Source organism: Methylobacterium longum, from assembly GCF_022179385.1.
Lineage (GTDB): Bacteria > Pseudomonadota > Alphaproteobacteria > Rhizobiales > Beijerinckiaceae > Methylobacterium > Methylobacterium longum.
This window is the reverse complement of the sequence record NZ_BPQS01000025.1, coordinates 1-56,877: the sequence shown is the minus strand read 5'-3', so window position 1 is coordinate 56,877 and position 56,877 is coordinate 1. Positions and strand designations below refer to the sequence as shown.

52 protein-coding genes and 2 tRNA genes (1 of these 54 only partly in view) are annotated in these 56,877 nt (G+C 70.0%); 27 read left to right on the top strand and 27 right to left on the bottom strand.

From position 1 onward, the window contains the following. The 7 genes from cpaB to MFF58_RS19900 form a co-directional block, all read left to right on the top strand. A protein-coding gene (cpaB, locus tag MFF58_RS19930) for a Flp pilus assembly protein CpaB (RefSeq protein ID WP_238290608.1) crosses the window boundary here: on the top strand, positions 1-555 show its 3' portion. 261 nt of this gene lie to the left of the window's left edge; the window shows 555 of its 816 coding nt (coding positions 262-816); its start codon lies beyond the left edge, outside the window; its stop codon occupies positions 553-555. A gap of 5 nt (positions 556-560) precedes the next feature. Further along, positions 561-2,132, top strand: a complete 1,572-nt coding sequence (locus tag MFF58_RS19925) for a type II and III secretion system protein family protein (RefSeq protein WP_238290625.1) — start codon at positions 561-563, stop codon at positions 2,130-2,132. Positions 2,133-2,150: 18 nt separating this feature from the next. Beyond that, complete coding sequence (locus MFF58_RS19920) at positions 2,151-2,891, top strand: CpaD family pilus assembly protein (RefSeq protein WP_238290606.1); 741 nt, start codon at positions 2,151-2,153, stop codon at positions 2,889-2,891. Between the two features lie 91 nt (positions 2,892-2,982). Continuing rightward, on the top strand, positions 2,983-4,242 hold the full coding sequence (locus tag MFF58_RS19915; protein ID WP_238290605.1) for a CpaE/TadZ family protein: 1,260 nt from the start codon (positions 2,983-2,985) through the stop codon (positions 4,240-4,242). Between the two features lie 27 nt (positions 4,243-4,269). After that, positions 4,270-5,709: a TadA family conjugal transfer-associated ATPase gene (locus tag MFF58_RS19910; protein ID WP_238290604.1), complete on the top strand. Its 1,440-nt coding sequence runs from the start codon at positions 4,270-4,272 to the stop codon at positions 5,707-5,709. Positions 5,710-5,724: 15 nt separating this feature from the next. Beyond that, complete coding sequence (locus tag MFF58_RS19905; protein ID WP_238290603.1) at positions 5,725-6,717, top strand: type II secretion system F family protein; 993 nt, start codon at positions 5,725-5,727, stop codon at positions 6,715-6,717. Between the two features lie 221 nt (positions 6,718-6,938). Beyond that, positions 6,939-7,916, top strand: coding sequence for a type II secretion system F family protein (locus MFF58_RS19900; protein ID WP_238290602.1), 978 nt, complete (start codon positions 6,939-6,941; stop codon positions 7,914-7,916). A 37-nt stretch (positions 7,917-7,953) separates the two neighbouring features. On the opposite strand, the gene MFF58_RS19895 is transcribed toward MFF58_RS19900, so the two are convergent. Then, positions 7,954-8,187, bottom strand: a complete 234-nt coding sequence (locus tag MFF58_RS19895) for a GcrA family cell cycle regulator (protein ID WP_238290601.1) — start codon at positions 8,185-8,187, stop codon at positions 7,954-7,956. 403 nt (positions 8,188-8,590) lie between these two features. Here MFF58_RS19895 and sseA point away from each other — a divergent pair, with 403 nt between their 5' ends. Further along, a complete protein-coding gene (gene sseA, locus MFF58_RS19890; protein WP_238290600.1) occupies positions 8,591-9,439 on the top strand; it encodes a 3-mercaptopyruvate sulfurtransferase in 849 nt (282 codons plus the stop codon). 109 nt (positions 9,440-9,548) lie between these two features. On the opposite strand, the gene MFF58_RS19885 is transcribed toward sseA, so the two are convergent. The 4 genes from MFF58_RS19885 to MFF58_RS19870 are packed head-to-tail and all read right to left on the bottom strand — an operon-like array spanning position 9,549 to position 12,783. Continuing rightward, on the bottom strand, positions 9,549-10,373 hold the full coding sequence (locus MFF58_RS19885; RefSeq protein ID WP_238290599.1) for an FTR1 family iron permease: 825 nt from the start codon (positions 10,371-10,373) through the stop codon (positions 9,549-9,551). 58 nt (positions 10,374-10,431) lie between these two features. After that, the gene (locus MFF58_RS19880; RefSeq protein WP_373323363.1) at positions 10,432-11,865 is read right to left on the bottom strand and encodes a 4Fe-4S binding protein; all 1,434 of its coding nucleotides are present in this window, start codon (positions 11,863-11,865) and stop codon (positions 10,432-10,434) included. Continuing rightward, entirely contained in the window at positions 11,862-12,203 is a 342-nt protein-coding gene (locus MFF58_RS19875) for a cupredoxin domain-containing protein (RefSeq protein WP_238290597.1), read from the bottom strand. The genes MFF58_RS19880 and MFF58_RS19875 overlap by 4 nt, the downstream gene beginning before the upstream one ends. 16 nt (positions 12,204-12,219) lie before the next feature. Then, the gene (locus MFF58_RS19870; protein WP_238290596.1) at positions 12,220-12,783 is read right to left on the bottom strand and encodes an iron transporter; all 564 of its coding nucleotides are present in this window, start codon (positions 12,781-12,783) and stop codon (positions 12,220-12,222) included. A gap of 367 nt (positions 12,784-13,150) precedes the next feature. On the opposite strand from MFF58_RS19870, the gene MFF58_RS19865 reads away from it, so the two are divergent. Then, positions 13,151-15,277, top strand: a complete 2,127-nt coding sequence (locus MFF58_RS19865) for a carbohydrate porin (protein ID WP_238290595.1) — start codon at positions 13,151-13,153, stop codon at positions 15,275-15,277. Between the two features lie 11 nt (positions 15,278-15,288). On the opposite strand, the gene lipB is transcribed toward MFF58_RS19865, so the two are convergent. Beyond that, positions 15,289-16,020: a lipoyl(octanoyl) transferase LipB gene (gene lipB, locus MFF58_RS19860; RefSeq protein ID WP_238290594.1), complete on the bottom strand. Its 732-nt coding sequence runs from the start codon at positions 16,018-16,020 to the stop codon at positions 15,289-15,291. An 89-nt stretch (positions 16,021-16,109) separates the two neighbouring features. Here lipB and MFF58_RS19855 point away from each other — a divergent pair, with 89 nt between their 5' ends. From MFF58_RS19855 to MFF58_RS19805, 11 genes are all read left to right on the top strand, one after another. Beyond that, positions 16,110-16,415, top strand: coding sequence for a FliM/FliN family flagellar motor switch protein (locus tag MFF58_RS19855; RefSeq protein ID WP_238290593.1), 306 nt, complete (start codon positions 16,110-16,112; stop codon positions 16,413-16,415). A gap of 121 nt (positions 16,416-16,536) precedes the next feature. Continuing rightward, a tRNA-Leu gene (locus MFF58_RS19850) sits at positions 16,537-16,621 on the top strand. Between the two features lie 519 nt (positions 16,622-17,140). Continuing rightward, the gene (locus tag MFF58_RS19845) at positions 17,141-17,350 is read left to right on the top strand and encodes a hypothetical protein (protein ID WP_238290592.1); all 210 of its coding nucleotides are present in this window, start codon (positions 17,141-17,143) and stop codon (positions 17,348-17,350) included. A 162-nt stretch (positions 17,351-17,512) separates the two neighbouring features. Then, a complete protein-coding gene (locus MFF58_RS19840) occupies positions 17,513-18,313 on the top strand; it encodes a hypothetical protein (RefSeq protein WP_238290591.1) in 801 nt (266 codons plus the stop codon). Positions 18,314-18,344: 31 nt separating this feature from the next. Next, on the top strand, positions 18,345-18,848 hold the full coding sequence (locus MFF58_RS19835; protein ID WP_238290590.1) for a hypothetical protein: 504 nt from the start codon (positions 18,345-18,347) through the stop codon (positions 18,846-18,848). Between the two features lie 267 nt (positions 18,849-19,115). Next, on the top strand, positions 19,116-19,613 hold the full coding sequence (locus tag MFF58_RS19830) for a cupin domain-containing protein (RefSeq protein ID WP_238290589.1): 498 nt from the start codon (positions 19,116-19,118) through the stop codon (positions 19,611-19,613). A gap of 345 nt (positions 19,614-19,958) precedes the next feature. Continuing rightward, the gene (locus MFF58_RS19825; RefSeq protein ID WP_238290587.1) at positions 19,959-21,503 is read left to right on the top strand and encodes a DEAD/DEAH box helicase; all 1,545 of its coding nucleotides are present in this window, start codon (positions 19,959-19,961) and stop codon (positions 21,501-21,503) included. A gap of 288 nt (positions 21,504-21,791) precedes the next feature. Then, positions 21,792-21,977, top strand: coding sequence for a YegP family protein (locus tag MFF58_RS19820; protein ID WP_238290585.1), 186 nt, complete (start codon positions 21,792-21,794; stop codon positions 21,975-21,977). Positions 21,978-22,140: 163 nt separating this feature from the next. Beyond that, complete coding sequence (locus MFF58_RS19815; RefSeq protein ID WP_238290583.1) at positions 22,141-22,410, top strand: hypothetical protein; 270 nt, start codon at positions 22,141-22,143, stop codon at positions 22,408-22,410. Between the two features lie 146 nt (positions 22,411-22,556). Continuing rightward, positions 22,557-22,694, top strand: coding sequence for a hypothetical protein (locus MFF58_RS19810; protein ID WP_238290581.1), 138 nt, complete (start codon positions 22,557-22,559; stop codon positions 22,692-22,694). A 26-nt stretch (positions 22,695-22,720) separates the two neighbouring features. Further along, positions 22,721-23,173 (top strand): acyl-CoA thioesterase, encoded by a 453-nt coding sequence (locus MFF58_RS19805; RefSeq protein ID WP_238290579.1) that lies wholly within the window; start codon positions 22,721-22,723, stop codon positions 23,171-23,173. On the opposite strand, the gene MFF58_RS19800 is transcribed toward MFF58_RS19805, so the two are convergent. Continuing rightward, the gene (locus MFF58_RS19800) at positions 23,166-23,717 is read right to left on the bottom strand and encodes a superoxide dismutase family protein (protein WP_238290577.1); all 552 of its coding nucleotides are present in this window, start codon (positions 23,715-23,717) and stop codon (positions 23,166-23,168) included. The two genes, MFF58_RS19805 and MFF58_RS19800, sit on opposite strands and share 8 nt — an antisense overlap. A gap of 109 nt (positions 23,718-23,826) precedes the next feature. On the opposite strand from MFF58_RS19800, the gene MFF58_RS19795 reads away from it, so the two are divergent. The 5 genes from MFF58_RS19795 to MFF58_RS19775 all read left to right on the top strand — a co-directional run bounded on the left by MFF58_RS19795 (position 23,827) and on the right by MFF58_RS19775 (position 29,296). Then, the gene (locus tag MFF58_RS19795) at positions 23,827-24,603 is read left to right on the top strand and encodes a TlyA family RNA methyltransferase (RefSeq protein ID WP_238290575.1); all 777 of its coding nucleotides are present in this window, start codon (positions 23,827-23,829) and stop codon (positions 24,601-24,603) included. 92 nt (positions 24,604-24,695) lie between these two features. Beyond that, positions 24,696-25,946, top strand: coding sequence for a class I SAM-dependent RNA methyltransferase (locus tag MFF58_RS19790; RefSeq protein ID WP_238290574.1), 1,251 nt, complete (start codon positions 24,696-24,698; stop codon positions 25,944-25,946). A 52-nt stretch (positions 25,947-25,998) separates the two neighbouring features. Next, on the top strand, positions 25,999-26,271 hold the full coding sequence (locus tag MFF58_RS19785) for a hypothetical protein (protein WP_238290573.1): 273 nt from the start codon (positions 25,999-26,001) through the stop codon (positions 26,269-26,271). Positions 26,272-26,508: 237 nt separating this feature from the next. Next, complete coding sequence (locus MFF58_RS19780; protein WP_238290572.1) at positions 26,509-27,513, top strand: magnesium transporter CorA family protein; 1,005 nt, start codon at positions 26,509-26,511, stop codon at positions 27,511-27,513. 97 nt (positions 27,514-27,610) lie between these two features. Beyond that, complete coding sequence (locus tag MFF58_RS19775; RefSeq protein ID WP_238290571.1) at positions 27,611-29,296, top strand: methyl-accepting chemotaxis protein; 1,686 nt, start codon at positions 27,611-27,613, stop codon at positions 29,294-29,296. 248 nt (positions 29,297-29,544) lie between these two features. On the opposite strand, the gene MFF58_RS19770 is transcribed toward MFF58_RS19775, so the two are convergent. From MFF58_RS19770 to MFF58_RS19755, 4 genes are all read right to left on the bottom strand, one after another. Next, positions 29,545-31,233, bottom strand: a complete 1,689-nt coding sequence (locus tag MFF58_RS19770) for a B12-binding domain-containing radical SAM protein (protein ID WP_238290570.1) — start codon at positions 31,231-31,233, stop codon at positions 29,545-29,547. Between the two features lie 202 nt (positions 31,234-31,435). Further along, a complete protein-coding gene (locus MFF58_RS19765) occupies positions 31,436-32,242 on the bottom strand; it encodes an SDR family NAD(P)-dependent oxidoreductase (protein WP_238290623.1) in 807 nt (268 codons plus the stop codon). A 32-nt stretch (positions 32,243-32,274) separates the two neighbouring features. Next, positions 32,275-33,042, bottom strand: coding sequence for an enoyl-CoA hydratase-related protein (locus tag MFF58_RS19760; RefSeq protein ID WP_238290569.1), 768 nt, complete (start codon positions 33,040-33,042; stop codon positions 32,275-32,277). A gap of 11 nt (positions 33,043-33,053) precedes the next feature. Beyond that, positions 33,054-34,793: an acyl-CoA dehydrogenase family protein gene (locus MFF58_RS19755; protein ID WP_238290567.1), complete on the bottom strand. Its 1,740-nt coding sequence runs from the start codon at positions 34,791-34,793 to the stop codon at positions 33,054-33,056. Positions 34,794-34,930: 137 nt separating this feature from the next. Here MFF58_RS19755 and MFF58_RS19750 point away from each other — a divergent pair, with 137 nt between their 5' ends. After that, on the top strand, positions 34,931-35,929 hold the full coding sequence (locus tag MFF58_RS19750; RefSeq protein WP_238290565.1) for an L-threonylcarbamoyladenylate synthase: 999 nt from the start codon (positions 34,931-34,933) through the stop codon (positions 35,927-35,929). Between the two features lie 155 nt (positions 35,930-36,084). On the opposite strand, the gene wrbA is transcribed toward MFF58_RS19750, so the two are convergent. Continuing rightward, the gene (gene wrbA / locus MFF58_RS19745; protein WP_238290564.1) at positions 36,085-36,681 is read right to left on the bottom strand and encodes an NAD(P)H:quinone oxidoreductase; all 597 of its coding nucleotides are present in this window, start codon (positions 36,679-36,681) and stop codon (positions 36,085-36,087) included. Between the two features lie 137 nt (positions 36,682-36,818). Here wrbA and MFF58_RS19740 point away from each other — a divergent pair, with 137 nt between their 5' ends. Next, positions 36,819-37,691: a LysR family transcriptional regulator gene (locus MFF58_RS19740; RefSeq protein WP_238290563.1), complete on the top strand. Its 873-nt coding sequence runs from the start codon at positions 36,819-36,821 to the stop codon at positions 37,689-37,691. A gap of 6 nt (positions 37,692-37,697) precedes the next feature. Here MFF58_RS19740 and greA read toward each other — a convergent pair whose 3' ends face one another. The 15 genes from greA to MFF58_RS19665 all read right to left on the bottom strand — a co-directional run. Beyond that, positions 37,698-38,171: a transcription elongation factor GreA gene (gene greA / locus MFF58_RS19735; RefSeq protein WP_238290562.1), complete on the bottom strand. Its 474-nt coding sequence runs from the start codon at positions 38,169-38,171 to the stop codon at positions 37,698-37,700. A 48-nt stretch (positions 38,172-38,219) separates the two neighbouring features. Next, positions 38,220-39,206: an acrylyl-CoA reductase (NADPH) gene (acuI, locus tag MFF58_RS19730; RefSeq protein ID WP_238290561.1), complete on the bottom strand. Its 987-nt coding sequence runs from the start codon at positions 39,204-39,206 to the stop codon at positions 38,220-38,222. 67 nt (positions 39,207-39,273) lie between these two features. Then, complete coding sequence (locus tag MFF58_RS19725) at positions 39,274-39,864, bottom strand: hypothetical protein (protein ID WP_238290560.1); 591 nt, start codon at positions 39,862-39,864, stop codon at positions 39,274-39,276. 217 nt (positions 39,865-40,081) lie between these two features. Then, a complete protein-coding gene (locus MFF58_RS19720; RefSeq protein ID WP_238290622.1) occupies positions 40,082-41,179 on the bottom strand; it encodes a cell wall hydrolase in 1,098 nt (365 codons plus the stop codon). Positions 41,180-41,617: 438 nt separating this feature from the next. After that, positions 41,618-45,829: a DNA-directed RNA polymerase subunit beta' gene (gene rpoC / locus MFF58_RS19715; RefSeq protein ID WP_238290559.1), complete on the bottom strand. Its 4,212-nt coding sequence runs from the start codon at positions 45,827-45,829 to the stop codon at positions 41,618-41,620. 173 nt (positions 45,830-46,002) lie between these two features. Next, on the bottom strand, positions 46,003-50,127 hold the full coding sequence (gene rpoB / locus MFF58_RS19710; protein WP_238290558.1) for a DNA-directed RNA polymerase subunit beta: 4,125 nt from the start codon (positions 50,125-50,127) through the stop codon (positions 46,003-46,005). Positions 50,128-50,372: 245 nt separating this feature from the next. Beyond that, complete coding sequence (rplL, locus tag MFF58_RS19705) at positions 50,373-50,750, bottom strand: 50S ribosomal protein L7/L12 (protein WP_238290556.1); 378 nt, start codon at positions 50,748-50,750, stop codon at positions 50,373-50,375. A 49-nt stretch (positions 50,751-50,799) separates the two neighbouring features. Then, entirely contained in the window at positions 50,800-51,318 is a 519-nt protein-coding gene (rplJ, locus tag MFF58_RS19700) for a 50S ribosomal protein L10 (protein ID WP_238290555.1), read from the bottom strand. Between the two features lie 533 nt (positions 51,319-51,851). Continuing rightward, a complete protein-coding gene (locus MFF58_RS19695) occupies positions 51,852-53,495 on the bottom strand; it encodes a B12-binding domain-containing radical SAM protein (RefSeq protein WP_238290553.1) in 1,644 nt (547 codons plus the stop codon). A 405-nt stretch (positions 53,496-53,900) separates the two neighbouring features. Beyond that, positions 53,901-54,599 (bottom strand): 50S ribosomal protein L1, encoded by a 699-nt coding sequence (gene rplA, locus MFF58_RS19690; RefSeq protein ID WP_238290551.1) that lies wholly within the window; start codon positions 54,597-54,599, stop codon positions 53,901-53,903. An 11-nt stretch (positions 54,600-54,610) separates the two neighbouring features. After that, a complete protein-coding gene (rplK, locus tag MFF58_RS19685) occupies positions 54,611-55,060 on the bottom strand; it encodes a 50S ribosomal protein L11 (RefSeq protein WP_043348285.1) in 450 nt (149 codons plus the stop codon). 217 nt (positions 55,061-55,277) lie between these two features. Then, entirely contained in the window at positions 55,278-55,811 is a 534-nt protein-coding gene (nusG, locus tag MFF58_RS19680; protein WP_238290620.1) for a transcription termination/antitermination protein NusG, read from the bottom strand. Positions 55,812-55,884: 73 nt separating this feature from the next. Continuing rightward, positions 55,885-56,181, bottom strand: coding sequence for a preprotein translocase subunit SecE (gene secE / locus MFF58_RS19675; protein WP_238290550.1), 297 nt, complete (start codon positions 56,179-56,181; stop codon positions 55,885-55,887). Positions 56,182-56,363: 182 nt separating this feature from the next. After that, a tRNA-Trp gene (locus MFF58_RS19670) sits at positions 56,364-56,440 on the bottom strand. 324 nt (positions 56,441-56,764) lie between these two features. Then, a partial coding sequence (locus MFF58_RS19665; RefSeq protein WP_488803235.1) for an EF-Tu C-terminal domain-related protein occupies positions 56,765-56,877 on the bottom strand: 113 nt, incomplete at its 5' end.

The window sequence follows — 56,877 nt, the reverse complement described above, 5'->3', positions numbered from 1 at the left end:
TCCCTGGACGAGACGGTCGGCGCCTCCGTGCGCTCGAGCTTCCTGGCCGGGGAGCCGATCCGCGCGCAGAAGCTGGTCCGCCCCGAGAGCGGGTTCATGGCGGCGATCCTGCCGCCCGGCATGCGCGCGGTCGCCATCGTCACCGACAGCCGCGGCACCAACTCGGCGGGCGGCTTCATCCTGCCCAATGACCGCGTCGACGTGATCCGCATCTTCCGCGACGACGCCAAATCGCGGGCCGCCAACACCGACGTCCAGTTCTCCCAGACGATCCTGACCGACATCCGGGTCCTGGCGATCGGCCAGCTGATCCAGGAGAAGAACGGCACCAACGTCGTCACCGGCGAGACCGCGACGCTCGCCGTCACGCCCGCTCAGGCCGAGACCCTGGCGCTCGCCCAGAAGGTCGGCGCCCTGTCGCTCGCCCTGCGCAGCCTCGCCGATGCCGGACAGCCAGCCGAGGCCCTGCCGCAGGCCGAGACGTCCGATGCGCAGACATCCGAACCCGCCTTGACCGTCGTGCGCTTCGGCGTCGCGCGGCAGCAGACGCCGTGATGGCCATGACCGCACAGCTGCCCCTCCCCCGACCGGCTCGGCACGAGGCCGACCGGCGACGGCGCCGCCGCGCCGCCGCCCTCGCGCTTCTGGCCGCGGTGACGACGCCGGCGCTGGCCCAGGAGCGCTCGACCCTCGGTCCGGCACCGGTGCTGACGGTCGGCGCCGCCGAGGCGGCCTCGACCCGCAAGGTCGAGCTGACCGCCGGCCGCTCGGTGATCGTCGACCTCCCGCGGGACGCCAAGGAGGTCTTCGTCGCCAACCCGGCGGTGGCCAACGCGGTGGTCCGCTCGACCCGCAAGGTCTTCGTGATCGGCATGGCCGACGGCGCGACCTCGATCTTCATCATGGACGCCGAGGGTCGCCAGATCGCCGCCCTCGACGTGACGGTGGCGCGCGACCTCAACCTCGGGACCCTGCGCGAGCTGCTCAACCAGAGCATTCCGGGCGGCCGCTTCGACGTGCGCTCCTCGGGGGCCTCGGTGCTGCTGTCGGGTTCGGTGAACGCATCGGCGGATGCCCAGCAGGCGATCGACATCGCCAACGCCTTCGTAGGGCTGGGCGGCGCCGGTGCGGCGGGGGCGGCGGGCGCGGCGAGCGGCGGCGTCGCGTCCGGCGCGCGCGGTGCCGTGATCAACAACCTCACGATCCGCAACAAGGATCAGGTGATGCTCCGCGTCACCGTCGTGGAGGTGTCGCGCAACGTCCTGAAGCAGTTCGGGATCAACATGACCGGCAACTGGTCGGCCCTGAACCCGCTGGGATCCGCGGCCTCGCCCGCGTTCAACAACAACCTGCCGTTCCCGATCAACACGGACTTCCCGCAAGGCAACCAGATCCAGGCCTCCGTGAGGGCGGGCGGCTTCTCGCTCCAGGCCACGCTGAAGGCCTTCGAGCAGGCAGGCGTCTCCCGGATCCTGGCCGAGCCGACGCTGACCGCGATCTCCGGTGAGGCCGCGAAGTTCCTGGCCGGCGGCGAGTTCCCGGTGCCGTCCTCGGCCTCCTGCGCGGTGGGCGGCGTGTGCACCCCCGGCATCACCTACAAGCCCTACGGCGTCGCCCTGTCGTTCACCCCCGTGGTGCTGGCCGACAACCGCATCTCGATCCGCGTCGCCACCGACGTGACCGAGATCGATCCGCAGCAGAGCTTCGACTACGTCGTCGGCAACTCCACGATCGCGGTCCCGGGCACCCGGGTGCGCCGCTCGGAGACCACCGTCGAGCTGCCCTCCGGCGGCGTGATGATGACGGCGGGCCTGATCCAGCAGGTCAACCGCCAGGCGATCTCCGGCCTGCCGGGCCTGATCAACCTGCCGATCCTCGGCGCCCTGTTCCGCTCCCGCGACTACCAGCGGCAGGAGACCGAGCTGATGATCATGTGCACCCCCTTCATCGCCCGGCCCATGGAGCAGAAGCAGGTGAGCCGGCCCGACGACAACTTCGTCGACGCGACCGACGGCCAGGCCGTGCTGCTCGGCCAGATCAACCGCCTCTACGGCCGGGTCGGCCCGGCCGCCGCCGCCGCGGCCCCGCTCGGACGCACCTACCGCGGCCGCGTCGGCTTCATCGTCGAGTAAGGCCCGAGGACCGGATCCATGACCCGACGTCACCACCCCACCCTGCCCCGCCTCGGCGGCCTCGTCGCCGCCTGCGCGCTGGCCACCCTGGCGGCGGCCTGCAAGAGCGATCCCGCCACCACCGGCGAGATCACGGTGTCGGATTACCGCGCCCGGCACCCGATCGTGCTGGCCGACGGCACCCGCAGCCTCGACGTGTTCCCCACCGGCATCGGCCATCTCGACCCCCGCCAGACCGCCGACATCGACGCCTTCATGCTGGAATACCGCCGCTTCGGCCGCGGCGTTCTCCTGATGGAGGTGCCCCGGGGCGTGGCTCCGGCCGTGGCCCCCGCCGTCGAGCGGACGGCGGCGGCCTTGCGCGGGCTCGGCGGCCAGAACGGCGTCGGCACCCGCGAGATCGCGGTGACCGGCTACGCGGTGGCGGCGCCGAGCCTCGCCACGCCGATCCGGCTGAGCTTCCAGCGCATGCAGGCCAAGGTGGCCGACCAGTGCGGGCTGTGGCCGCAGGATCTCGGCACCTCCAGCTTCCAGGTCGATTACAGCAACCGGCCGAACTGGAACCTGGGCTGCGCCATGCAGTCGACCGTGGCCGCCCAGGTGGCGGATCCGGTGGACCTCGTGCGCGGCCGGCCCGAGGGCCGGATCGACACGGTCAAGCGGGTCCGGGACATCGGCCAGTTGCGGGACGGCAAGGATCCGTCAACCACATGGCGGCAAGATGGGCAGACGGCCGTCAAGTCCCAGGTCGGTCAGTAGAACTGGCTCGCCCAGGCCCAAGCCCAGGCCCAGGCCCAGGCCCGCACCCAAGCCCACGCCGAACCCCGAACGCGAACCTGAAAGCGCCGTCATGGCAGACCTGTCCGAGACAACCGAGCGCACGATCGCCCCGGTGCCCCGGATCACCATCCAGGCCTTCTGCGAGACCGGCGAGACCGCCGCGATGATCGAGGGGGCCGCCCTCGACCGGCGCATGCAGAAGGCGCAGGTCAAGGTCCGGATGGGCGGCGGCGCCGCAGCGATCGAGGCCTACCGGCACGCGCCGACGCCCAACGTCATCATCCTCGAGACGCAGGGCCAGCGGTCCAAGCCGGTCGAGTGCCTCGACGCCCTGGCGGAGGTCTGTGACGAGGGCACCCGCGTCCTGGTGATCGGCCACCTCAACGACGTGACGCTCTACCGCCAGCTGATCCAGCGGGGGGTCTCCGACTACCTGATGGCGCCCGTCGACCCGCTGACCCTGATCGCGGCGATCTCCGACCTGTTCACCGCCCCGGGCGTGAAGCCGGTGGGGCGCACGGTGGCGGTCTACGGCGTGAAGGGCGGCATCGGCGCCTCCACGGTGGCGCACAACTTCGCCTGGGCCGTCGCCCGCAACCAGGGCGTCCAGACGGTGATCGCCGATCTCGACATCGCCTTCGGCACGGCCTCGCTCAACTTCAACCAGGATCCGCCGCAGGGCATCGCCGAGGCGGTGTTCGCCCCCGAGCGCCTCGACTCGGCGCTGGTCGAGCGCCTGCTGTCGAAGTGCAGCGACAACCTCAGCCTGCTCTCGGCGCCCGCCAGCCTCGACCGGACCATCGACCTGTCGGAGCCGGCCTTCGACGCCCTGATCGAGTACATGCGGGCGAGCGTCCCCTGCGTGGTCCTGGACGTCCCGCACCAGTGGAGCGCGTGGTCGAAGCGCGTCCTCACGGCGGCCGACGAGATCCTGATCGTCGCCGGCCCGGACCTCGCCTGCCTGCGCAACACCAAGAACCTGCTCGGCGCCCTCCGGCACGGTCGCCCGAACGACCAGCCGCCCCGGATCCTGCTGAACGGCGTCGGCGTGCCCAAGCGGCCCGAGATCGGATCCGCCGAGTTCGCCAAGGCCCTGGAGGCCCCGATCGCGCTCACGATCCCCTTCGAGCCCGCCCTGTTCGGCACCGCCGCCAACAACGGCCAGATGATCGCCGAGATCCAGGCCGGATCGAAGGTGTCCGACCTGTTCAACGACTTGGCGGCCGCGACGCTCGGACGGCCCGAGGCCCGGCGCGGGCGCCAGAGCCTGCTCGAGCCGCTGCTGGCCAAGCTCGCCAGCGCCAAGCTTCCCGGCCGGAAGGCCTCGTGATGCGGCGCTGCGACCAGGATCCGGCCCATGTTCGGTAGGCGACAGACCAGCGGCGCGACCCCGGCCCCGCCGCCGGTCCCGCAGGCGCGGACGGTCGCCGCCGTCCCCGCCCCGCGCGAGACGGCGGTTGCCCCCAGGCGGCCTGAGCCCACGGTCCCGGTCGTCGTGGAGACCGTGCGGTCCGAGGACTATTACCGCACCAAGAGCCTGATCTTCGGCGCCCTGATCGAGGCGATCGACCTCACGCAGCTCTCGCGCCTCGACGCCGAGACCGCCCGCGAGGAGATCCGCGACATCGTCACGGAGATCATCGGGCTCAAGAACATCGTCCTGTCGATCGCCGAGCAGGAGGAGCTGCTCGACGACATCTGCAACGACGTGCTGGGCTACGGTCCGCTCGAGCCGCTGCTGGCCCGCGACGACATCGCCGACATCATGGTCAACGGCGCCAACCGGACCTTCATCGAGGTCAACGGCAAGATCCAGCTGACCAGCGTGCGCTTCCGCGACAACCAGCAGCTGATGAACATCTGCCAGCGGATCGTCAGCCAGGTCGGCCGCCGGGTCGACGACGCCTCGCCGATCTGCGACGCCCGCCTGCCGGACGGCTCCCGCGTCAACGTGATCGCCCCGCCGCTCGCCATCGACGGCCCGGCGCTCACCATCCGTAAGTTCAAGAAGGACAAGCTGACCCTGGAGCAGCTCGTGCGCTTCGGGGCGATCTCGCCGGAGGGCGCGGAGGTCCTGAAGATCATCGGCCAGTCGCGCTGCAACGTGGTCATCTCGGGGGGGACGGGCTCGGGCAAGACCACGCTGCTGAACTGCCTCACCGCCTTCATCGAGCACGACGAGCGGGTCATCACCTGCGAGGACGCGGCCGAGCTGCAGCTCCAGCAGCCGCACGTGGTGCGCCTCGAGACGCGCCCCCCCAACATGGAGGGCCAGGGCCAGGTCACCATGCGCGACCTCGTCAAGAACTGCCTGCGCATGCGGCCCGAGCGGATCATCGTCGGCGAGGTGCGCGGACCGGAGGCCTTCGACCTGCTCCAGGCGATGAACACCGGCCACGACGGCTCGATGGGCACGCTCCACGCCAACAGCCCGCGCGAGTGCCTGTCGCGCATCGAGTCGATGATCTCGATGGGCGGCTTCACGCTACCCTCGAAGACCCTGCGCGAGATGATCTGCGGCTCGATCGACGTGGTGATCCAGGCCATGCGCCTGCGCGACGGCTCGCGGCGCATCACCCACATCACCGAGGTGCTCGGCATGGAGGGCGACGTCATCACCACGCAGGACGTCTTCCTCTACGACATCGTCGGCGAGGACGCGAACGGGAAGCTGATCGGCCGTCACCGGTCTACCGGGATCGGGCGGCCGAAATTCTGGGAGCGCGCCCGCTACTACGGCCTGGAGCGCCGCCTCGGCGAGGCGCTCGACGCCGCCGAAGTCGTCGACCGAGACTGAGCGCGGACCCGCCCCATGCTGGACCTGGCCGTTCCCGCCGCCTCCAACCTGCCGATCGCGGCTGGCCTCCTCGGCATCGCGGCCGCCGCGGTGGCCTACGTGGCGATCCTGCCCCTGCTCAGCGGCGAGCGCCGGGCGAGCAAGCGCCTGAAGTCGATCGGCGTCTCCGCGTCGGGGGCGGCGATCCGGGGAGTGACCATCAACCGGCGCGAGCAGGTCGCCAAGACGCTGAGCGAGATCGAGGCCAAGGCGAAGGGCGCCACGAAGGCCAGCGTCGAGCTGAAGCTCGCCCGCGCCGGCCTCGCTTGGACGAAGAGGACCTTCTACATGGTCTCGGCCGTCTGCGCCGGGGTCCTGGGACTCCTGCTCTTCGTGATCACCGAGAGCCCGTTCGTGGGCGCCGCCGCCGCCTTCGCGGGCGGCTTTGGCCTTCCGGCCTGGCTGCTGCGTCGCCTGAGGCTCAAGCGCATCGCGAAGTTCAACAAGGAACTGCCGAACGCCGTCGACGTGGTGGTGCGTGGCATCCGCACCGGCATTCCGGTGGGGGATTGCTTCCGGATGGTCTCGCGCGAGGCCGAGGAGCCCGTGCGCAGCGAGTTCAGGACCGTCGTGGAGACCCAGGCGCTCGGCCTGTCGCTGGGCGAGGCGGTCTCGCGCCTGTTCGAGCGGGTGCCCACCGCCGAGGTGAACTTCTTCGCCATCGTGATCAACATCCAGCAGCAGTCGGGCGGCAACCTGTCGGAGGCGCTGAACAACCTCTCCGTGGTGCTGCGCGACCGCGCCAAGATGCGCGGCAAGGTCCAGGCGATGAGCATGGAGGCCAAGGCCTCGGCCTCGATCATCGCCTGCCTGCCGTTCGGCGTCGCGGGCATCACCACCCTGACGAGCCCCGACTACATCTCGCTGCTCTGGACCACCGACATCGGCAAGATCGCGCTGGTCGGGGCGGCGATCTGGATGTCCATCGGCATCTTCACCATCAAGAAGATGATCGCCTTCGACTTCTGACAGCCTGTTCGACGCCACCCCCTCCATCGGAGCGCGCTCACGTTCGGCGGATCTTCCGTCCCCACCCCATCACGAGAGGCAAGCGGCGGACGGGGGGCCCATCCAGGCTTCGGCCGCGCTTCGGCAACTCGGGCTGAGCGGGGAGGATCGGGGCCGGCCCCGGATCGCAGGACATCTCGCCAAGCGGGCCACGACGCCCACCCGTCACCGGATCCCGAGTCATGATCGATGCCATCGCGGAGAAGCTGTTCGATCCCCGCTTCATGGGGATGCTGCTGACCTCCGTGGCGGCGGCCGCGACCGCCTTCGCGGTGGCGCAGCCCTTCTTCGAGACCGACAAGCTCGCCAAGCGGATGAAGATCGTCAGCGACGAGCGCGAGCAGATCCGGCGGCGCGAGCGGGCCCTGGGGGACCGGACCATGAGCCGCGCGACGCTGCGCGTCGCGCCGAAGGCCTACATGAAGTCCATCGTCGAGCGGTATCACCTGAGCCGCTGGCTCGGCACCGACACGGCCAAGCGCAAGCTGATGATGGCGGGCTATCGCGGCCAGGGGGCGGAGACGGCGTTCCTGTTCTTCCGCCTCGTGGTCCCGGTCGCCACGGTGATCACCGCCCTGTTCTACCTGTTCGTGCTAGAGGCGATCGACGCCTCCGTCCTCATGCGGGTCGCGCTGGTGATCGCGGCCGCCTACGGGGGCATCAAGGCGCCGGAGCTGTTCCTGGTGAACGCCGCCAAGAAGCGGCAGGTCGAGATCCGGAAAGCGTGGCCGGACGCCCTCGATCTCACGCTGATCTGCGTGGAATCCGGTATGGCGATCGAGCACGCCTTCCGGAAGGTCAGCACCGAGATCGCCACCTCCTCGGTGGTGCTGGCCGAGGAACTCGCCCTGATGACCGCCGAGATGTCGTTCCTGCCGGAACGGCGCCAAGCCTACGAGAACCTCGTGCTGCGCACCGGGCTCGATCCCGTCAAGGCCGTGGCCACCGCGCTGATCCAGGCCGAGCGCTACGGTACGCCGATCGGACAGGCGCTCCGCGTGCTGAGCCAGGAAAGCCGCGACCAGCGGATGAACGAGGCGGAGAAGAAGGCGGCGGCCCTGCCGCCCAAGCTCACCGTCCCGATGATCCTGTTCTTCCTGCCGGTTCTGTTCGTCGTCATCATCACGCCGGCCGTCATCCAGATCATGCGGACCCAGTGACGGCGCGGGACAGCACCGAGCGGCGCGGATCCGTCGTTCAGCGGATCCGGCCGGGGCGGGTCGGCTCGAACACGATCCGGCGGTGATAGGTACACCAGCTCTTGCCGTCGGAGACCGGCGCGCCGCAGCAGATGGCCCGGTCGTTCGGCTCACCGATGATGTATTTGCAGACGAAGGCCCCTGACTGCGCGAAGGGCACGCGCAGGTCGGCCGACGGCTCCTGGACGGTCTCGGCATCGCCGATCTGGGACATGCGGACGAGTTGATTCATGGTGCTGATCGGCTCAATAACCATCCTGCTCGGTGGGTGCGGATGCCCCGGCAGACAGAGAGGGTGAAACGCTTCTCGCTCGGGCGGCGACCCCGTCTCGCGTCCTAGAGGAGCGGCGTCCGGGGAAGCGCGCGCGCTGCCGGCCGCGGTGGCCGACGCGATCGGCGTCATCGTGTTGTCGTAACTGGGGTTACGGCGTTTTAAAACAAGACCAACCTGCATTGGGCGCATCGTACCACGGTGCGGGGTGCGTAGCTCATCACGATCTACGGGGCCTGGATTGCCATTCGGCAGCCCTGACGAAACCGCGCGAACGCTCCGGATCGGCCACGACCCGCAGGTGCAACCCGGCTCGACCTGTGATTTGGTGCACGCCCTCGCGAACAGAGCCGGACCTGTCCCCATGGCCCACGCGCCCCTCGTGTCCCCCGACTGGCTGCACGACCGCCTCGCCGCCCCCGACATCGTGGTGCTCGACGCCTCGTGGTACCTGCCGACCGCCGGCCGCGACCCGGAGGCCGAGTTCCGGGCCGCCCACATCCCCGGCGCCCTGCGCTTCGACCTCGACGCCATGAGCGATACCGAGTCGAGCCTGCCGCACATGCTGCCGCGCCCCGAGGTGTTCGCGGCGCGGATGCGCGCGCTCGGCGTCGGCGACGGCATGCAGATCGTGGTCTACGACGGCCAGGGCCTGTTCTCGGCTCCGCGGGTCTGGTGGATGCTCAAGGCCTTCGGCGTGCGCGACGCGCTGGTTCTGGACGGCGGCCTGCCGGCCTGGGTCGCGGCGGGCTACCCCACCGAGGAGGGCGAGCCGCGCCCGCGTGAGCGCCGGCACTTCACCGCCCGCCTCGATCATGGCGCCGTGGCCGACGCGGACGACGTCGCCCGCGCCCTGGAGACCGGTTCGGCCCAGGTGGTCGACGCCCGCTCGGGCACGCGGTTCCGTGGCGAGGAGGCGGAGCCGCGGCCCGGCGTCCGGCCCGGTCACATGCCCGGCGCCTGCAACCTGCACTACGCGGCGCTTCAGCGCGACGGGCGGATGAAGAGCCCGGACGAGTTGGCCTCCGTCTTCGCCGAGAACGGCGTCGATCCGGCCCGGCCGATCGTGACGACCTGCGGCTCGGGTGTGACTGCGGCGATCATCGCGCTCGCGCTGGAGACCTTGGGCCACCCGGCCCGCGGCCTGTACGACGGCTCCTGGTCGGAATGGGGCGCCGATCCGGCCCGGGCCGTCGCGACCGGCGCGCCGTAGAAGTGGGTTTCCGAGGGCGACGACCCCGCAGCGGGTGATCAGGGCGAAGCCCGCCGGCGGGGCTGCGCCCCGCACCCGCGAAAGGTCCCGGACCGTCCGGAACCGCGACCTACGCCGCCCGCACGGCGTGGCGCTTGTCGGCGGCGCTCCACTGCATCAGGCCGATCATCACCGCGATGGTAGCCACGTAGACGAGCCCCTGCAGGGCTGTCGGCCGGTCGGTGTAGCCCACCAGCGCGTGCAGGATGCGGCCCGGCCAGGAAGTCTCGGCGATCAGGCCGGAGCTGTTCCAGAGGGTGTGGCCGAGGATGTCCACGACGCCCGCGTTGGCCAGGAACTGAGCCGCCTGCGCGGCGAGCCCCGCTGCCAGGAAGATGATCAGCACGCTGGTCACCGAGAACACGTAGCGGCTCGGGATGGAGGCGAGGCCGAAATAGGTCACCGCCGAGAGGAGCGCGCCCGCGCCGATCCCCGCGAAGGCGCCGAACTGGATGTCGGCGCCGGAAGTGCCGGAGGCCACGAGGCCGTAGAGGAACAGCACCAGTTCAGCGCCCTCGCGCAGGATCGCGGCGCCGATCACGATCGCCAGGGCGGCCGCCTCACGCTCGCCCGAGCGCACCGCGGCGCCCGTCGCCCGCAATTCACCCGCGAGTTCCTTGCCGTGCTTGCTCATCCAGGTGTTGTGCCAGATCAGCAGCAGCACCGCGACGATCAGGACCGCGGCGTTCAGGATGTCCTGGCCGCTGCCTTCGAAGGCGTCGGAAATCTTCTCGGCGAACAGGGCGACGACGGCGGCCCCCGCCAGCCCGCCCCCGATGCCGAGCAGGACCCAGCGCATCCGTCCCGGAATGCCGCGGGTCGCCGCCAGCACGATGGAGATGATGAGGCCCGCCTCGATGACTTCGCGGAAGGCGATGACGAAGGCGCCGATCATGGCGGTCTCCAAGATTGCGAGAGGTTGCGAGAGGTTGCGAAGCGTCGCGCGAACCGCGCTACCAGATCCAGAACAGGAGCACCCAGTTGGCCACCGACAGGGTGGCGGCCCCCGCGATGCAGGCCGTGGCCGCCGCCCGACGCAGGCCGCCCGCGCCGAGGCCTGCGACCCGCCACGCGAGCCAGACGCTCCACAGGCTCGCGCCCGCGAGCAGGCCGGCGCGCATCTCCGCCACGTAGGGGACCACGATGCCGTCGCCGCGCAGGAAGGTGACGGTGAGGGCGGACAATCCCAGGAAGACGCCGCAGCCCGCCACCGGGATCAGCGTCTGGGTCAGGTGGTGAAAGCGCCGGAGCGACCAGCCGCCGAGCGCGACCGTCGCGAGCGCCACGATCGCCGACAGGGCGAGCCCGAGGATCACCGTGGCGGCGCCGATGTAGGCCAGAAGCAACCCGCCGTCGAGGAGGGTCATCACGTCGTTGCGGTCGGGGTAGTTCGTCAGCACGAACCAGGGCGCCGAGTGCTCCAGGGGCCACGTCGTCCCGTGCTCGATGAGCCACGTGGCGGCCCATTGCTTGGCCTCGACGTACCAGGGGCTCGACGACCACTGGAAGGCCCCCACCGCCAGCGCCAGCATGCCGAACAGGATCAGCATGGACTGGTCGAGGCTGGGCTCCTCGCCGGCCACGTGCACGATCTCGTGGTTGGGGGAACGCAGGGCGAGGCGCACGGCGCCGCGATGGCCGCTGCAGCGCCCGCACATGTGGCAGGCCCCCGCGCCGCGCATCGTCTTCACCGGAACCAGCGGGGCACAGTTGAACGCCTCCGCACCCCGGACGGGCTTGGGCGAGGCCGCCCAGGCAGCGCGGTCGACCTGGAAGCTGACCGGGGCGAGCTTCGACAGCACCGCGAAGACGCCGTTGACCGGGCAGAGATAGCGGCACCAGACCCGCTTGTTGCGGCCGTAGAGCAGGCCGACCACGATCGCCGCGACCGTCGAGCCGCCGAGCACCGCGAGGACCGGCTTCGGGTAGCCGTACACGCTGGTCATCTGCCCGTAGACGGTGGTGCCCGCGAACGCCACGAACGGCCAGCCCTGCCACGTGATCCAGCGCGGCACGGCGTAGCCGCGGCTCCAGCGGCTGGCGAATTCGCTGAGCGCCCCCTCGGGACAGAGGACGCCGCACCAGGCCCGGCCGACCAGCACCATGCTGACCAGCACGAAGGGCCACCAGATCCCCCAGAAGGCGAACTGGGCGGCGAGCGTCAGGTTGGTCCAGAGATGGGCGGCGTTGTCGGGGAGCGGCAGCAGCGCCGGCACGATCACCAGCACGGCGTAGACGGCGACGATCAGCCACTGCACGGCGCGGATCATCCAGCCGTACCGCCGCAGCCAGTCGCCGAACCGGGCGAGCCGCAGGTCGATCGCGGCCCGGCGGGAGGGGAGGCGGGCGAGCGGGAGGGAGCCGGGCGCTGTCGTCGACGCGCTCATTTGGCCACCAGGGTCGCCTTCGCCTCCGGATGGAAATCGTCGAACACCTGGTAGGTGCCGGGCTCGACGGTGCGGAACACGATCGCCGAGGTCGAGCCGGCGGCGAGCGCCTTCTCGCGCTTCAGCTCCAGGCTCTCGAACTCCACGGGGGTCTGGCCCGTGTTCGAGATCTCCAGCTTGAACCGGGTGTTGGCCGGGACCTCGATCACGGCCGGAAGGATCATCCCGTCCCGCATCTCGACCTTGATCACCGGCATATCGTCCGCGCGCACCGGCGCGGCCGCGCAGGCGGCGAGCAGCGCGAGGGCGAAGCGGGCGGAACGCGGCAGGCGTGTCACGGCGACCTCCGGGATCTCAGTAGGCGCCCTTCTTGCCGACGCCGGCGAAGGTGAAGTCCTGGGTCACGTCGAAGGGCTCGAACCACGGCCCGACCCCCGTCTCCTTATCCACGTGGCGGCCGAAATGGCTGGCCTTGCCGGGCGGCGCGACGGTCACCTTGAGGCGGTAGCGGCCGGGACCGAAGAGCTTGACGTTGTCGCCGTAATGCGGCCCGTCATTGGCGACCATCGGCATCAGCATGCCGGCCACCTTCTGGTCGGTGGCCTTGTCGCCGTCGAGCTTCACCGCCTCGAACCGGACGTCGAGGGCTGGAACCCAGTCGCCCTCCGCGAAGCCGTTGCGGTTGTCCTTGGCGGCCCGGATATCCGTCTCGAGGTGGATGTCCGACTGCGCGGCCTCGCGCATCATGCCGGGCGGATCCATCTCGATCGGCTGGAGATAGACGGCGGCGACCTCGAGGCCGTTCCGCGTGACGTGCGGGCCGATCGGCACCTCCTTGGCCATCGCTGTCCCGGCGAGCGCGAGGAGCGAGGCCGCGGCGAGGCCGCGGAGAATCGGGGGGACGTTCAAAGCACGCATGGAAGCGGACATAACGGCTCACACGCGAAGTTCAAACTCGAATCGCAGCGCTCTCAAATAATAACAATTCTAATCTGCGATTTCGCACTGACGACCGGCGCGTAATTCGAAGCATGGTCGTGCAGACTTCCTACTATCAGCCGCCCTGACGAAGATGTTCGCCATCTCGCGGCGGTCCGAATCTTGACCAATCCATCGGGGCCGTGTCGTCATGTCACTGCCATGCCGCGGCGCCAGGATGGGGAGCGGGATCGAAGTGCCGGGCAGATCGCGGCGTTTGGCGGAACGAGCTGTGCCCCGGCAGAACCCGTGCTTGCTTAACGGCCGGCCCCGTCTTAGCAAGTGCTATACTTTTGCCGTGAGTCGGATGAGAACCCGTTCCGTGACCCTGGCCCACGTCGCGGTCCTCGCGCTGACCGCCTCCCTCCTCGCCCCCGTCGCCGCACGGGCGGCCGATCCTGCCGCCCCGCCGGCCGCGGCGGAGGGTCCGGCCTACGCCGACTGGTCCGGCGGCTATCTCGGCCTGGAGGGTAGCGCCGGAGGATCCTATGGGGCCTACAATTTCGGGCCCACCACGATCGGCGGCCGCCCGGTCCCGGCCTTCAAGAGCGGCGATTCCACCGGCCGCAGCGACCAGGGGCGCGACGCCACCACGGCGGCGGGCGGCCTGTTCGGCGGCTGGAACTGGCAGAGCGGGCCGTGGGTCTACGGCGTCGAGGCCAGCCTCGACGCGGCGAACCTGAAACGGCCGGTTCCCTCGACCATCGCGGGCTTCGGCTACGCGGACGTGGACCCGGCCTTCAACGTCGTGCGCGCCAAGACCGATCTCTACGGCGCCCTGCGCGCCCGCCTCGGCTACAGCTTCGACCGCTACCTGATCTACGGCGCCTTCGGGCTCACGGGGGCGAACGCGCGATTCCTCGCGTCCTACCCGAACCTCGACGTGGGGGGCCAGAACGCGGCCCGGCGGGAACTCGGCTATGTCGGCTTCACCCTGGGCGCGGGCATCCAGTACGCCATCACCGATCACCTCGCCCTCGGGATCGACTACCGCTACATCGATCTCGGCGGCAGCCGGCGCTTCACGCTGGGCGTCGTGCCCGGCGATGCGGGCGGCCCGGTCACCAGCCGGGCGAGCTTCACGTCCAACCAGCTCTTCGCCCGGCTGATGTGGTTCCCGGAGGGATTGAGGGCTCCGCCGGATCCGGACGAGACCGCCCCGCACGATCCCGACAACGGCGACACCGGCCGCTTCTCGCTGCACGGGCAGACGACTCTGATCGCGCAGGGGGTGCCGGGCTTCCGCTCACCCTACGCGGGCGCGCAGAGCCTGGTCCCGCATCAGGCCCGGCAGACGACGACGGCTACGATCTTCCTCGGGCTCAAGCTCACCGACAGCACCGAGATCTACTACAATCCCGAGTTCAGCCAGGGCTTCGGCCTGTCGCGGACGCTCGGCGTCGCGGGCTTCGTCAACGGCGAGGCGCAGAAGGCCGGCGCCCCGTTCCCGAAGCTGCGCTCGAACCGCTACTACGTGAAGCAGACGATCGGGCTGGGCGGCGAGACCGTGGAGGTGCCGGACGGGCCCAATCAGGTCGCCACCCGCTACGATTCCGAGCGGATCACGCTGATCGCCGGCAAGTTCGCGCTCGGCGACTTCTTCGACGGCAACGTCTACGCGCACGATCCGCGGGTCGACTTCTTCAACTGGTCGCTCTGGGGCGCCTCGGCCTGGGACTTCCCGGCGAACCTCCCCGGCTTCACCCAGGGCGTCTACGCCGAGTACAACCGGCCGGAATTCGCGATCCGCGCCGCCTACACGCAGGTCCCCAAGGAGCCGTCGAGCGACGTCCTCGACCCGCGGGTGTTCCGGCGCGCCGGACTGAACGCGGAGTTCGAGCAGCGCTACGTGCTCCCGTGGCTCGACCAGCCGGGCAAGCTCCGCCTCGGGCTGTTCTCGAACGTGGGGGTCTCGGCCAACAACCGGTCGGTGGTCACCCTCACGCAAATCGGCGCCTTCGACGACATCAACGACGCAGTCGCGGCGACGCGGCGCCCCCGCCGCAAGACCGGCGGCTACATCAACCTGGAGCAGGCGCTCACCCCGGAACTCGGACTGTTCGCCCGCGCCAGCCTGAACGACGGGCGGACGGAGAACATCTCCTTCACCGACATCGACCAGAGTTTCTCCGGCGGCCTGTCGCTGAAGGGCAAGGCCTGGGACCGGCCGGACGACACGGTGGGCATCGGCGCGGCGATGAACGGCCTCTCGCCCTCGCACCGGGCCGCCTTCGCGGCGGGCTATTTCGGGCTGCTCGTCGGCGACGGGCGGCTCAACTACGGCACCGAGCGGGCGCTGGAGACCTACTACGCCCTGAACCTCACCAAGTTCGTGACCCTGACCTTCGACTACCAGTTCGTGAACAACCCGGGCTACAACCGCGACCGCGGCCCCGCCCACTTCTTCGCCTCGCGGCTGCACGCGGATTTCTGAGCGCGGTGCGGTCAGTCCGCCGCCTCAGTCACGGTCGCCCCGAAGATGTCCTCGAACGCCGCCCGGAGTTGCATGTCGACCTCCGCCATGCTCACCGGCAGGCCGAGATCGACCAAGCTCGTCACCCCGTGCTCCCGGACGCCGCAGGGTACGATCCCGTCGAAATGCGTGAGATCGGGCTCGACGTTCAGGCTGATGCCGTGGAAGCTGACCCAGCGGCGCACCCGGATGCCGATCGCCGCGATCTTGTCCTCGACCCCCGGGCCCTTCTCGGGACGGCGCACCCAGACGCCGACCCGATCCTCGCGGCGCTCGGCGCGGATGTTGAAGGCGGCCAGCGTCTCGATCAGCCACGCCTCCAGGCTCGCCACGTAGGCGCGCAGGTCGCGGCTGCGCCGGCCGAGGTCGAGCATCACGTAGGCGACCCGCTGACCGGGGCCGTGATAGGTGTACTGCCCGCCCCGCCCCGTGGCGTGGACCGGGAAGCGCCCGGGCGCCACGAGATCGGCGGGCCGTGCCGACGTCCCGGCCGTGTAGAGCGGCGGGTGCTCCAGCAGCCAGACGCATTCCGGGGCCGCGCCGCGGGCGACCGCCTCCGCGCGCGCCTCCATCCAGGCGACGGCCGCCGCGTACGCCACGGGTGCGTCGCTCACGCGCCAGCCCACCGGCCCCGCGGCCGGATCGGAGCCGGTCTCCTTCGGGAAGGCGTGGGGGCTGACCGTGAGGCGCGGCGCGTTTACCAAGGGTTCACCATCCTGCGGCGATGGTCGAAGCCTTCACCATCCGCGACCGGCGGTTGCAAGGTTCCAACTGCAAGACGGGATGACGAACGGTGGCGGTCTTCGAGACCCTGAAGGTCGATCTGACGGTGGTGCTGGGCCGCGCCCGCATGCCGCTGCACATGCTGTTGCGCATGGGCCGCGGCGCCGTGATCGAGCTCGAGGCCAGCGACAGCGACATGGTCGAGATCCTGGCCAACGATCACCCGATCGCCCGCGGGCAGATCGTGGTGACGGGCGACCGCATCTCCGTCGAGGTGACGGAGCTGATCCGCAAGGCGGCCTCGATCGTGGAGCCCGGCGCCAGCATCGGCGACGGCGCGGCCTCGCTCCTGGAGACCGGCTACGATCGAGCGTGAGCGAAACGCTTGTCGGCGGCGGGGCGATCTGTTATCCGCTGCGCCGCGCGACACGACGGCGGCCCCGGGTTCTCCCGCGGGGCGCACAAGTCGAGCGAATGGACGGGTCTTCGCGTCCGATGCGGCCATGGCGGAATTGGTAGACGCGCTAGCTTGAGGTGCTAGTCCCGCGAGGGGTGGAGGTTCGAGTCCTCTTGGCCGCACCAACCTTTTCTCGAACAGCGAGACGAGGTTCGGTGCACGACTTCGGAAGTGGCCGACGCGCTCCGCGCAGCCCTGTCCGACGCATCCGACACACACACCATCCGGCAAGCGATCAGGTGATCGAGCCCTTCGGCCGTCCGGCCATGGGCAGCCCCCGCAGGATGGATCGCGACTCCGGCATGATCGCGGGGTGCGATCAACGCTCATGTGTTCAGCGTCGCGCGGCCTAGTCCCCTCCGCTCCCGGGTATCCGATACGGCCGCCGCAGCCTCGGGTCTGTTCTCGGGTCTGTTCTCCGGCCTCTTCCCGACCGAAGCGGACCCGGCCGCCCGATCGACGCAGGACAGCCGGCGGGGGCGGATCGCCGCAGATCTCCGGCAACCGCGCAGGCGCTCGTCCCAGAACCTCTGATGGGTCTCGGCACGCCACGATCCGTCTTCGTTGCAGCCGTGCGGATCAGCACCGCCACGAAGACAGCAACGATGGATCCTGGCCGTTCACATCTGCCAGGGAGATCACCGATGGCGAACCGCGTCGTCGCTTCTGTGAAGTCATGGCTTGCCGGTGCGCGGACCAGCCGCGATCTGTGCCGCCTCGACTGCCGGTGCCTTGAGGATATCGGTCTGGATCCCCGGGACGTGACCGCCGGCATCAACCGGACGAGGCACCATCCCTCCTGGGACGACGACGCGCGACGCCAGGTCTGGATCGGACCGCGCGGGGAATATTAGGGCCGGAGCGGATCTCGACGCCGGCGCGCGGCGGGTCGGCACGCCTCATCTTCGGTTCGCGCCTCCGCGCTCAGCGCGGGAGAGCGGGATGCCGGAACCACCCAGGACAGCCTGGGGTTTATGTCGGACCCCGGATCCGCAACGCCTACGAACAGAGTGCCTATGAGCGCGCCGGTAAGATCATTTCTCGCCGTCGGGACCGCCTTCGCCGCAGGAATCGCGGTTACCGCGGCCTTCGTCGGCGGCCGGCCCGAGCGGCCGCAGGTCGAGCCGGCCATGACGGCCGGGCCGTCCGCGACCGGGCAGGCCCCGAAGGTCGCCGATCTCGCGTCGACGTCCCGCGCGGCCGAGACCGCACCGCTCGGCAAGGCCCCGGCGGCCACGGAGACCTGGGTCGACCCGACCCGGCAGCGCGCTGCGGCACCGGCCCCCAACCCGCCGCTGCCCCCGCTGGTGTTCCACGTGGAGCGCAGGAGCGAACCGGCGAAGGATCAGGCGGCCCGGGACGGCACGGGAGCGGATGAGGGAGACGTGCGTCGAACCGCTGTCGTCCCGCCGCCGCGCCGACCGACCGCGTCCGAACTCCTGGCGAAATCCGGGCCCCGCCGCGAACCGGCCTCCGAGACTGACACGGCGGACGCCACCCGGGAATCGCGGGCGCCGGCGCCCAAGCCTCAGGCGCCGCGGCAGACGGCCAACGCTCAGCACAAGGCCGCAGGGTCCCGCGTCGCGTCGTCGGACGCGAGCCAGGACGACGTCCGCCTCGTGGCCCCGCGGCAGTCGCGCCAGATCTACGTCGCGCGGCGGGACGACGTCGACCCGCCGTCAGGGTTTTACCCGCCCCGGCACGTCGAGGTCGTCGACCGCTACGAGCGGGATGTCGAGGACCGGCCTTCCGTGGTTCGACGCAGAGTGACCGCTGCCGAGGCCGGTGGTGTCCTGCGCTGGCTCGACCATCCTTGAGCCTTCCCTGTCCGAGAGCAGCGAGGCTCGCATGTTGAATGTCCGGGGATTGGCGATCGGCGCGACCGTCGTCGCGTGGGCGAGCGCGGCCAGCGCCCTCAGCCCCGAGGACATGCGCGAGCGCACGGCCGCCATCGCGAGCCGTTACCTGCAGATCTGGTCCTCCAACAACGTGAGCCCGGTCTCGGACGTACCCTACATGTACGGGCGGACGGTCCAGTTCTACGGAAAACCGTATAGCCAGGCGGACCTGCAGGCCGAGAAGCAACGCGCCATCGCGCAATGGCCGGTGCGACAGTATGCACACCGCCCCGGCACGATGCGGGTCATCTGCAACGTCGAGGCCCGCAAATGTGCGGCGCGGTCCACCATCGACTTCACGGTCGCCAACCCGAACCGAGGGACCAGAAAGAGCGGTTCGGCGAAGTTCGATCTGGGCGTCAGCTTCGCGGGTCCGCGCCCGGTCATCCTCTACGAGGGCGGGAGCTTGAACAGGCGGCGCGGCCCGCAGGGCGCCTCCGGTTTCCAGGAGTGACCCGAGCCGGAACTCGGCGGGAGCCATCGAGTCCGGAGCGCGGCGGCGGGCCCCGCAGGGGGCGGTCGGCCGGGTAGAAATCTGGTCCGGCCCGGCAGCGCGCGTGTCAAGACCACCATCCGCGCCAGTGCTGATTAAGGCAAACGCGCGAAGACCGGAGGACATGCTGGAACTGGTCGGTCTCACCGGCTAATCTTCGGAAAGCGACGGGCCAACATCGCTGTCTTCGTTCGTACGAACCTTGTGCCCCGCGTGTCGGAGCTGACCGTGAAGAAGATCCTCGTCGCCGCGGCCCTCCTCCTGGCCGCCACAGGTGCCTACGCGGAGATCCAGCTGCACGAGGAGGGGCGCCCCGTCGCCAGCACCGCGATTCGACCCGGGATCGCCGCCTTCAGCCCGTCACCGATCCCAGCGGCCTGGATAATCTCGGGCAATCCCGTCACCGAAGCCGCCAAGGTCTCCGAGGTCCATGACGGCAGCGCGCACGTCTATCTGTGGCGCACCACGGCGAGCACGTTCCGGTGGACCCATCAGGCCGATGAGATCATCACGATCCTGGAGGGCGAGGTGTTCATCACCGACGCGGACGGCCAGCGGCATCACCTCAGCCAAGGCGACGTGGCGCATTTCCCGGTCGGGTCGGTCCAGCTCTGGGAAGTGCCCAGGAGCCTCCTGAAATCGGCGATCCTCAAGCATCGCAGCCCCACCCTGGTGGAGGCGTCCCTGCGCTGGATGCGCCGAGCCCAGGCCTTCGTCACCGGCTGAGCCCCTCGGGCGCCGCACCGGATAGACGCCGTTCCGCCCGGTGGTCGAGCCACGCGTCGGCGGATGCCGTGCCATGCGCGGGCTCGCACCGCGGCGAGTTGACTTCGCAGCCGCACAGCCGCATATCGGCGGTGCAGCGTCAGCGGCCGCCATGGCCCGCTTGAGGGGGCTGCGTGACGGATCGGGCGCCTTCCGGCGTGATCCGGCCCCCCTCTTCATAACGTGCATGCACCCGAGCCGCCCCATCACGCGGGCTGCTCCCTGCCAACGGACCGACCCGAACACGGCACCGCTCGCGACGAGAACGCGAGGCGCCCGGTCGGTCCTGCTGCATCGGATACATCCTTGACCCAATTCACCGATTTCGGCCTCGCCCAGCCCGTGCTGCGGTCGCTCAGCGAGGCTGGCTACGTCGCGCCGACCCCGATCCAGGCCCAGGCGATCCCGCCGGCCATGGCGGGCCGCGACCTCTGCGGTATCGCCCAGACCGGCACCGGCAAGACCGCGGCCTTCGCGCTGCCGATCCTGCACCGCCTCTCGCTCTCGGACCGCCGCCCCCCGCGCCGCGGCTGCCGGGTGCTGGTGCTCTCGCCCACCCGCGAGCTCGCCAACCAGATCGCCGAGTCCTTCTCGGATTACGGGCGCCACCTGCCGTACACCAACACGGTGGTGTTCGGCGGTGTCACCATCAGCCGTCAGGAGCGGGCGCTGGCGCCGGGCGTCGACATCCTCGTGGCCACGCCGGGCCGGTTGATCGACCTGATCGAGCGCCGCTCGCTGACCCTCGAAGGCGTCGAGATCCTCGTCCTCGACGAGGCCGACCAGATGCTCGACCTCGGCTTCATCCACGCCCTCAAGCGCATCGTGAAGATGCTGCCGCAGAAGCGCCAGAGCCTGTTCTTCTCGGCCACCATGCCGAAGAACATCGCCGGCCTCGCCAGTCAGTATCTCACCGACCCGGTGCAGGTCGCGGTGACGCCCGTCGCCACCACGGCCGAGCGGGTCGACCAGCAGGTGATCTTCGTCCACACCGGCGCCAAGCAGGCGCTGCTGGGGCACATCCTGCGCGACCCGGCGATCGAGCGCGTCCTCGTGTTCACCCGGACCAAGCACGGCGCGGACCGGGTGGTGCGCGGCCTCGACAAGGTCGGCATCGCGGCGGCGGCGATCCACGGCAACAAGAGCCAGCCCCAGCGCGAGCGGGCGCTGGCCGCCTTCAAGGACGGCTCCAGCCGGGTGCTGGTGGCCACCGACATCGCGGCCCGCGGCATCGACGTCGAGGCCGTGAGCCACGTGGTCAATTTCGACCTGCCGAACGTGCCGGAGAGCTACGTTCACCGGATCGGCCGCACGGCCCGGGCGGGCGCGGACGGCCTCGCCATCTCGTTCTGCAACGACGAGGAGAAGGCCTACCTGCGCGACATCGAGCGCATCACCCGGCAGAAGGTGCCGGTGGCGGGCTTCCCGGAGGGCTTCAACCCGCCGTCCCGCCAGGAGGCCGCCGACATCGCCCGCGAGGAGGAGCGCCGGCCCGAGCGGCAGCAGCGTCCCGGCGGCGGGCGCCCGGGCCAGCGGCCCCGGCAGCAGCAGGGTCGTCCCCCGCAGGGGCGGCCCGAGGGCGGACGCGGGTTCGGCGGCCAGGGCGCACCCCGGCAGGGACGGCCCCAGGAGGGTCGGACCGACGGCCGCAGCCAGGCCCCGCAGGGGCGCGAGGCGCGCCCGGACAGCAGGCCGGCCCGGCCGCAGGGTGAGCAGCGTCCCAGCCAGGGCCGCCCGAACCGCGACGGACGGCCCCAGCGGGCCGACGCCCGTCCGCGCAGCGGCGGTGGCGGTGGCGGTGGCGGTGAGGGCCGCAACATCGGCTGGCTGGAGCGGGCGCCGCGCTCCTGAGCCGACTAACACGATCTGACCTGTGAAGCCGCCCGGGACGCATCCATCCCGGGCGGCTTCGCGTTTGGAGGGGAGGGTCGAGCGCGACCTCGGGCTGGCACCGCCGGTCGCCGACCTCGACGCGTCGTCCCTGCGCGCGGTGTGGAGGTATCCAGGTCGCGCCGCCGCACCGCCGAAGGCGGGCGGGATGCGGGACGGCGGAATTCCTGCCCCGTAAGCCGCAGGGGCAATCTTTTCCTGATGGCCCCCCGATCCCATCTCGTCCGGATTGGACAGGGAGCCTCCACCATGCGGTTCGAACTCTACCGGGACGCCAAGGGCGAGTGGCGCTGGCGTCTGCGGGCGCGCAACGGCGAGGTGGTGGCGGAATCCGGCGAAGGTTACGCGCGCCGCGAGGATTGCGAGCACGGCATCGCGCTCGTCCGACAGAGCGCCGAGGCCCGCATCGAGGACATGACCACGAAGATCGCCTGACGCGGCGGGCCTCAACCCGCGATCAACCCTGTTCGCCACTCCGTAGCGGTTACGCTGCAACGCTTGGGCTCACCCACGCGTTGCAGCGTTTCGGACCGGTCGGAAGGCCTCGCTTCCCGTGCGGTTCGTCGTCACGACGTAATGACACAAGGGAGTCGAGACCTTGCAGAGGAAATTCCTGCTCGCGGCCCTGCTGGTGCTGGGCTTCGCGGCCGTCGCGCCGGAGAGAGCGTCCGCCGCGCCCATCGGTCCGGGGCTCGCCCTGCCGGCCGATGCCGCACCCGCTGCAGCGACCGAGAAGGCCCAGTACTATTACCGTCGCCGTTTCTACGGCCCGCGGCCCTACTGGCGCCGCCCGTATTACGGCCGTCGGTTCTACGGCCCGCGGCCCTACTGGCGCCGTCCGTATTACCGCCGCCGGTTCTACTACTGAGCGCGCGGCCTTGATCGGCCCGGCGGCTTCTTCGAGCCGCCGGGCTTTTTCATGCCTTGATTCGGGGTGCGCGAGGGCGCCCCATGCGTTATTCTGCATGGGACGGGATGGACGACGGGAGATCGACCCACCCGGGAGGACGCCTGATGAACGATATCGCGCAGCGCGCCGAGCCTTCGGCGGCGACGCAAGACCTCTGGCAATTGGTCCCGCTCGAATGCATCCTGAGCGCCGTCGCAGTCCTGGTGGCGGCGGGGCTCAAGCTCGCCGGCTTCCTTCCCTGACGGCGCGAGGCGGGTGGATGGACGGCATGCAGCACGTCGGACCCTCAGCGGGGGCAAGTACCCCCCCGCCCCCGGAGGTCGATCTGCCCCGGGGTGACCTGACGGTGCGCACCATCGCCATGCCGGCCGACACCAACGCCAACGGCGACATCTTCGGCGGCTGGGTGCTCTCGCAGATGGATCAGGCCGGCGGCATCGCGGGCGTCGATCGTGCCCAGGGCCGGGTCGTCACCGTGGCGCTCGATGCCATGACCTTCATCCGGCCGGTCCGGGTGGGCGACGTGCTGTGCGTCTACACCCGGGTTTCGCAGGTCGGCCGGACCTCCATGAAGATCGAGGTCGAGGCCTGGGCGCGGCGCTTCTGCACCCAGGTGCGCGAGCGGGTGACGCAGGCCACCCTGACCTTCGTGGCGATCGACGAGGCCGGCCGGCCGCGGCCGATCCCGCCGGCCGTCCCGTCGCCGCCCGCGGCTACTTGATCACCCCGCAGGCGACCCGGTCGCCGGCGCCGCCGATCGGCTGGCTGGTGTGGTCGTCCGGGTTGGCGTGGATGATCAGGGCCGAACCGTCCCCGTCCTTGAGCCCGCCCTCGCCGTTGAGCGGCGTCTCGCTCGACACCTCGGCCTGGGCCGAGCCGTCCTGCGCGGCGTAGAGGTTCGGCAGGTCGCCCTCGTCGGGGCCCTCCGGGTTGAGCAGGCCGTGCTTGCTCTGGTCGTGGTTCACGTGCGCCTTGGAATTCTGGAACTTCGCGTCGGAGCAGTCGCCGACCGCGTGGAAGTGCATGCCGTGCCAGCCGGGGGGCAGGCCGCCGGGCTGAATGGCCACGCGCAGGACCAGGGCGTTCGCCCCGTCTCGGATCGTCAGCGTCCCGATCGCGTCGCCCTTGGCGTTCTTGATCGGCGCCTCGTAGGTCTCGGGAGCCTTGGCAGGCTCCTTCGAACCCTCCTTGGAGGGCTCCTGCGCCAGGGCGCCGCTCGCGGCGAGGGTCCCGAGCAATGCGAACAGCGGCAGGGTACGGGTCATGCGGTGGCTCTCCTGTACGGCCCGGTCTAGTTAGGGAGCGTGCCGCCCTTCGACAGGGCCGCGCCTCCGAACCTCGACCGCAGCTCTGCCGGAACCGCGCTTAATTCTGATGACCCGAGACCGGCCCATAGCGGACCGCGCCGCGACCGGTGCCCCGCCCCCCCGACGCGCCGATCTGTTCCTGGTGGAGCAGGGCCATTTCGAGAGCCGGGCTCGGGCGCAGGCCGCGATCAAGGCCGGGCTGGTGCGGATCGACGGGCGACCGCTCACGCGCGCCTCGGAGCCGGTCGCCGCGGGGGCCCGCGTCGACGCGGCTCCCGCGCATCCCTACGTCTCCCGGGGCGGGCTCAAGCTGGCCGCCGCCCTGGATGCCTTCCTCCTGGATCCGCGCGGCCGCACCGGCCTGGACGTCGGCGCCTCCACGGGCGGGTTCACGGACGTTCTGCTCGGCCGCGGCGCGCACCATGTCCACGCCGTGGATGTGGGACGGGGACAGCTCCATCCCCGCCTCGCCGCCGATCCGCGCGTGACGAACCTGGAGGGCACGGACATCCGCGGCCTCGACCCGGCGGCCCTGACGCCGCGTCCGGATCTCGCGGGCATCGACGTGAGCTTCATCGGCCTGCGCCTCGTGCTGCCGGTCCTGCCGGCCTTGCTGGCTCCCGGCGCGGAGCTCGTCGCGCTGATCAAGCCACAATTCGAGGCCGGCCGGGCCCGGGTCGGGCGTGGGGGCCTCGTGCGCGATCCGGCGGTCCATGCCGAGGTCTGCGCCGCGGTGCGGAGCGCGCTGGAGGCGCTCGGCGCCGCGATCCTGGGCCTGGTCGATTCGCCCGTGCCCGGCGGCGACGGCAATGCCGAGTTCCTGATCGGGGCGCGGTTGCCGTGAGATGCCCGGGAGCGGCCGGATCGCCTAGAGTCGTCGGCGCGATGCCGATGCGACGCCGGATGCGACGCCGATGAGATGCCGGTGAGATGCCCATGAGCGATGCCCCCAACGAGACGGTCGCGATCCGGGAACTCGGTGCCCGGGGCGACGGCATTGCGGAGGGCGGGATCCTCGTCCCCTACGCGCTGCCGGGGGAGCGCGTCGCGATCCGGCCGGAGGGCCGGCGCGCGGAGCTGCTCGGCATCGAGCAGGCCTCCGCCGACCGGGTCGAGCCGTTCTGTCCCTACTACATGCGCTGCGGCGGCTGCCGGACGCAGCATCTGGCGCGGCCGGCCGAACTCGCCTGGAAGCGCGGCCTCGTCGCGCAGGCCCTGTCTCAGGCCGGGCATGCCGTCGACCCGGCGCCGACCGTCGATGCCCACGGCGCGGGCCGCCGCCGCATCACGCTGCACGTCCGGGAGATCGACGACCGGGCCGAAGCCGGGCTCATGGCGGCGCGCAGCCACGCCCTGGTTCCGATCAATCATTGTCCGATCACCGTGCCGGCACTGCACGCGGCGCCGGAAATCGCGCGCCGCCTCGCGGCGCCCCTGGGCCACGGCCGCAAGCCCCTCGACGTCGCGGTGACCGCCACCGATCAGGGCCTCGACGTCGATCTGCGCGGTCATGGCCCGGTGAGCGGAGGCGTCAGCGCCGCCCTGGTGCGGATCGCCGGCGCCCTCGGCCTCGCCCGGCTGTCCCTGCACGGCGAGCGCCTCATGGAGGCCGAGCCGGTCTCGGTCACCGCCGGCGACATCCGCCTCTACCCGGCCCCCGGCGGCTTCCTGCAGGCGACGGCCGCCGGGCAGGCCGTGCTCACCGAACTGACGCTGGCAGCCCTCGGCCCGCGGGTGCGCCGCGCCGCCGATCTGTTCGCGGGCTGCGGGCCGCTCACCCTGGCGATGGCAAGAATCGCGGCCGTTCACGCCGTAGAGGCGGACGCGGCCGCGCTCGCCGGCCTCGACCGGTCCGCCCGCGCGGCCACGGGCCTGCGCCCGATCACCAGCGAGCGCCGCGACCTGTTCCGGCGGCCGCTGCTGCCGATTGAACTCGACGTCTTCGAGGCTGTGGTGTTCGATCCGCCCCGGGCCGGCGCGGATGCCCAGGTCCGTCAGCTCGCGGCCTCGCGCGTCCCCCTAGTGGTCGGCATCGCCTGCGACGCCGGTACCTTCGCGCGGGACGCGGCGACCCTCGTGGCCGGCGGCTACCGGCTGGAGGCGGTGACGCCGGTCGACCAGTTCCGCCACGCGGGTCACGTCGAGATGGCCGGGATCTTCCGCCGCGCCGCCACGCGGCGGCGATGACCCACGCAACCTGCGGCCACGTTTCGCGTTTTCACGACGACTGGAGGTCCACATGACCCGCGGATGCCTTCGCCCCCTCGCGCTGGCCGCGCTGAGCCTCGCCCTGCCGGGCGCGCTCGCGGCGCAGACCGTCGCGCCCGACCAGACCGGCACCGGCGGCGGCCCGGCCTCGACGATCACGGCGCCGAACACCAACAGCTACGGCGTGACCAAGCCGCCGGGCACGTCGCTGGGGCCAGGCGAGGTGCCCTCCCGCGAGGAGCGGCGCCGGGAACGCGCCCTGACCGACCAGATCGATCGCAGCATCTGCGACGGCTGCAACTGACGCGGTGCGCGGCGGGTTCGTCGGCGCGGCCGACGGCCCGTTCCTGTGCGCGGATCACCCTGGATCGGGCCGTGACGACGGAGGGACCCTGCGTCGTCGCGCGTGCGCTCCGGAATGTCACGGAAGCGTCAGAAAACACCGCCACATCCGCGCCACAGCTTGCGTCGGGACTCGCGGTGCCGGATGCGGGCTGAGCCCTGCGCCGCTTCGCGTCCGTTCCGCATCCGAGACTCGTTCGTGATCTTCATCCACCAGCCCGCCGTCGGCGCCGGATCCACGCAGCTTGAGCGGCGCGTGGTCAATCTTCAGGACACGATCCCGGAGGATACCGTCTGGCTCGACCTGATCCGGCCGAGCCGCGAGGAGGAGCTCAAGGTCGAGGCCTTCGCGGGCATCGAGGTGCCGACCCGCGAGGAGATGAAGGACATCGAGCCTTCGGAACTCCTCTACGTCGAGGAGGGCGCCCGCTACATGACCGGGCGGGTGCTCTCGAAGGTGAGCGACTCGGAGGAGCCGGGGCTCGCCGGCATCACCTTCATCCTGCGCGGCAACCGCCTCGTCACCGTGCGCTACGAGGAGCCGCAGGCCTTCCGGATGTACACGCAGCGCGCCGGCCGCTCGATGGGCAACGGCAGCAGCGCCTCGACCTCCGGGGAATCCATCCTGGCCGGGCTGATCGAGGCGGTGATCGACCGGGCTGCGGACGTGCTCCAGCTCCAGGGCGAGCGGATCGACCGCCTGTCGGGGAAGATCTTCGAGGTGCAGGAGGATCCGTCCGCCCGCAACACCGCCCTTCAGGACACCTTGCGGGCGCTCGGTCGGCACGGCGACCTCATCTCCAAGCAGCGCGAGAGCTTGGTCTCCATGGAGCGAATCCTGCTCTCGCTGTCCGCGACCTACCGGACCAACAAGGCGCCGCGCGACCTTCGGGAAGACGTGCGCTCGACCCTGCGGGATCTTCAATCACTGGAGGAGCACGCCACCTTCCTGAACAACAAGATACAGTTTCTGCTCGATGCAACACTCGGGCTCGTCAACCTCGAGCAGAACAACATCATCAAACTGTTCTCGGTGATGGCGGTTGTCTTCATGCCACCGACCCTGATAGCCTCGATCTACGGCATGAATTTCAAGTCTCTTCCCGAACTGGAGCTGCCGTACGGCTACCCGATGGCGCTGGTCATGATGGTCGTTGCCGCCATATTTCCCTACTTCTTCTTTCGATGGAAGAAGTGGCTCTAGCACTAGTCTTTATCCAAGAGCCGAGAAAGAATTAAGGGATCTCTGGGAAAAAGCGCGAGCTTGAAGGCGCGGCAGGCCCGCGAAGACGGAAGCTCCCATGCGATTCTCTCTCAAGACGGTCCTCTCCGGTGCGATCGGCCTGCTCGCCCTCGCCGCCGCCGGCCAGGGGATCGCCAGCGTCGTGACCCTGTCGGAGATCGAGGGGAATGCGACCGAGATCTCGCGGCAGGCCCTGCCCGCACAGAACCAGGCCGAGGCGATCGGGACGGCCGTCCGGGACGCGCGCCTCAGCCTCTACCGACTGGTCGTGGCCTCCCCCGATGCGGCGGCCCTCGACAGGAACCAGACCGCGCTGACCGACACGCTCGGGGCGCTCTCCGACCTGCGCCAAGCCTTTCAGGAGCGCCCGACTGCTCCCCGCGAGCGGGAGACCTACGAACGGTTCACCACGGCCTGGAACGCGTATCAGAACGTCCAGCTCCAAGTGGTCGAGCTGATGATCGCGGGCGACCAACCGGCTGCCCTCGCGCTGGTGCTGAATCCCGCGACGGGCGCGCAGAACGACGCGGCGGTCGCCAGCCTCACCGAGACGATTGCCTCCGCGCGGGCGCAGACGGAGGCCAACGTCGCCGTGACCGTGGCGAAGGCGACGCGGGCCAAGCTCGTCGCGCTGGCCGCTACGGTGATGGGCCTCGCGGTCGCCGCGGCGGCGATGCTGTTCGCGATCTTCGGGATCGCCCGGCCGATCGAGCGCATGACCGGAACCATGGGTCGCCTCGCCGAGGGTGACGAGACCGTGCCGGTTCCGCACACGGGGCGCGGGGACGAGATCGGCGCGATGGCGGCCGCCGTGCAGGTGTTCAAGGACAACCTGATCCGCAGCCGCGCCCTGGAGCGGGACACCGCGCTGGCGCGCGAGGGCGCCGAGACGCAGCGTCGGCGTGCCGTCCACGCGATGGCCGGATCCTTCGAGGCCGCCGTCGGCGGCGTGCTGGCACGGGTGTCGGACGCCGCCCTCGGCCTGCGCGCGGATGCCGAGGCGATGTCCGGCACGGCCACGCACACGGCCGAGCGCGCCGCGACGGTGTCGGGCGCCGCGCAGGAGGCGGCCCAGCACGTCGGCACGGTGGCGGCGGCGGCCGAGGAACTCGGCGCCTCGGTCCAGGAGATCAGCCGGCAGGTGGACGGGTCCGCCGACCTCGCCCGGGGCGCGGTGGTCGAGGCCGGGCAGACCGCCAGCCTCGTCCAGGAGTTGAGCGCGGCGGCGGGCCGGATCGGGGACGTCGTGCGCCTGATCACCGATATCGCCGGCCAGACGAACCTGCTGGCACTCAACGCCACCATTGAGGCCGCGCGGGCCGGCGCGGCCGGGAAGGGATTCGCGGTGGTCGCCGCCGAGGTGAAGCAGCTCGCCGCCCAGACCGCCAAGGCCACGGGGGAGATCGCCGATCAGGTCGGCCGCATCCAGGGCGCCACAGGTCAGACCGTGGGGGCGATCGACGGCATCGCGGCGCGCATCCGCGAGATCGACGGGGTGGCGACCTCCATCGCGGCCGCCGTCGAGCAGCAGGGCGCAGCGACCCGGGAGATCGCCCGCAACGTCGCCGAAGCGGCCGTCGGAACCGGCGCGGTCACCGGCACCATCGACGCGGTGGCGCGGGCCGCCGATGCCACCGGCACGGCCGCCACGCGGATGCTCGCCTCGGCGGCGAGCCTGTCGGACCAATCCACCGAGCTGCGCCGGGAGATCGACACGTTCCTGGCGACGGTGCGGGCCGCCTGACGGGCTCCTTCCGGGCGTCCAACGCGGCGGTGTGAACGCTTCGGCCCCTCCGGCTCCGTCCGTCCTCACGCGCCGGGCGAAGCGCCTCGCGGCGGAGCGGTCTGGGCGGGCGGGGCACGGTCCGGATGTCCTCGCTCCGCCCGCCAGGGCGGCGGACCCGGGCCCTCACCGAAACCGGCCAGAGACGGCAAGGCCGCCGGGGATGCGCTCCCGCGGCGGCCTGTCGACCCGTCCGATGCGCGCTGGTTTCAGGCGACGGCGGCGAGGTGCTTCACCTCGGCCCGGGCTGCCACCTTACCGACCGGTGCCGCCTTGCCGCCGCTCTCCACCTCGGGGAGCAGGATCGGCGGCTGCACCCAGCGGCCGGCGTCCAGTTCGGTGATCCGGCCGTTGATCTCGCGGATGACGTAGCGCGAGAACGGGTAGACGTGGAGGTAGATCACCATGTTGGTGACCACGGCCTCCAGGGCCGCCGGGTTGCGGCGGGCGGTCTCCAGGAACACGCTCCAGAAATGCTTGGCGAGTTCCGGCCGCCGCACGGTCATCCGCCAGCAGACGCGCAGCAGCGAATAGAGATCGTGGACGACGTGGCGCCAGTTCAGCTTCTGGGCGGCGAATTTCGGCCGCTTCACGCGGCTTGCGACCACCCGCACCCGGTCGAAGAAGTTCGCCGGGTCGTAGATCTCCTGCAGGACGTCGCGGTAGTCGGCCAACACGTCACGCTGCGGGCGCAGGGTCACGAAGTTGATCCCCTGCGTGCATTGATCGCCCTGATCGGCGGTGGTCGCCGCGTAGTTCTCGTAGAGGCGGCCCTCCTTGCGCAGGCGGCGCGAGAGCTGCGTGTTGGGCAGCGCGTAGAGCAGGCCGACCATGGCGATCGGGATGCCGGTCTGGCTGATGCAGAGCGACATCGCCTGGGCGATGCTGTCCTTCTCGGTGTCGAAGCCGACGATGAAGCCGGCGGTGACGAACATGCCGTGCTCGTAGAGCTTGTGCACGCTGTCGGCGATCGACCGCTTGGTGTTCTGCTTCTTCTGCGTCTGGATCAGCGTCGCCTCGTCGGGCGTCTCGATCCCGGTGAACAGGGCGAAGAAGTTCGCGTCCCGCATCATCCCGAGCAGCTCTTCGTCGTCCGCGAGGTTCAGCGAGGCCTCGGTGGAGAACTTGAACGGGTAGCCGTGCGCCTCCTGCCACTGGATCAGGTGCGGCAGGAACAGCTTGATCGCCTTCTTGTTGCCGATCAGGTTGTCGTCGACGAAGTCGACATGGCCGCGGTAGCCGAGGCCGTGGAGCCGGTCGAGTTCGGCCAGCATCTGCGGCGTGGTCTTGGTCCGCGGGGCGCGGCCGTAGAGCTCGATGATATCGCAGAACTCGCAGGTGAACGGGCAGCCGCGCGAGAACTGGACGCCGATGTAGAGGTAGTGGCTGAAGGTCAGCAGGTCGAAGCGCGGGATCGGGCTCTTGGTGACGTCGGCCTTGAACTTCTCGGCCGTGAAGCGGCCGCGTCGCTCACCCGCTTCCCAGGCGGCCACGAACGTGTCGAGGATGCCCTCGGCCTCGCCCAGCACGAGGAAGTCGGCCCTGTCGTAGACCTCAGGCGTCGAGGTGGGTGCGGGACCGCCGACGCAGACCGGCGTGCCGAGCGCGACGCACCTGTCGATCACGACGAGGCAGTCCGGCTCTTGGGGCAGCATGCCGCCGGTCATCACGAGATCGGCGGCCTGGATCTCGGCGTCGGTCAGGTCCTCGCAGTTGCGGTTGACCAGCGTCACCTGCCAGGCCGGCGGCAGCATCGCGGCCAGCGTGATCAGCCCGAGCGGCGGCGCGGGGGCGCGGGCGCCCTGCAGCTCCATGGCCTCCTTGAAGTTCCACATGGAGTTTTCGTAGAACTTCGGGAACACCATCAGCACGCGCGGGGCCGTATTCGCATCCGACATGCCAGCTTCCCTCGTTCACGCAGGCGGCCCGAATCCGCGCCATCGGGCCGTGCAAAGATCGCTGTCTGACTTGCGGGCGAATTGAGGCCGTTTTTCGCTCCCGCAGCACGCCTCGCCCCGGCTGTGGGATTCGACCGGGCTGTGCGGCCGGCCCCGCGCCGGATCGGCGCACGGTGAGGTCAAACCGGCGCGCGCCCTGCCGTCACGGCGCGACGCGGAACCGCTCCGGTTGCGTGCCGTCGCTGTCCGTGAAGCCGTAGATCCGCGCGAGGTCGCCGGCATGCAGGACCGACCCGGCCCGCGTGGCGACGTTCGGGTCGGCGGCCAGCGCGGCGAGCGCCCGGCCGGCATAGAGGGGGCTTTCGGTGGCGAGCCCGTCCTGGCCCAGGTCCCGCGCCCGCTCGGTGGCGACGAAACCCGGCGAGAGGCCGAGGGCCGTGACGCCGTAGGGCGCCAGATCCCGGGCGAAGGACAGGGCCAGTCGGTTGGTGGCGGCCTTGGCGGAGTCGTAGAACACGTCGCCGAGGTAGTCCTCGGTCCCGAACGAGACCAGCGCGATCAGGCCGGCGCGTGCCGCCACCATGGCGGGAGCGACCGCGCGGGCCAGCAAGAGAGCTGGCAAAGGACCCGCTTCGAGGAACCCCAGATACGGCGCGGCCGAGCGGCGCCAGAACGGCGTCCCCCAGCCGGCCCCGTCCGGGTAGCGCTCGCCGTCGTAGCCCTCGTTGCCGCTCCAGACGCTGCAGGCCGCCACGTCGATCCGGCCGAAGCGGCGCAGCACCCAATGCACCAGCGTGTCGGTGGCGCGCTCGGAGCGGTGGTCGCAGAGATAATGGTGGCCGCGCCCGCCCGCCGCATCGACCATGCGGGCCGTGTCCTCGATCGATTCGGGCCGCAATTCGGTGCGCGCGCCCGTCTCGCTGGACCGGGCGGTGACGATCACGGTGGCCCCCGCCTCCCCCAGCGCCCGGGCGAGCCCCCGCCCGACGCCCCGCGACGCGCCCGCCACGAGGCAGATCTTCTGCGACAGGTCGGGCGCGCTCACGCCGAGGCGGCGGGCTTCGACCGCGACAGGAAGGCGGCAAGCCGCTCCTGGGACTCGGGCGAGCGCAGCTGCACGTCGAAGGCCTTGGCCTCCGCCTCAAGGGCCGCCTCGACCTGCGCCTGATCTCCGCGGATCAGCGCCCGCGAGGCCGCCAGCGCCCCGCGCGGCAGGGCGGCGAGGCGCGTGGCCTGGGCTATCGCCTGCTCCACCAGCATGTCGGCCGGCAGCACCGCGTTGACGAGGCCGAGCACCTGCGCCTCGTCGGCCTCGAGCGGCCGCGACAGAAGCAGCAGCTCGGTCGCCTTGAGCCGGCCGACCCGCAGGGGCAGCAGGTAGCTCGATGCCGCCTCCGGCACGAGGCCGAGTTCCACGAAGGGCATGCGCAGCCGCGCCGCCGGACTCGCGTAGACGAGGTCGCAGTGCAGGCAGAGCGTCGCGCCGATGCCCACCGCGATCCCGTCGACCGCCGCCACCATCGGGGTGCGGGTGCGGGCGAGTTGGCGGATGAACGACAGGGCCGGGGAGGCGCTGAAGCCGTCGCCCGCATGCCCCATGAAGTCGGCGAGGTCGTTGCCGGCGCTGAACATGCCGGGCTGACCGGCGAAGACCACGGCGCCGACCGCGCCCGAGCCATCGGCCTCGACCAGGGCCTCGCGCATGGCGTCGTACATCGCGCCGGTGAGCGCGTTCTTCTTCTCCGGGCGGTTCAGGGTGATCAGGCGGACGCCGCCCTGGAGATCGTCGATCGCGACGGTATCGGCCATGGTCGCCCTCCTCAAACCGCCAGCGCCAGGGCGGCGTCGTCCGTGAAGGCACCGCCCGCCACCACGGTCTGTTCCAGGCCTTCGGCCGCGGTGAGCAGGTTCTCGGCGTAGAACCGCGCCAGCGCGATGCGACCGGCATGGGCCGGGTCGGTCCCGCCGGCCTTCAGGGCGGCGCTCGCGGCGAGCGCACTCCGCGCGAGGCACGCACCGCCGAGCGTCAGGCCGAACAGCCGGAGGTACGGCGCTGCCCCGGCCAGCGCCGCCTCGGGCCGGTTCGAGGCGAGCGCCGCGAGCTGGTGGCTCGTCGCCCGGTCGAGGCTGCCGATCCCGTCCCGAAGCCGGGCCGCCATATGGCCGAAGGCGGGCTCCCCGGCCTTGAGCAGCCCCTCGGCGGTCCGGCGCATCCAGGCGATCTGGGACCGGACCGTGGCACCACCGTTCAGCGGCAGCTTGCGGGCGGTGAGGTCGATGGCCTGGATCCCGTTGGTGCCCTCGTAGATGCCGAGGATGCGGGCGTCGCGCATGAGCTGCGCGGCGCCGGTCTCCTCCACGAAGCCCATGCCGCCATGGACCTGGACGCCCAGCGAGGTCACCTCGTTGGCGAGATCGGTGGAGAAGGCCTTCGCCACCGGCGTCAGCAGCGAGGCGCGGTCCAGGGCCGGCCGTCCTTCAGCGCCCTTCGACGCGTCGAGGGCGGCCGCGGTGAGGTAGCAGATGGCGCGGGACGCGGCCGTGTAGGCCTTCATGGTGAGCAGCATCCGCTGCACGTCGGGATGCGCGGCGATCGGGCTCGCCGCCTCAGCGCCCCCCAGGGCCTTACCCTGGCGGCGCTCCTGCGCGTAGGCGAGCGCCCGCTGGGTCGCCGCCTCGGCGACCCCGACGCCCTGGAGGCCGACACCGAGCCGCGCCGCGTTCATCATCGTGAACATGCAGGCCAGGCCCTTGTGCTCCTGGCCGATCAGCCAGCCGGTGGCGCCGCCGTTGTCGCCGAAGGCCATGGAGCAGGTCGGCGAGGCGTGGATGCCGAGCTTGTGCTCGATGCCGGAGCAGCGCAGGTCGTTGGCGGTCCCGTCCGGCAGCACCTTCGGCACCAGGAACAGGGAGATGCCCCGCGTGCCGGCGGGCGCGTCCGGAAGCCGGGCCAGGACGAGGTGGACGATGTTGTCCGCCAAGTCGTGCTCGCCGTACGTGATGTAGATCTTGCTGCCGGTGATCCGGTAGGTGCCGTCTCCCGCGGGCTCGGCTCGGGTCCGCAGCAGCGCGAGGTCGGAGCCCGCCTGCGGTTCGGTCAGGTTCATGGTGGCGGGCCATTCGCCCGAGACCAGCTTCCCGAGGTAGCGTTCCCTCAGCGCGTCGGAACCGTGGGCCGCCAGCGCCTCGATGCCGCCCTGCGTCAGCAGCGGGCAGAGGCCGAAGGCGAGGTTGGCGCCGTTCCACATCTCGGTGCAGGCGGCCTCGATCAGCTTCGGCAGGCCCTGGCCGCCATGCTCGGCCTCGGCCGAGAGCCCGTTCCAGCCGCCCTCCGTGAAGGTGCGGTAGGCCTCCCGCCAGCCGGGCGGCGTGGTCACGCGCCCGTCCGCGAAGGGCGTGCCGTGGCGGTCGCCGATCCGGTTGAGCGGCGCGATCACGCCGGCGGCGATCCTTGCGGCCTCGCCGAGAATCGCCTCGGCGTCGTCGGGATCGACCGCCTCGAGCCCGGCCACGTGCCGGAGGGTGAACAGCATCTCCGGGACTGGGGCGCGGTAACTCATAGGATCCTCCCGTCTTGCGGCCCGCCCGCTCGTTCGACCCGCGGCGGGTTTGACCGCGCCCGCGCACCGGCGCTAGGGCGGACCGAGGATAGGCGCGCGGGTTTCGCGCCGCCACCACCCCGGAGACGGCTTCCCGCATGAATGATCCCGGGTCAACGGTCCCGGCCGCGACCCGGTGGCTCGACCCCGACGCGTCCGGCCTTGCGGAGGCGGCCGCGCTCCTGCGGGCGGGCGGCCTCGTCGCCTTTCCCACCGAGACCGTCTACGGGCTCGGCGCGGATGCCACGGACGCGGCCGCGGTGGCGCGGATCTTCGCCGCCAAGGAACGGCCGCGCTTCAACCCGCTGATCTCCCATCTTGCCGCGGTGCGGGCGGCCCTGGCCGAGGGCGTCTTCGACGCGCAGGCGCGCCGACTCGCCGAGGCCTTCTGGCCGGGTCCCCTCACGCTGGTGGTCCCGGCTCGCCCCGGCACGGCAATCTGCGATCTCGCCCGCGCCGGGTTGCCGAGCGTCGCCCTGCGGGTGCCGGCGCATCCGGTTGCCCAGGCGCTGCTGGCCGATGTCGGCCGTCCGGTGGCGGCGCCCTCGGCGAACCGGTCGGGTCGGGTCAGCCCGACCCGGGCCGCGCACGTACTCGACGACCTCGCGGGCCGGATCGCCGCGGTGCTCGACGGCGGTGACACGCCGGTGGGCGTCGAATCGACCGTGGTGGCCTGTCTCGGTGGTGTTCCGCGCCTGTTGCGGCCGGGGGGGGTCACCCGTGCCGCCCTGCGCGACGTCCTCGGTCTCGACCCGGCCGCCCCCGACGACGCGGATCCCGGACGGCCTGCCGCCCCCGGGATGCTCGCTTCGCACTACGCGCCCCGGGCGCGGGTGCGCCTCGACGCCCGGAGCGTGACGGCCGACGAGGCGGTGCTGCTGTTCGGAGAGGGGCGCCCCTCGGGCCACGAGCAGGCCTGCGCGGTCCGGAATCTCAGCCCGGCGGCCGATCTGGCCGAGGCGGCGGCCCGGCTGTTCGGAGCCTTGCGCGACCTCGATGCTTCGGGAGCCGCCACCATCGCGGTGGCGCCGATCCCGTCCGAGGGCCTGGGCGAAGCGATCCGCGACCGCCTCGCCCGGGCCGCCGCCCCGCGCTGACGGCGAAGATTTTTTTCGCCATCCGCGGAACGGACCTGTCTGCCGCCCGTTTATTGATCACGAAGGCCTTCTCAGCCCCCATTGGCCTTTTCCCCTTCAGGCTCGGAGCAATCCGAGCCTTTTTTCTTGGGCGCTGCTGAGGGAGGGGTTTCCCGTCAGGCGAGCTTGGCGGCGATCCCAGCGACGTGGCGGCCCTGGAAGCGGGCGCCCTCCAGCTCCACGGCGCTGGGCTGGCGCGAGCCGTCGCCGTCCGCGATGGTGCTGGCACCGTAGGGCGTGTTGCCCTTGACCGCCTCGACCCCGGCCTGCCCCTGGGAACTGTAGGGCAGCCCAACCACCACCATCCCGTGGTGGAACAGCACCGTGTGGAAGCTCGTCAGGGTCGTCTCCTGGCCGCCGTGCTGCGAGGCGGTGGAGGTGAAGACCGATCCGACCTTGCCGACCAGCGCACCCTTCATCCAGAGCCCGCCGGTCTGGTCGATGAACTGCTTCATCTGCGAGGCCATGTTGCCGTACCGGGTGGGCGTCCCGAAGATGATCGCGTCGTAATCGGGGAGTTCGGCCACGGTGGCGATCGGCGCCGCCTGATCGAGCTTGAAGTGATTCTGCCGGGCCGCTTCCTCCGGCACCAGTTCCGGCACGCGCTTCACTACGGCCTCGGCGCCGGCCTCCCGGGCGCCCTCGGCGACGGCGTAGGCCATCTGCTCTACGTGCCCGTAGCTTGAGTAGTACAGGACCAGAACCTTGGCCATGGGGTGATTCTCCCGCGTGCGTGACGATGCGCCGGCCGGATCACCGGCGGCGCGGTGCTCCTCCATGACGCGTTTCGCTGCTTGCAAAAATGCCCTCTGGTGCAAAACTGGGTTTGCACCAGAGCAAGGATACCGTCGTGCCGCTGGATTGGGACGAGTTCCGTTTCGTTAAGGCGGTGTCGGATTGTGCGGGGTTGACGGCCGCCGCCGCACGGCTCGGGATCAACCATTCCACGGCCTTCCGCAGGCTCTCGGCGCTCGAGGCCACGCTCGGAACGCGGCTGTTCGACCGCCTGCGCACCGGCTACGTGCCGACCGCCTGCGGGCGGGCGATGATCGAGGCGGCGACCCGGATCGAGGACGACATCACCCGGTTCGAGCGGGTGGCGGCGGGCCGCGGCGACACGCCGTCGGGCGAGTTGCGCGTGACCGCGCCGGCCGGCTTCGCGTCGAACCTGCTCATGCCGATGCTGGCGTCGTTCGGTGCGCGCTATCCGGACATCCGGATCGCCCTGATCCTGTCCGAGGACGCCCTCAACCTGTCGCGGCGGGACGCCGACGTGGCGATCCGGGTGACCCGCGACCCGAGCGAGACCTTGGTCGGGCGCCGGCTCGCCGCGGTGGCCTGGGCCGTCTACGGCCTGGCCACGCGCGACTACGGCGACTTGGCGGTGGAGGACTGGGTCAGCCCGGGCCCGAGCGTGGCGGGAGGCTCGTTCACGCCGTTCGTGGCGGCGCGGGCGCCGGCCGACCGGATCAGGCTGCGGATCAACACCGTCACCGGGCTCGACGCCGCGATCCTGGCAGGCCTGGGCGTCGGCCCCCTGCCCTGCTTCACCGCCGATGCCGATCCGGCGCTGCGCCGCCTGTCGGGTCCGCACCCGGAACTCGGCGCCGACCTCTGGGTGCTGACGCATCCGGATCTGCGCCACGCGGCGCGGGTCCGGGTCTTCATGGAGCATGTCGCGGAGGCGATCCTGCCGTTGCGGCCGCGCTTCGCGGGCGGCTGAACGGGCTCAGCGGATCTCGACCAACTCGACCTCGTGGCCGTTGACCTCGACCACGTCGCCCACCGTCTTTCCGGTGAGCGCGCGGGCCAGGGGCGCCACGTAGGAGATCGAACCCTTGTGCGGGTCAGCCTCGTCCTCGCCGACGATGTGGAAGGTCTGGCGCGTCTCCTTGCCGGACTCGTCTTCCCGCAGCACCGTGACGGTCGAGCCGAACTGAACCGTGTCGCCCCCCTTGGCCTCCACGAGTTGCGCGGTGTTCTTCCGCGCGGCCCAGTAGCGGAGGTCGCGTCCGATCCGGGAATCCTCGGCCTTGTCGGCGGGATCCAGGGACGCGACCTCCTTCTCTAAGCGCGCGACCTCGGCCTCGATCTGCGCGAGGCCTTCCGGCGTAACGAAGTTGGTATGGGGCGAGATCGGCCGGTCGGGCAGGTTCTCGAAAGCTTCCCCGCCCTCGGGCTCTTTGACGAATGCAACGCTCATGAAGCAAAAAACAAGGCTGGAACGGCAGCGGTTCCATGCAGGCGGGATTTAACCTACCTCCACCACGGTCCGGCCCCGGACCTTGCCGGCCAGGATCTCCGCACCGAGCCGGCCGACTTCCTCCAGGCGGACGCGACTCGTCATGGCGGCGAGCTTGCCGAGGTCGAGGTCGCGAGCGAGCCGCGCCCAGGCCTCGCGGCGCTTCTTCTGCGGAGTCGTGACGCTGTTGATGCCGAGCAGCGAGACGCCGCGCAAAATGAACGGGGCCACCGAGGTCGGCAGGTCCATGCCCTGCGCCAGCCCACAGGCCGCGACGGCGCCGTCGGCCTTGGTCATGGCCAGCACATTGGCGAGCGTGGTCGAGCCGACCGCATCGATGCCGGCCGCCCAGCGCTCCTTGCCGAGCGGCTTGCCGGGCTTCGCCAATTCGGCCCGGTCGAGAATCTCGGCGGCGCCGAGCCCCTTGAGGTAATCCGCTTCGCCATCCCGGCCCGTGGAGGCGATCACGTGCCAGCCCGCCCGCGCCAGCAGCGCCACCGCCACCGAGCCGACGCCGCCCGAGGCGCCGGTGACGATCACCGGTCCGTGGCCGGGCGTGACCCCGTGCGCGTCGAGCGCCATGCAGCACAGCATCGCGGTGTAGCCGGCGGTGCCGACCGCCATGGCCTGCTCGGGGGTAAGCCCCTGGGGCAGCGGCACCAGCCAGTCGCCCTTGACCCGGGCACGCTGCGCGTAGGCGCCGAGATGCGTCTCGCCGACGCCCCAGCCGGTGAGCACCACCGAATCACCCGGCTTGTACTCGGGATGGTCCGACGTCTCGACCACGCCGGAGAAGTCGATGCCGGGGATCATCGGGAAGCGACGGACCACGGGTGACGTGCCGGTGAGCGCGAGACCGTCCTTGTAGTTCAGGGTGGAGTGCGTGACCCGCACGGTGACGTCGCCGTCCATGAGGTCGGCGTCGTCGAAGTCCCGGAAGGCCAGATTCTGGCCGGCCTCGCTCTTCTCGACCACCCAGGCCTTGAACGTCCCCATCGACACCTCCTGCGTTGGGCGGTGAGGTGTCGCCGGGACGCCCGGAATCAAGGCGGCCGGGCCGGGATCAGTACCCTTCGTAACGGCTGCCGTAGGAGAAGCCGAGACCGACGCCGATATCCGACGCGCTGGCCCCGGTGATGCCCATCGCGTCCGGGATCGAACCGACCAGCGGTCCGCCATAGGCGGCCGGACGATAGCCGTAGCCGCCGTAGCCGCCGGCCGGCACCCAGCCGGCACGGGCCGGCGCCACCAGGACTCGGCGGCTGACGCTCGCGTATTCCGGCGGGATGGTCTCGGGGATCGACTGCGCCGGACGCACCAGTACGGTCCGGGTGCGGACGGCGAAGCGCGGCGGCGTGGTGACCCAGCAGCCGATCAGCTCACCGCCGGGGCCCCGGCTCGTCTGCCAGAACCGGCCACCGGGCGAGACCATCACGCGCTCGGACACGGTGTCGTAGACCGGCGGGGTGGTCCGGTAGACCGTGCGCGGCGGACGCACCAGCACGTTCTCCTGCACGGTGTCGTAGACCGGCGGCGTGACCACGTGGCGGTAGCATTCGGTTCCGTAGCAGCCGCCGGCCTGGGCGGGTGCGGCGAGCATCAGGCCGCCCAGGGCGGCGGCGAGAAGGGCGGTGCGAGCGACCGGCGCGGTCATGGAAGTCCTCTGGTACGCGATACAGCGAGAAGCGTCGCGATGGCGGCGCTCGTCTCGACGTACCAGAGGCCAGAGTCGTTGCCCGACTCGCAAGCATTATCGGGAACGAAGGTAAAATTAACCCTTGATTTCGACTGCTTAGTCGTCGCCTACCTAGGTAGCATTGTTCTGATTAACGATAGTCTCTCTTATGAAGTCCGGCGCGGTCTGCATCGTCTCAGGTCTGGCCGGCGCGCAGCTGGTAGAAGATGTGCCGGCCGATCACGTCCATCTTGCGCAGGCGGCGTGACCAGCCCGGCCGCACGTAGTCGGCGTGGTAGTGGGTCGCGGCGCCGACCTCGGCGAGGTAGGTCCGGCCCTCGATCACCGAGCGGGCGATGCGGGTCGCCGATTCCCAGGCGCCGGCATCGGTGATGCGCAGCGACTTGCCCTCACAGGCGAAGGAGAATTGGCAGCCCATGTAGTGGTGCCGGTTCTGGTAGACGACGCCGCAGACGCTGCTCGGATAGAGGCCGCTCTTGACGCGGTTGAGCACCACCTGGGCGACGGCGGCCTGACCGGCCTCCGGCTCGCTGCGCGCCTCGAAATAGACGGCCTCCGACAGGCAGCGCTGCTCCTTGTCGAGGGATTCCGGGTCGATCAGGTCGGCGTAGCGCCGCCGCGCGTCCTCCGGCACCGGCTGGACGCTGTCCGGGCGCTCGGTGCGGATCGCGAAATCGGGCAGCGCGAGGCTGGCCGCGGCGACTTCCACGGGGATCGCGTCCGCGGGTGCCGGAGTGGTGGACGACAGGGCGACCGCCCGGGGCACCGGCGGCGTCGAGCCGTCGAAGCGCGCGGGGTCGCCGTCCTCGGTGAGATCGGCCGTTCCCGCACCCGTGGAGGCGGCGCTGCCGGCGCCGGTGGTCAGGCCGAGATCGGGGACGGGCACGAAGGCGGCCTCCGGCTCCGAATCCGGATCCCAGACCGCCGAGCCCTGGGTCAGCACGCCGCTGACGCTGCCGGTCACGTCGCCGAACAGAAGGGCGGCCCCGGACTCGCGCAGGGCGGCGGCCCGGCGGGCGAAGCTCGCGGCCGGGGGCCGCGTCGGGTTGCCCTTGCCGGCCCGCTGGACCACGGGGAACACGTGCGCGCCGGTCTTGAACTCCGCCTGGGGCGGCTCGTCGCCGAGACGGCGCAGGCCGGCACCGATCAGGAGGGTGCCGGGCGGCAGCGCCGGCACCGTGTTGGCATCGATCACGCCGCGGCGACTCGACCCGATGGCGTTCTCCGTCCCGGCATCCGCGGTGAACGACACTAGGAGGCCGAGCCCGACCATCCAGGGCGTCATGGCCGCCGAGAGCCATCGCAGGCTCGATTCCCGTCGTCCTCGTCTCGTTCCCACAACGCCAGACCCGTACTCACGCACCCGAACCGACCCCAGCCTCCCCGTTTCCAGGGTCTTTGTGCGGCCGTGCGGGATTTATCGCCCGACATGGTTGAGGGCCGGTTAAGCCGGCGGCGTGGGCGCCGTCCCGCGCCGGGCGGCGGACAGCCTCCATCCTCGTCAGGGGGTGTTCCGACGCTGCGGAGCGGCGCCCGAATCCGGAATCGCGGAGGCGCCGAGATCCTGCGGGATCGTGGTGCCAGCGACCGCCCCCGCCCGGGCCGCGGGCGAATGCCGGCGGGTCCGAGGGCGACGTGTGGCCGAGGTACCCCGGGAACGAAAAAGGGCGGCCCGAAGGCCGCCCTCTCTCCTTTGGTTCTGCCGCCTGCCTCACTCGGCCGCGGCGGGCGGAAGCTCCTCGACCGGCATCGCGCCGCTCTCGGACTGCTTCTGCTGCAGGATCATCGCGTCACGACGGCGGGCGATGGAACGGATATCCGCCACCATCGAGCCGGTGCCGGCCGGGATCAGCGAGCCCACGATGACGTTCTCCTTGAGGCCTTCCAGGGTGTCGACCTTGCCGTTGACCGCCGCCTCCGTGAGGACGCGGGTGGTCTCCTGGAACGAGGCCGCCGAGATGAACGACTTCGTCTGCAGCGACGCCTTGGTGATGCCGAGCAGGACCGGGACGCCCTGGATCGGCTTCTTGCCCTCGGACAGAAGCTTCTCGTTGAAGTCGGTCAGCTCCGTCCGGTCGATCTGGTCACCCGCGAGGATGTCCGAGTCGCCGCCGTCGGTCACCTCGACCTTCTGCAGCATCTGGCGGACGATCACCTCAATGTGCTTGTCGTTGATCGACACGCCCTGGAGCCGGTAGACCTCCTGGATCTCGTTGACGAGGTAGGCCGCGAGTTCCTCCACGCCCTTGATCGCCAGGATGTCGTGCGGAGCCGGGTTTCCGTCGACGATGTAATCGCCGAGTTCGACCACGTCCCCGTCCTGCAGGTGGATGTGCTTGCCCTTCGGGATCAGGTACTCGACCGCCTCCGAGCCGTCATGCGGCGTCAGCGTGAGCCGACGCTTGTTCTTGTAGTCGCGGCCGAACGCGATGGTGCCCGACTTCTCGGCGATGATCGCCGCGTCCTTCGGGCGCCGGGCCTCGAACAGCTCCGCCACCCGCGGCAGACCGCCGGTGATGTCGCGGGTCTTGGCCGAGTCGGTCGAGACGCGGGCCAGGATGTCGCCGGCGTTGACCTTCGCACCCGGATCGAAGCCGATGATGGCGTCGACCGGCAGGAAGTAGCGGGCGTCCGAGCCGCGGGGCAGCTTGAGCGCCTTGCCGTCCCGATCGACCACGACCATCGCGGGCTTCAGGTCCGAGGTCCGGGCCGAACCACGCCAGTCGACGACGACGCGCTTGGCGATGCCGGTCGACTCGTCGGTGGTCTCGGTCATGGACTGGCCGTCGACCAGATCCTCGTAGGCCACGAGGCCGTCGACCTCGGTGAGGATCGGACGGGTGTAGGGATCCCATTCGGCGATCCGCTGCCCGCGCTTGATCTTGTCACCCTCGTCGACCCGGAGCTTGGCGCCGTACTGCAGGCGGTGGACCGCCCGCTCGACCCCGTCCGACCCGACGACGACCACCGCCACGTTGCGGCCGGTGGCGATCAGATCGCCATCGGAGTTCTTGGCGATCGCCCGGTTGCGGATCTTGATCGTGCCCTCGAAGCTCGACTCGATGAACGACGAGTCGGCGATCTGGGCCGCACCACCGATGTGGAAGGTGCGCATCGTCAGCTGCGTGCCCGGCTCGCCGATCGACTGCGCCGCGATGACGCCGACGGCCTCGCCCATGTTGACGGGCGTGCCGCGGGCGAGGTCGCGCCCGTAGCAGGTGGCGCAGACGCCGCTCTTGGTGGCGCAGACCAGCACCGAGCGAATCTTCACCTCCTGGATGCCGGCGGCGTTGATCGCCGGCAGGTGACGCTCCTCGATGGTCTCGCCGGTCTTGACGATCACCGTGCCGTCCGCGGCCACGAGATCCTCGGCCGTGGCGCGGCCCAGGATGCGGGTGGCCAGCGTCGCCACGACCTGGCCGGCATCGACGATGGCGCGCATCTTGATGCCGTTGGTCGTGCCGCAATCCACCTCGCGGATCACGGCGTCCTGGGCCACGTCGACGAGGCGGCGGGTCAGGTAGCCGGAGTTGGCGGTCTTCAGGGCGGTGTCGGCCAGGCCCTTACGGGCACCGTGCGTGGAGTTGAAGTACTCCAAAACGTCCAGGCCTTCCTTGAAGTTCGAGATGATCGGGGTTTCGATGATCTCGCCCGACGGCTTGGCCATGAGGCCGCGCATCGCCGCGAGCTGCTTCATCTGGGCGGGCGAGCCGCGGGCGCCGGAGTGGCTCATCATGTAGATCGAGTTGATCTGCTTGTCGGCGCCGTGCTCGTCCTTCTGGACCGCGGAGATGCGGCCCATCATCTCGGCGGCCAGCTTGTCCGAGCACTTGGCCCAGGCATCGACCACCTTGTTGTACTTCTCGCCCTGGGTGATCAGGCCGTCGTTGTACTGCTGCTCGTAGTCCTTCACGAGCGCGCGGGTCGTGTCGACGATCGACCACTTGTTCTCCGGCACGACCATGTCGTCCTTGCCGAACGAGATGCCGGCCTTGAACGCGTGGTTGAAGCCGAGCGCCATGATCCGATCACAGAAGATCACCGACTCCTTCTGACCGCAGTGGCGGTAGACGGTGTCGATCATCGCCGAGATCTCCTTCTTGGTCATCAGCTTGTTGACGACTTCGAAGGGCACCTTGGCGTGCTTCGGCAGGGCGCCGGACAGGATCACCCGCCCCGGCGTGGTCTCGTAGGTCTTGATCAGGGGCTGATTGTCCGGACCGATGCCCGTCCAGCGCCACTTGATCTTGGTGTGCAGCGACACGGCCTTGGCGGCCAGGGCGTGCTCCAGCTCGCCCATGTCGCCGTAGACGCCCTGCATCGGGTTCTTGGCGTTGTCCGCCTTGAACTCGCCCGGCATGCCCTCGGCCACGATCGACAGGTAGTAGAGGCCGAGAACGATGTCCTGGCTGGGCACGATGATCGGCTGACCGTTGGCCGGATGCAGGATGTTGTTCGTCGACATCATCAGGACGCGCGCTTCCAGCTGCGCCTCGAGCGACAGCGGGACGTGCACGGCCATCTGGTCGCCGTCGAAGTCGGCGTTGAACGCGGCGCAGACCAGCGGGTGCAGCTGGATCGCCTTGCCCTCGATCAGCTTCGGCTCGAAGGCCTGGATGCCGAGGCGGTGGAGCGTCGGCGCGCGGTTCAGCATCACCGGGTGCTCGCGGATCACCTCATCGAGGATGTCCCAGACCTCCGGCTTCTCCTTTTCAACCAATTTCTTGGCCTGCTTCACCGTGGCGGAGAAGCCCTTGGCGTCGAGGCGCGCGTAGATGAACGGCTTGAACAGCTCCAAGGCCATCTTCTTGGGCAGGCCGCACTGGTGCAGCTTCAGCTCCGGACCGACCACGATGACCGAGCGGCCCGAGTAGTCGACGCGCTTGCCGAGCAGGTTCTGGCGGAACCGGCCCTGCTTGCCCTTCAGCATGTCGGCGAGCGACTTCAGCGGGCGCTTGTTGGCACCCGTGATGACGCGGCCGCGGCGGCCGTTGTCGAACAAGGCGTCGACGGCCTCCTGCAGCATCCGCTTCTCGTTGCGGATGATGATGTCGGGGGCACGAAGCTCGATCAGCCGCTTCAGGCGGTTGTTGCGGTTGATGACCCGGCGGTACAGGTCGTTGAGGTCGGAGGTCGCGAAGCGGCCGCCGTCCAGCGGGACCAGCGGACGCAGGTCCGGCGGGATCACCGGCACGACCGTCAGGATCATCCATTCCGGCTTGTTGCCGGACATCTGGAAGGCCTCGATGATCTTGAGCCGCTTCAGGAGCTTCTTGGGCTTCAGCTCCGAGGTCGTGACCGCGATCTCCTCGCGCAGATCGTTGGCGATCTTGTCGAGGTCGAGCTCCTGCAGAATGCGCCGGATGGCCTCGGCGCCGATCATGGCGGTGAAGCTATCCTCGCCGTACTCCTCCTGGGCGCGCAGGTACTCCTCCTCGGACAGGAGCTGACGCTCCTTCAGGGGGGTGAGGCCCGGCTCGATGACGCAGTACGACTCGAAGTACAGGATCCGCTCGAGGTCCTTGAGCGCCATGTCGAGCAACAGGCCGATGCGCGAGGGCAGCGACTTGAGGAACCAGATATGCGCCACCGGGGCGGCCAGCTCGATATGACCCATGCGGTCGCGCCGGACGCGCGCGAGGGTGACCTCGACGCCGCACTTCTCGCAGATGACGCCCTTGTACTTCATGCGCTTGTACTTGCCGCACAAGCACTCGTAGTCCTTGATCGGCCCGAAGATGCGCGCGCAGAACAGGCCGTCGCGCTCGGGCTTGAAGGTCCGGTAGTTGATGGTCTCGGGCTTCTTGATCTCGCCGTACGACCAGGAGAGGATCTTCTCCGGGGACGAGATCGAGATCTTGATCTGGTCGAAGCTGACCGGCGTGGCCTGCTGGTTGAAAAGGTTCATGACCTCTTGGTTCATGATCCGCTCCTTGTTGACGCCGACAGCCCCGCGCCGGGCCACCGTGTCCTGAAAAAGATCCGGCGCCGCGCCCCGCGCGGGCGCTGCTCACCGTCGTCAAATCCGGAAGGCCCTTCCCCTCCCCGCTCGACCGTGGCGGCCCGAAGCCGCCACGGGAGGTGTGGTTCTCAGATCTACTCGGCCGCGTCCGCCGGCGGCTCAAGCTGATCGTTCGCCGCCTTCTTGGAGGAGGTGAGCTCGACGTTGAGGCCGAGCGAGCGCATCTCCTTGACGAGCACGTTGAAGCTCTCCGGGATGCCGGCCTCGAAGGTGTCGTCGCCGCGGACGATCGCCTCGTAGACCTTGGTGCGGCCGGCCACGTCGTCCGACTTCACCGTGAGCATCTCCTGCAGCGTGTAGGCCGCGCCGTAGGCCTCCAGCGCCCAGACCTCCATCTCGCCGAAGCGCTGGCCGCCGAACTGCGCCTTTCCGCCCAGCGGCTGCTGGGTGACGAGGGAGTACGGACCGATCGAGCGCGCGTGGATCTTGTCGTCCACGAGGTGGTGGAGCTTCAGCATGTAGATGTAACCCATCGTGACCTTGCGGTCGAAGGGCTCGCCGGTGCGCCCGTCGTAGAGCGTCGACTGCGCCGAGCGGTCGAGCCCGGCCATCTCCAGCATCTGCTCGATGTCGGCCTCCTTGGCGCCGTTGAACACCGGAGTGGCCATCGGCACGCCGCGGCGGACGTTGTTGCCGGCCTCGGCCAGCTCCTCGTCCGTCAGGCCGTCGAGCTCGCCCGGGGAGTAGATCGCCGTCATCTCCTCCCGCAGCGGCGCGATGTCCTGCGACTTCAGATAGGCATCCACCGCCTTCGACACCTTGCGACCCAGGCCCGCAGCCGCCCAGCCCAGGTGCGTCTCCAGGATCTGGCCGACGTTCATGCGCGAGGGCACGCCCAGCGGGTTGAGCACGATGTCGGCATGCGTCCCGTCCTCGAGGAACGGCATGTCCTCGATCGGCACGATCCGCGACACGACACCCTTGTTGCCGTGACGGCCGGCCATCTTGTCGCCGGGCTGGATCTTGCGCTTCACCGCCACGAAGACCTTGACCATCTTCATGACGCCGGGGGGCAGCTCGTCGCCGCGCTGCAGCTTCTCGACCTTGTCGAGGAAGCGCTGCTCGAGGCGCTTCTTCGACTCGTCGTACTGCTTCTGCATCGCCTCCATCTCGGTCATGAGACGGTCCTCGATGACGGCGAACTGCCACCATTGCGAGCGCGGGTAGTCGTTGATCAGCTCGCGGGTGAGCGTGGTGTCCTTCTTGAAGCCCTTCGGGCCGGCCACCGGCGCCTGGCCGATCAGCACGTCCGCCAGGCGGGCGTAGGTGTTGCGGTCGAGGATCGCCTGCTCGTCGTCGCGGTCCTTGGCGAGGCGCTCGATCTCCTCGCGCTCGATCGCCTGGGCGCGCTCGTCCTTGTCGACGCCGTGGCGGTTGAACACCCGGACCTCGACGATCGTGCCCGTGACGCCCGGCGGAACCCGCAGGGAGGTGTCGCGCACATCCGAGGCCTTCTCGCCGAAGATGGCGCGGAGCAGCTTCTCCTCCGGCGTCATCGGGCTCTCGCCCTTCGGGGTGATCTTGCCGACGAGGATGTCGCCGGCGTTCACCTCGGCACCGATGTAGACGATGCCGGCCTCGTCGAGGTTCTTGAGCGCTTCTTCCGAAACGTTCGGGATGTCGCGGGTGATCTCCTCCGGCCCGAGCTTGGTGTCGCGGGCCATCACCTCGAATTCCTCGATGTGGATCGAGGTGAACACGTCATCCTTCACGATCCGCTCGGAGAGCAGGATCGAGTCCTCGAAGTTGTAGCCGTTCCACGGCATGAACGCGACGAGCACGTTCCGGCCGAGCGCCAGCTCGCCGAACTCGGTCGAGGGACCGTCGGCGATGATCTCGCCCTTCTTCACGAACTCGCCGACGCGGACGAGCGGCTTCTGCGTGATGCAGGTCGACTGGTTGGAGCGCTGGAACTTCTGTAGGCGGTAGATGTCGACGCCCGGCTTGTTGGCGTCGGCCTCCTCGGTGGCGCGGATGACGATACGGGTGGCGTCCACCTGGTCGATGATGCCGGCCCGGCGGGCCGCGATGGCGGCGCCGGAATCCCGGGCGACCACCGCCTCCATGCCGGTGCCCACGAACGGGGCGTCGGCGCGGACCAGCGGCACCGCCTGGCGCTGCATGTTCGAGCCCATGAGGGCGCGGTTGGCGTCGTCGTTCTCCAGGAACGGGATCAGCGCCGCGGCGACCGAGACGAGCTGCTTGGGCGAGACGTCCATGAGGTCGACGCGCTCAGGGCCCACGACGATCACGTCGCCGGCCCGGCGGCAGACCACGAGGTCCTCCGTCAGCTTCTTGTTCTCGTCCATCTGGGCGTTGGCCTGGGCGACGTAGTACTTCGCCTCCTCCATGGCCGACAGGTACGCGACCTCGTTGGTGACCACGCCGTCGCGCACGCGGCGGAACGGGGTCTCGATGAAGCCGTACTTGTTCACCCGCGCGAAGGTGGCCAGCGAGTTGATCAGGCCGATGTTCGGGCCTTCCGGCGTCTCGATCGGGCAGATGCGGCCGTAGTGGGTCGGGTGCACGTCGCGCACCTCGAAGCCGGCGCGCTCGCGGGTCAGACCGCCCGGGCCGAGGGCCGACAGGCGGCGCTTGTGCGTCACCTCGGAGAGCGGGTTGGTCTGATCCATGAACTGCGACAGCTGCGACGAGCCGAAGAACTCGCGCACGGCGGCGGCCGCGGGCTTCGCGTTGATCAGGTCCTGCGGCATGACCGTGTCGATGTCGACCTGGCTCATGCGCTCGCGGATGGCGCGCTCCATGCGCAGGAGGCCCAGGCGGTACTGGTTCTCCATGAGCTCGCCCACCGAGCGGACGCGGCGGTTGCCGAGATGGTCGATGTCGTCGACCTCACCCTTGCCGTCGCGCAGCTCCACGAGCGCCTTGACCACCGCCAGCATGTCCTCCTTGCGGAGCGTGCGCACGGTGTCGGCGGCATCAAGGTCGAGGCGCATGTTCATCTTCACGCGGCCGACCGCCGAGAGGTCGTAGCGCTCGGAATCGAAGAACAGCGAGTGGAACATCGCCTCGGCGGTGTCGAGCGTCGGCGGCTCGCCCGGGCGCATGACCCGGTAGATGTCGAACAGCGCACCCTCGCGGCCGGAATTCTTGTCCACCGCCAGCGTGTTGCGGATGTAGGGACCGACGTTGACGTGGTCGATGTCGAGCACCGGCAGCTCGGTGGTGCCGACGTCCTCGAGGCTCTTCAGGAGCTTCTCGGTGACCTCTTCGCCAGCCTCGGCCCAGATCTCGCCGGTCTGCGCGTTGACCAGATCCTCGGCGATGTACTGGCCGACGAGGTCCTCGTCGGTCGCCTTGAGGAACTTGGTGCCCTTGTCGGTGATCTGGCGCGCGTTGCGGGCGTTGAGCTTCTTGCCGGCCTCGAGAACGACCTCGCCGGAATCGGCGTCGATCAGGTCGACCGTGGCCTTCATGCCCTTCATGCGCTCGGCATCGAACGGCACGCGCCACTCGGTGCCGTCCCGGTCGTAGATCACCTTGTTGTAGAAGGTCGACAGGATCTCCTCGCCGTCGAGGCCCAGGGCGTAGAGCAGCGACGTCGCCGGCAGCTTGCGCTTCCGGTCGATGCGGACGTGCACGATGTCCTTGGCGTCGAACTCGACGTCCAGCCAGGAGCCCCGGTACGGGATGATGCGGGCGGCGAACAGGAGCTTGCCCGACGAGTGGGTCTTGCCCTTGTCGTGGTCGAAGAACACGCCCGGCGAGCGGTGCATCTGCGAGACGATGACGCGCTCGGTGCCGTTGACGATGAAGGTGCCGTTCTCCGTCATCAGGGGCATGTCGCCCATGTAGACGTCCTGCTCCTTGATGTCCTTGACCGACTTGGCCTGGGTGTCGGGATCGACATCGAACACGATGAGGCGGAGCGTCACCTTCAGCGGCGCCGCGAAGGTGATGCCGCGCTGGCGGCACTCGTCCACGTCGTACTTGGGCGCCTCGAAGGTGTAGCGCACGAATTCGAGAAGGGCCGTGGAGGCGAAGTCGGAGATCGGGAACACCGACTTGAACACGCTCTGCAGCCCCTCGTCGCCGCGCCCGCCTTCGGGCTCGTCGACCATCAGGAACTGGTCGTAGGACGCCTTCTGAACCTCGATGAGGTTCGGCATCTCGGCAACTTCCTTGATCTTGCCGAAGAACTTCCGAATGCGCTTGCGACCGACCAGCGTGTTGGCCATGTGACCTCGCTCCTACCCGCGTACCTCTCGCCCGGGGAAGCGTTCCCGAAAGGGACCTCCCGCACCGGGCCGCGACGCGCGCCCCGCCGGGCCGCGCCACCGAACCGAATCTCTCGCCGGCCCCTTCCGGGACCATCCGCCGAAGCGGCCTAAAGCCCGCGGGCGCAACACCCGCGGGCTCCGGTCACGACAGGCCCGAAGCGGGCCTCCGTGAGTTGACGGGCCGGAACCGGCCCATCGTCGACTTACTTGAGCTCGATCTTGGCGCCAGCCTTCTCGAGCTGGGCCTTGAGCTTCTCGGCCTCGTCCTTGGCGACGCCTTCCTTGACCGGCTTCGGCGCGCCCTCGACGAGGTCCTTGGCTTCCTTGAGGCCCAGCCCGGTGATCGCGCGGACCTCCTTGATGACCTCGATCTTCTTGTCGCCGGCGGCGGCGAGGACGACCGTGAACTCGGTCTGCTCCTCGACGGCGGCGGCGCCACCACCGGCGGCCGGGCCGGCGGCCACGGCGACGGCAGCGGCGGCCGAGACGCCCCACTTCTCTTCGAGCATCTTGGCCAGGTCAGCGGCCTCGAGCACGGTCAGCGAGGACAGGTCGTCGACGAGCTTGGCAAGATCAGCCATTTTGAATTCCTCTCAGATATCGGTTCGAACGGGTGATTTTTGAAGGGCCTCAGGCGGCCTCGTCCTTGGTGGCATAGGCCCCGAACACGCGGGCGAGCTTGGCCGCCGGCGCATTGACGACCTGAGCGATCTTCGTCGCGGGCGCCTGCACGAGGCCCACGATCTTGGCGCGCAGTTCGTCGAGGGACGGGAGCGAGGCGAGGGCCTTCACGCCGTCCAGGTTCAGGGCGGTCGCACCCATCGCGCCGCCAAGAATCACGAGCTTGTCGTTCGTCTTGGCGAAGTCGACCGCGACCCTGGCGGCGGCGACCGGATCGCCCGAATAGGCGAGCAGGGTCGGGCCCTTTAGGAGCGGCTTGATGGAGGCGACGTCGGTGCCATCGAGTGCGATGCCGGCGAGGCTGTTCTTGGCGACCTTCACGGTGGCGCCGGCCTGCTTCATCTGCGAACGCAGCTTCTGCATGTCGGCGACCGTGAGGCCCTTGTAGTGGGCCACGACGACGACGGCGCTCTGATTGAACACGCCGTTGAGCGTCGAGACGAGATCAGCTTTAGCTGTCCGGTCCACTGGGCTCTCTCCGGTTGGCGGAACCCGAATTCGGGCCCGCCGGTTGCACATGCCGCCCGGACGTTCTCTCGGCCTAGAGACCGTGAACGTCCGAACGACGCTTCGCGGCCCTGTCCCCGCGCGTGCCCCGGAAGGCCGCCTCGGGCGAGTTGGTTCAAACCGATACCCCTCCGCGACCCAGGGCCGAGGCGAGGCTTTTCGAAATTCGGTCTTCCCCGTCTGTGCAGGCGGTGGGGATTAAGCCGGCGAACCGGCACCTGCAGTCTCGGACAGGACATGGCCGGGCAAGGCTCCGCGGGGCTCGTGGCCCCTCGGATCCTGCCAGCCTTTGCCTCCCGGTTGCCCGGGCGACATTTCGAACGGAAACCGGCCGATCGGCCGTCTCCCTTAGTGACGATGAAATGCGTGAGGCGCGGTGTATAGAGCCTAGCAAGCCGCCTGCCAAGGGCCGAAGCGCGACTTTTCCGCCGCAGGCAAGGGCTTGCGGCGGAGCCGAGCCGGCCATGGTCGGCCCGGAGTCCAGCCCGGCGCCGCTAGGCCGCCTCGCGCTCCGGCGCCAGCTTGCGACGGGCCGCCTCCCACCAGCTCCGGTCGCGGGCCTCCTTCGCCTCCGCGGCCTTGGCGGCGTAGAAGGAGGCGTTGTGCTCGCCGCGCAGGGCCTCGCGGGTGAAGCGGATCAGGTGATGGGCCACGAAGCCCATGTTGAACACCGCCTCAATCTGCCCGCGCTTCAGCGCGTAGCCGGCCGCACTCCAGAACGGACGGCGATAATCCGAGAAGATCCCGACCCGCGTGATGATGTTGAAGCCGAGGATCAGCCCGCGCCGCAGGTTGGTGAAGGTCAGCTTGCCGGCGGTCGGCGTGGTGATGCGGTTCGGATAGGTCACCGCGCACTGGTGCTTGAAGCGCTCGAAGATCTTGTCCGGCTCGTAGGCATGCGCGATCGCCCGGCGCCAGCTCTTCACGACCGAATCGTGCGGGCGCTTGAACAGGACGTTCGACTCCAGGCTCGCGTCGTGCAGGAGCCGTCCCTCCCGCTCCAGCCGATCCCAGAGCGGGGTCTTGGGCAGGGCCTGGAGCAGGTTGATGGTCAGCACGGGGATGGCCGAGCGGTCGATGAAGTCGATCAGATTCTGCTCGGATTTGTCGGTGTCGGAGTCGAGGCCCAGGATGATGCCCGAGGTCACCTCGAGCCCGTAGGCATTGAGGGTCTCGATGGCCTCGTACATGGGCACGGCGGCGTTGTGGGTCTTGTCGATGCCCTTGAGGGCCTCCGTCTCCGGCGTCTCGATCCCCACGAACACCGTCATGAAGTTGGCCTGCCGCATCAGCTCGAGGATCTCGGGCTGCTTGGCCATGTTGAGCGTCGCCTCGCAGGCGAACTGGAGCGGGTAATCGTTCTTCTTCTGCCACGCCACCAGGTGCGGCAGCATCTCGCGGGTCGCCTTGCGGTTGGCGATGAAATTGTCGTCCACGAAGTAGACCACCGCCGGGTGGCCCGGCTGGCTGATGATCGCGTCGAGCTCGGCGCACATCTGCTCGGGGCTCTTCAGCCGCGGCTGGCGCCCGTAGAGCTGCGGGATGTCGCAGAACTCGCAGCGATACGGGCAGCCCGAGGAGAATTGCAGGGAGCCGATCAGGTAGCGCTTGAGCGGCGCCGCCTCGTAGGCCGGGGCCGGGAAGTCCGCGAGTGCGAGGCGCTCCTTGGTCTCTAGCACCACCTGGGCGGGCGGTGGCGTCAGGTCGGCGTCGAGGCGCGTGACCAGCTGGTCGGTGGCGTCGCCGATCTCGCCCACGTGGAGGTAGTCGAAATCGCCGTACTTCTCCGGGGCGCCCGAGACGGACGGCCCGCCCAGCACCGTGACCTTGCCGGCCGCGCGGGCGCGGTCGCGGATGTCGTGGATCTGCGGTTCCTGGATGTGCATCCCGGAGACGAAGACCGCGTCCGCCCAGGCGAAATCGGCCGGGCCGGCGCGGCGGATATTCTCATCGACGAACCGACATTCCCACGTCTCCGGCATGTAGGCCGCGATCAGCAGCAGCCCCTGCGGCGGCATGAACGCCTTGACGCCGCCCATCAGCGGGTAGGCGTGGGAGAATGTCCCGAAGGAGGGTGTGTAGGCGGGAAAGACGCACAGGATGCGTCGCTTGGAGGTGACCGTCAGGGTGCATCGCATGGCGGCCTATCTAGCACAGCTATTCGGATTGGCGCCCCCTCCGCGGTTGAGAATGGCGTGAGGCACGAAGGTTCTGAGCCGCGATTGCCGCTTGCCTCCGGGCCGCGCCCGCGATCGGCCTCGGCTGCGCCCATTCCTGTCCGCAAACGGGACCGCAAGGGATAATTCGCCGCGCCCCGGCCGGGACGCGTGGAGCGCCGTCGAGGGTGATCCGGAATCCATCGGCCCCGGCCCCGGTGCGGTGCCCTCGGCCCTGCGCACGATCGCGCCAAACCCGAGACGGGCGTGCCGTAGCCCGGTTCGCCAGGATGTCGAGGGGGACATCCGCCCTTCGAGATCCCCGCAACGGAAAACGCCCGGCCGTCTCCGGCCGGGCGCTCCGCAGGGCTGACGATCCGCCCGGTATCAGGCGGTCAGGACCGTGTTCGGCTCGACCTTCACGCCCGGGCCCATCGTCGAGGTGACGGCGATGCGCTGGACGTAGGTGCCCTTGGCGCCCGCGGGCTTCGCCTTGGCGACGGCGTCCGCGAAGGCCTTGATGTTCTCGACGAGCTTGTCGGCGTCGAACGAGACCTTGCCGACGCCCGCATGGACGATGCCGGCCTTCTCGACGCGGAACTCCACCGAGCCGCCCTTGGCGCCGGCGACGGCGCTCTTCACGTCCATGGTGACGGTGCCGACCTTGGGGTTCGGCATCAGGCCGCGCGGGCCCAGCACCTTACCGAGACGGCCGACCAGCGGCATCATGTCGGGGGTCGCGATGCAGCGATCGAAGTCGATCTTGCCGCTCTGCACGATCTCCAGGAGATCCTCGGCGCCGACGATGTCGGCACCCGCGGCCTTGGCGTCGTCCGCCTTGGCGCCGCGGGCGAAGACCGCAACCCGCACCGTCCGGCCGGAGCCGTTCGGCAGGTTGCAGACGCCGCGGACCATCTGGTCGGCGTGACGCGGATCGACGCCGAGATTCATCGAGACCTCGACAGTCTCGTCGAACTTCGCGGTCGCCCGCTCCTTCACGAGCTTGATCGCCTCGTCGAGGGCGTAGAGCTTCGTGACCTCGATGCCCTCGCGGGCGGCGCGGATGCGCTTGCCTTCCTTAGCCATGATGTCCTCCCTCAGGCCGTGACTTCGAGGCCCATGGCCCGGGCGGAGCCGCGGATCATGGCAACGGCCGACTCGATCGAGTCGCAGTTGAGGTCGGGCATCTTCTTCTCGGCGATCTCGCGGAGCTGCGCCTCGGAGATCTTGCCGACGGTCGGGCCCTTGCCCGGGGTCTTGGAGCCGGAGGCCGGCTTCTTGCCGAGCTTCAGGCCGACGGCCTTCTTCAGGAAGAAGGTGACCGGGGGCTGCTTCATCTCGAAGGTGAAGGAGCGGTCCTGATACGCGGTGATGATCACCGGGATCGGGGTGCCCTTCTCCATCTGCGCCGTCTTCGCGTTGAAGGCCTTGCAGAATTCCATGATGTTGAGGCCGCGCTGACCGAGCGCGGGACCGATCGGCGGCGACGGGTTCGCCGCGCCGGCCGGGACCTGAAGCTTCACGTAGCCCGTGATCTTCTTCGCCATGGGACTGCTCCCAATGAGAATCCGCCCCCACGCGGCCTGAAGCGCGGCGGGTCGGACGGTTGCAGGTCGCGGTGCGAGCCGTGGATCCCGGAGGCGAGGCCGGGCGGTTCTCCCGCGGATGATGCCGCTTCCTCAGGGGGGAGCGGCAAAGTCACGGCCGCCGCTCAGCGGCGGCCGGAACGTGGGGGCAGCCCCTCGGCCGCCGAAGCCCGGAGCCTCAGGCCTTCTCGACCTGGGCGTATTCGAGCTCCACCGGGGTGGCGCGGCCGAAGATCGACACGGCCACCTTGAGGCGGGAGCGGGCCTCGTCGATCTCCTCGACGGTGCCGTTGAAGCTGGCGAAGGGGCCGTCGGCGACCCGGACGGTCTCACCGATCTCGAAGGACACCGAGGGCTTGGGCCGGTCGACGCCCTCGGCGACCTGTCCCTTGATCCGCTCGGCCTCGGCGTCGGGGATCGGCACCGGCTTCGACTTGTCGGCGCCGAGAAAGCCCGTGACCTTCGGGGTGTTCTTGATGAGGTGATAGACCTCGTCGGTCAGGTCGCACTTCACCAGCACGTAGCCGGGGAAAAACTTGCGCTCGGCATCGACCTTCCGGCCGCGGCGCACCTCCACGACCTTCTCGGTCGGGACCATCACCTCGTCGAACAGCTCGGTCAGCCCGCGCTGAGCCGCCTGATCCTTGATGGACTGGGCGACCTTGTTCTCGAAGTTCGAGTAGGCGTGGACGATGTACCAGCGCTTCGACACGGTTCCGTTCAACTCCGACAAGTCCGCGGGGCCCTCCCCGATCGGCGGCGGGCCGCCCTCGGGCGCCCGCGATTCAGACGCCCAGGATGAGGCCGACCACGAACCGCAGCGCCTGATCCACCACCGTGAAGAACAGGCTCGCGGCCACGACCATCACGAAGACCATGATGGTCGTGATGGTGGTCTCCCGACGGCTGGGCCACGTGACCTTGCGGGCCTCGTCGCGAACCTGCGCGAAGAACTCGCCCGGGGTGGCGCGCTTCTGCGGCACCCGGGCCGGCGTGGCCGGCCGGGCCGGCGGCGGGTTCGCGGGACCGCGGGCCGCGCCGCGCACCAGGTCCACCTTCTTGGTCGCTTCGTTCGATGCCATGGCGCCAGTGTCTGTGCGTGTTCGGCCCCGAGGCAGAGACCGCGTCCGGGAATGCGAATGTCGGCGCCGAGGACCCGGATGGGTCCGCACCGACGGTCGCTTCAGATCTCGGATTGGGCTCGCTCTAGCGCAACTCCCCCGGCTTGTCGACCGGGCCGCCGCGCGGGATCGGGCTGAATGTCTGGCAGGAGTGGAGGGACTCGAACCCGCAACCTCCGGTTTTGGAGACCGGCGCTCTGACCAGTTGAGCTACACTCCTAGCGCACCGCCCAATGCCTCATCGCGATCCGGCTTGCAAGGGGTTGCTTGGGGTTGCGTGCGGGAAGCGATGTCGCCCGGCAACGGGAGGACGCCGCCTGGGCGTGCATCCGGGGGCGCCCCTGTCGGTACCCGTCGCCGGATCCCTGCCTTGCGCCGGCGCCGCACGCGGACGCGGGTGGATCGGTGGTGCGTGCCGGAACCCGATCCACGGGCCTCGCGCAGGAAGCGCCTCGACGTCCGTCCGGAAAAAGAACGCCGGCCCCCGCTCGAGTCGGAGGCCGGCGTCGACGATGCGGCGCGTCGCGGCGCGCCGAACCGGATCTCAGTCGTTGATGGCGGCGACGACGCCGGCGCCGACGGTGCGGCCGCCCTCGCGGATGGCGAAGCGCAGCTTCTCCTCCATGGCGACCGGCACGATCAGGACCACGTCCATGG

What these genes read in the sequence shown, in the direction of transcription:
- MFF58_RS19925 (WP_238290625.1), top strand. Translation starts at nt 561, where the DNA reads ATGACCGCACAGCTGCCCCTCCCCCGACCGGCTCGGCACGAGGCCGAC.
- MFF58_RS19795 (WP_238290575.1), top strand. Translation starts at nt 23,827, where the DNA reads ATGACCCGAGACCGGCCCATAGCGGACCGCGCCGCGACCGGTGCCCCG.
- MFF58_RS19895 (WP_238290601.1), bottom strand. Translation starts at nt 8,187, where the DNA reads ATGAATCAACTCGTCCGCATGTCCCAGATCGGCGATGCCGAGACCGTC.
- MFF58_RS19800 (WP_238290577.1), bottom strand. Translation starts at nt 23,717, where the DNA reads ATGACCCGTACCCTGCCGCTGTTCGCATTGCTCGGGACCCTCGCCGCG.
- rplK (WP_043348285.1), bottom strand. Translation starts at nt 55,060, where the DNA reads ATGGCGAAGAAGATCACGGGCTACGTGAAGCTTCAGGTCCCGGCCGGC.
- MFF58_RS19880 (WP_373323363.1), bottom strand. Translation starts at nt 11,865, where the DNA reads ATGAGCGCGTCGACGACAGCGCCCGGCTCCCTCCCGCTCGCCCGCCTC.
- rpoC (WP_238290559.1), bottom strand. Translation starts at nt 45,829, where the DNA reads ATGAACCAAGAGGTCATGAACCTTTTCAACCAGCAGGCCACGCCGGTC.
- MFF58_RS19870 (WP_238290596.1), bottom strand. Translation starts at nt 12,783, where the DNA reads ATGCGTGCTTTGAACGTCCCCCCGATTCTCCGCGGCCTCGCCGCGGCC.
- MFF58_RS19920 (WP_238290606.1), top strand. Translation starts at nt 2,151, where the DNA reads ATGACCCGACGTCACCACCCCACCCTGCCCCGCCTCGGCGGCCTCGTC.
- MFF58_RS19910 (WP_238290604.1), top strand. Translation starts at nt 4,270, where the DNA reads ATGTTCGGTAGGCGACAGACCAGCGGCGCGACCCCGGCCCCGCCGCCG.
- MFF58_RS19725 (WP_238290560.1), bottom strand. Translation starts at nt 39,864, where the DNA reads ATGACCGCGCCGGTCGCTCGCACCGCCCTTCTCGCCGCCGCCCTGGGC.
- MFF58_RS19840 (WP_238290591.1), top strand. Translation starts at nt 17,513, where the DNA reads ATGAGCGCGCCGGTAAGATCATTTCTCGCCGTCGGGACCGCCTTCGCC.
- MFF58_RS19810 (WP_238290581.1), top strand. Translation starts at nt 22,557, where the DNA reads ATGAACGATATCGCGCAGCGCGCCGAGCCTTCGGCGGCGACGCAAGAC.
- MFF58_RS19775 (WP_238290571.1), top strand. Translation starts at nt 27,611, where the DNA reads ATGCGATTCTCTCTCAAGACGGTCCTCTCCGGTGCGATCGGCCTGCTC.
- sseA (WP_238290600.1), top strand. Translation starts at nt 8,591, where the DNA reads ATGGCCCACGCGCCCCTCGTGTCCCCCGACTGGCTGCACGACCGCCTC.
- MFF58_RS19785 (WP_238290573.1), top strand. Translation starts at nt 25,999, where the DNA reads ATGACCCGCGGATGCCTTCGCCCCCTCGCGCTGGCCGCGCTGAGCCTC.
- MFF58_RS19770 (WP_238290570.1), bottom strand. Translation starts at nt 31,233, where the DNA reads ATGTCGGATGCGAATACGGCCCCGCGCGTGCTGATGGTGTTCCCGAAG.
- rpoB (WP_238290558.1), bottom strand. Translation starts at nt 50,127, where the DNA reads ATGGCCAACACGCTGGTCGGTCGCAAGCGCATTCGGAAGTTCTTCGGC.
- MFF58_RS19755 (WP_238290567.1), bottom strand. Translation starts at nt 34,793, where the DNA reads ATGAGTTACCGCGCCCCAGTCCCGGAGATGCTGTTCACCCTCCGGCAC.
- MFF58_RS19845 (WP_238290592.1), top strand. Translation starts at nt 17,141, where the DNA reads ATGGCGAACCGCGTCGTCGCTTCTGTGAAGTCATGGCTTGCCGGTGCG.
- wrbA (WP_238290564.1), bottom strand. Translation starts at nt 36,681, where the DNA reads ATGGCCAAGGTTCTGGTCCTGTACTACTCAAGCTACGGGCACGTAGAG.
- rplL (WP_238290556.1), bottom strand. Translation starts at nt 50,750, where the DNA reads ATGGCTGATCTTGCCAAGCTCGTCGACGACCTGTCCTCGCTGACCGTG.
- MFF58_RS19750 (WP_238290565.1), top strand. Translation starts at nt 34,931, where the DNA reads ATGAATGATCCCGGGTCAACGGTCCCGGCCGCGACCCGGTGGCTCGAC.
- MFF58_RS19885 (WP_238290599.1), bottom strand. Translation starts at nt 10,373, where the DNA reads ATGATCGGCGCCTTCGTCATCGCCTTCCGCGAAGTCATCGAGGCGGGC.
- MFF58_RS19805 (WP_238290579.1), top strand. Translation starts at nt 22,721, where the DNA reads ATGCAGCACGTCGGACCCTCAGCGGGGGCAAGTACCCCCCCGCCCCCG.
- MFF58_RS19760 (WP_238290569.1), bottom strand. Translation starts at nt 33,042, where the DNA reads ATGGCCGATACCGTCGCGATCGACGATCTCCAGGGCGGCGTCCGCCTG.
- MFF58_RS19835 (WP_238290590.1), top strand. Translation starts at nt 18,345, where the DNA reads ATGTTGAATGTCCGGGGATTGGCGATCGGCGCGACCGTCGTCGCGTGG.
- MFF58_RS19915 (WP_238290605.1), top strand. Translation starts at nt 2,983, where the DNA reads ATGGCAGACCTGTCCGAGACAACCGAGCGCACGATCGCCCCGGTGCCC.
- MFF58_RS19720 (WP_238290622.1), bottom strand. Translation starts at nt 41,179, where the DNA reads ATGGTCGGGCTCGGCCTCCTAGTGTCGTTCACCGCGGATGCCGGGACG.
- MFF58_RS19695 (WP_238290553.1), bottom strand. Translation starts at nt 53,495, where the DNA reads ATGCGATGCACCCTGACGGTCACCTCCAAGCGACGCATCCTGTGCGTC.
- MFF58_RS19790 (WP_238290574.1), top strand. Translation starts at nt 24,696, where the DNA reads ATGAGCGATGCCCCCAACGAGACGGTCGCGATCCGGGAACTCGGTGCC.
- secE (WP_238290550.1), bottom strand. Translation starts at nt 56,181, where the DNA reads ATGGCATCGAACGAAGCGACCAAGAAGGTGGACCTGGTGCGCGGCGCG.
- MFF58_RS19865 (WP_238290595.1), top strand. Translation starts at nt 13,151, where the DNA reads ATGAGAACCCGTTCCGTGACCCTGGCCCACGTCGCGGTCCTCGCGCTG.
- MFF58_RS19900 (WP_238290602.1), top strand. Translation starts at nt 6,939, where the DNA reads ATGATCGATGCCATCGCGGAGAAGCTGTTCGATCCCCGCTTCATGGGG.
- rplA (WP_238290551.1), bottom strand. Translation starts at nt 54,599, where the DNA reads ATGGCTAAGGAAGGCAAGCGCATCCGCGCCGCCCGCGAGGGCATCGAG.
- MFF58_RS19820 (WP_238290585.1), top strand. Translation starts at nt 21,792, where the DNA reads ATGCGGTTCGAACTCTACCGGGACGCCAAGGGCGAGTGGCGCTGGCGT.
- acuI (WP_238290561.1), bottom strand. Translation starts at nt 39,206, where the DNA reads ATGGGGACGTTCAAGGCCTGGGTGGTCGAGAAGAGCGAGGCCGGCCAG.
- MFF58_RS19905 (WP_238290603.1), top strand. Translation starts at nt 5,725, where the DNA reads ATGCTGGACCTGGCCGTTCCCGCCGCCTCCAACCTGCCGATCGCGGCT.
- greA (WP_238290562.1), bottom strand. Translation starts at nt 38,171, where the DNA reads ATGAGCGTTGCATTCGTCAAAGAGCCCGAGGGCGGGGAAGCTTTCGAG.